The sequence below is a fragment of the Chelatococcus sp. KU-N122 genome, from assembly GCF_055391085.1.
This window is the reverse complement of the sequence record NZ_AP043981.1, coordinates 7944783-8000797: the sequence shown is the minus strand read 5'-3', so window position 1 is coordinate 8000797 and position 56015 is coordinate 7944783. Positions and strand designations below refer to the sequence as shown.

The following is a 56015-nucleotide window of genomic DNA, read 5'->3' as shown; positions in this document are numbered from 1 at the left end:
TCGGATCGCCGATGGGCCGGCCCTGGTCCGGCGACTCAGGTGCAGGCGGGCCGGGCCGGGCGCGGCGCGCGCCTGCGTCGTCGCGGTGCGGCCGTCGGGCTGCTCGCCGCCGCCATCGCGGCCCTCGGCGAACCGGCCGCGGCGCAGGGCGTCGTGCGCAAGACCTTCGGCGAGTGGCAGCAGCGCTGCGAGACCCCGGCAGGCGCCAACAAGGAGCAATGCGCGCTGGTGCAGAACGTCGCCGCCGAGGATCGGCCGAACGTGACGCTGCTGGTGATCGTGCTGAAAACCGCCGACGCCAAGAGCCGGCTGCTGCGCGTGCTGGCGCCGCTTGGCGTGTTGCTGCCCGCGGGGCTCGGCCTCAAGATCGACCAGAACGATGTCGGCCGGGCCGGGTTCGTGCGCTGCCTGCCCACCGGGTGCGTCGCCGAGGTGGTCATGGACGAGAATTTGATCGGCAAGCTGAAGAGCGGCAAAATCGCCACGTTCGTGGTGTTCCAGACTCCCGAGGAGGGAATCGGCATTCCGGTCTCGTTGACCGGTTTCGACAAGGCCCTCGAATCCTTGCAATGAGAGGACAGATGGGAGCGAAGCGAATGGCCCGGCGGAGCTTTAGCGCAGGCCTCGGCGGCATGGCTCTGGCCATCGTCGCGGCCTCGACGGCGGTCCCCGCCAAGGCCGACATGATCAAGGACCTGCTGGGCCTCAATCCATTTTCCCGGGACGGGACGAAGTCCGAGGCACTGCCCGAGGCGAACGACGACGAGGAGCTGTCCTGTCCGCGCATCGACGTGCTCGAGGGCGGTTCGACGATCCGCCGGGGTGGCAGCGGCGATGATTCGAACACCCTGGCTTATCAGCTGGCCATCGGCGAAACGGCGCGCGAGTGCCGCAAGGGCCCGGGGGACAGCACCATCATCAAGGTCGGCGTCGAGGTGCGAGCCCTGCTCGGGCCCGCCGGCAAGCCCGGCACCTTCAGCACGCCGCTGACGGTCCAGGTCCGCCGCGGCGACAGCAACATCGTGCGCCGCACCCGGCAGGTGTCCATCTCCATTCCTGCGGGCGCGGCGAACGGTACGGCCACGGTGGTGGAAGAGGGCCTTGCGGCCCCGGAGGGCAAGGGCGACCTCTTGATCGAGATCGGCCTCGGTGGCGCCGCCGCACCGTCCGCCAAGACCAAATCGAGCAGCAGGCACTAGGGCGCTTCCCGATCGGGTGGAACCGCCCGATCGGAGAGAAGCGCTCCAGATGAAAAGACCTGGAGCACGCCCACCCGATCGGATGAGTCCATCCGATCGGGAAACGCTCCGGTGGGCCGTCGCGCGGAGACGATCCGGCGAGCGGCCGGACATGGTCCTGCTCGTCGAGCCCCGAGCCCTCGTCTGCGGCCGGGCGCGTCCGGGCAGGGGGCGCTCTCGCGTGCGACGTGACGCGCCGGTCGTTGACTCCACCCCGCACTGCGGTATCACTGCCCTCAGCCGATGATCCTCGCGGGAGAGTTCGTCGCGGGCCCGCCCCGCGCGACGCCGAAGGCGCAACCACCCCGGAAACGCTCAGGTCCAATGGACCGCGATGGAGCTGGCACTCTGGAAAGCGGACGACCTGACAGGCCGTCCCACCGACGGGGGTAACTCCGGCCTTGCCAGGCCGGGGGAAATCTCTCAGGTCCCGGGACAGAGGGGGTGCGTGCGGCGGGATGGTCCCGGCGGCGCCCTCGTGTCCGTAGGGGACCTGCCATGGCGACCGAATCGACCGGTCAGACGCTAGCGCTCAAGACGACCCCGCTGCATGCCCGCCATGTCGGGCTCGGTGCCCGAATGGTGCCGTTTGCCGGCTATGAGATGCCGGTGCAGTATCCGACCGGCATTCTCGCCGAGCATGCGCACACGCGGCAGGCCGCCGGCCTGTTCGACGTCTCCCACATGGGCCAGGCGTGGTTGATCGGCGCGGGCGGCCACGCGGTGACGGCGGCGGCGCTCGAAGCCCTGGTGCCAGGCGACATCATCGGTCTGACGCCCGGCCAGCAGCGCTATTCGATGCTGCTCAACGAGCAGGGCGGCATACTCGATGACCTCATGGTGTCGCGCTCGCCCGATCCGGCCGCCGACGGACGCTTGCTGCTGATCGTCAACGCGGCCTGCAAGAGCCAGGATTTCCAGCACATCACCGCCAATCTCCCCGAAGGGGTTCAACTGGCGCCGGCGCCGGAGCGGGCGCTGCTTGCGCTGCAAGGGCCGGCGGCGGTCAGCGCGCTGGCGCGCCATGCGCCGGAGGCGGCCGACATGCGCTTCATGAGCGTCCGGCCGCTCGCCATCGGTGCCATCGACGCGCTCGTCTCTCGGTCCGGCTACACCGGCGAGGACGGCTACGAGATCTCGGTTGCGGCGGAACAGGCCGTGGCCCTTTGGGACCTGCTCGTGGGCGAGCCCGAGGTGAAGCCGATCGGGCTGGGCGCGCGCGATTCGCTGCGGCTGGAAGCCGGCCTCTGCCTCTACGGCCACGACATCAACCAGGAGACGTCGCCGGTCGAGGCGGGGCTCGGCTGGGCTATCGGCCGACGGCGGCGCGAGCACGGCGGTTTTCCTGGGGCGATTCGCATTACCGGCGAGCTGCGCGACAAGCCGCTGCGCCGCCGTGTCGGCCTGACGCTCAGCGGCCGCGTGCCGGCGCGGGAGGGCGCCCCCATCCTCGACCAGGCCGGCGAGCTGGTGGGCGAGGTGACCTCCGGCGGCTTCGGACCGACCTTCGGCGGCCCGGTCGCCATGGGCTACGTGGTGCGGGATTTCGCATCGTCCGGAACCGGGCTGCTGGTCGTGGTGCGCGACAAGCGCATCCCGGCCGAAGTCGTCGACCTGCCGTTCGTGCCGCACCGCTACGAGCGCTGAGAAGCCACCATCACAAGGGGACAGTCATGGCCGAGACCCGCTACACCAAGGATCACGAGTACATCCGCGTCGACGGCGACGTCGGCATCGTCGGCATCAGCGACTACGCCCAGCAGCAGCTCGGCGACATCGTGTTCGTCGAGCTGCCCGAGGTTGGCCGGGCCATCACCCAGGGCGCCGAGGCGGCCGTCGTCGAGAGCGTCAAGGCGGCGAGCGAGATCTACGCGCCGGTCGCCGGCGAGGTCGTCGAGATCAACACCGCGCTCGAGGGCGAGCCCGGGGCCGTCAACGAGGATCCGCTCGGCAAGGGCTGGTTCCTGAAGCTCAAGATCGGCGACCCGGCCCAGCTCGCGAGCCTGATGAGCGAGGCCGAGTACGAGGACTTCCTCAAGACGATCGCATGAGGCTCCTGGTGAAGACGCACGCCTACACAGCCACGGTACGCTGGAGCCGCGACGGCGCCGTCTTCACCGACGGCCGCTTCAGCCGCGCCCATTCCTGGCGTTTCGACGGCGGCATCGAGCTCGCCGCCTCCGCCTCGCCGCACGTCGTGCGCCTGCCGTTCGCACGGGAGGACGCGGTCGATCCGGAGGAGGCGCTCGTCGCTTCGCTGTCGAGCTGCCATATGCTGACCTTCCTCTACCTGGCGGCCAAGGCCGGCTTCCTCGTCGACAGCTACGAGGACGATGCCGTCGGCGTCATGGAGCCGAATGAGCGCGGCAAGCTGTGGGTCTCGCGCGTGACCTTGCGGCCGCGCATCGCCATGGCCGGCGAGCGGCGGCCGACGCCGGCCGAGCTGGACGAGCTTCATCACCATGCCCACGACGACTGCTTCATCGCCAATTCGGTGAGGACCGAGGTCGTGATCATGCCCGCGGGCAACGAAGGACCGGCCTGAATGCGATACCTTCCCCTATCCGAAGCCGACCGCGGCGAGATGCTGGCGCGCGTCGGCGTGCACACGATGGACGAGCTGTTCGCCGATATCCCGGCGGCGATACGCGCCGACGGCCTGCCCGGGCTGCCGCGGCACCAGGGCGAGATGGAGGTGGAGCGCCGGCTGTCGCGGCTCGCGGCCCGGAACACGCCGGCCGGGGCAGGGCCCTTCTTCGTCGGTGCCGGCGCCTACAAGCACTACGTGCCGGCCACCGTCGACCATTTGATCCAGCGCTCGGAGTTCCTGACCGGGTACACGCCCTACCAGCCCGAGATCGCCCAGGGCTTCCTGCAGTACATGTTCGAGTTTCAGACCCAGGTCTGTCTGCTCACCGGCATGGATGTGGCGAACGCCTCCGTCTACGACGGCTCGACGGCGTGCGGCGAGGCCGTGCTGATGGCTCACCGGGTGACGCGGCGGCGCAAGGCGGTGCTCTCGGGCGGCCTGCATCCCCACTATGCCGAGGTGGTCCGTACCCTGTCGCGGCTCGGCGGCGACGAGGTCGAGACGCTGGCTCCGGACGTGAGCGCGGCGGAGGACCTGCTGGCGGCGATCGACGACACGGTCTCCTGCGTCGTGGTGCAGACGCCCGACGTGTTCGGCAACCTGCGTGACCTCAGAGCCGTCGCCGACAAGGCCCACGCGCACGGCGCCCTGCTCATCGCCGTCTTCACCGAGGCCATGTCGCTCGGCCTGGTGACGGCGCCGGGCGCCATGGGCGCCGACATCGTGGTGGGGGAGGGGCAGTCGATCGGCAACGCCCTCAACTTCGGCGGCCCCTACGTCGGCCTGTTCGCGACCCGTGCCAAGTTCGTGCGGCAGATGCCGGGCCGGCTCTGCGGCGAGACGGTCGACGCGGAAGGCCACCGTGGCTTCGTCCTCACCCTGTCGACGCGCGAGCAGCATATTCGCCGCGAGAAGGCGACCTCTAACATGTGCACGAGCTCGGGGCTGTGTGCGCTGGCCTTCTCGATCCACCTGTCGCTGCTCGGAGAAGTCGGCCTCAAGCGCGTGGCGCGCATCAACCACGCCGGCGCGGTCAAGCTGGCGGAGGCGCTGGCCGCCGTTCCCGGGGTGCAGGTGCTCAACACGACGTTCTTCAACGAGTTCACGGTGAAGCTGTCCAAGCCGGCCGCCGTCGTCGTGGAGGCGCTCGCCGCCAAGGGCATTCTCGGCGGCGTGCCGGTGTCCCGCCTGCTGCCCGATGCGGGGCTCGCCGACCACCTGCTCGTGGCCTCGACCGAGGTCAACACGGATGAGGATCGGGCTGCCCTGGCGGCGGCGCTTCAGGAGGTGCTGTGATGTTGAACCGTCAGGGGCGTCCGACCACGCCGGGCGCAGGCGGCGCCCAGACGCACACGACCTTCACCGGCAACCGCGCCATCCTGCAGGAGGAAGCGCTGCTGTTCGAGGTCGGCCGCCGCGACGTGACCGGTGTCGACTTCGACGAGCCGGAGCCCTTTACGCCGCGCCTCGGAGCCCTGGAACGGACCGACGAGATCGGGCTGCCGGGCCTGTCCGAGCCGGAGGCGGTGCGCCACTACGTGCGCCTGTCGCAGCGTAACTTCAGCATCGATACCGGGCCGGTGCCGCTCGGCTCCTGCACGATGAAGCACAACCCGCGCCTGAACGAGCGTATGGCGCGGCTGCCGGGCTTTGCCGACGTACACCCGTTGCAGCCGCTGTCGACGGTTCCCGGTGCGCTGGCGCTGATGCAGGAGCTCGCCTTCTGGCTGATGGAGATCACCGGCATGCCGGCGGTCAGCCTGTCGCCGCGTGCCGGTGCCCACGGCGAGCTGTGCGGCATGGCGGCGATCAAATCGGCCATCGCTGCCAAGGGCGAAGCGGCGACGCGAAAGATCGTGCTGGTGCCCGATTCGGCCCACGGCACCAATCCGGCCACCGCCGCCATGCTCGGCCTGCCGGTCAAGGCCGTGCCGGTGCGCGCCGACGGCACCGTGGACCCGGCCGAGGTCGCCAAGCTGGTCGGACCAGACATCGCCGCCCTGATGATCACCAACCCGAACACCTGCGGGCTGTTCGAGCGCGACATCGTCGAGATCGCGCGGATCGTGCACGAGGCCGGCGCCTACATCTATTGCGACGGCGCCAACCTCAACGCCATCATGGGCCGCGCGCGGCCCGGCGATCTCGGCATCGACGCCATGCAGATCAACCTGCACAAGACCTTCTCCACCCCCCACGGCGGCGGCGGCCCGGGCTCCGGGCCGGTGGTGCTGTCGGAGCGAGTCTCGGCCTTCGCGCCGCTGCCGCTGCTGCAAACCGGGGCCGACGGCGTCGAACTGATCGAGACGGTGGACGCCGGGGAAGCCCGTCCGTTCGGCCGCCTGTCGGCCTTCCATGGCCAGATGGGCATGTTCGTGCGGGCGCTGACCTACATGCTGTCGCACGGCGGCGACGGCCTGAAGCAGGCCTCCGACGACGCGGTGCTCGCCGCCAACTACGTCCGCGTCGGCCTGGCCGACCTGATGTCGCTGCCTTTCGGCAATCGCCCCTGCATGCAGGAGGTGCTGTTCGACGACGCCTGGCTGAAGGATACCGGCGTGACCACGCTCGACTTCGCCAAGGCGATGGTCGACGAGGGCTATCACCCGATGACCATGTACTTCCCGCTCGTGGTGCACGGCGCCATGCTGATCGAGCCGACGGAATCTGAATCCAAGGCATCGCTCGACCTGTTCGTCGCGACGCTGCGCGATCTTGCCCTGGCGGCCAAGCGAGGCGACGTCGAGCGGTTCACCGGGGCGCCCTACCACGCGCCGCGCCGGCGCCTCGACGAGACCCGCGCGGCGCGTCAGCCCGTCCTGCGCTGGACGCCACCCGCGCCGATTGCGGAAGCCGCGGAATAGGTGCATTCGGGCGGCGCTTGACCTCGCGCCACCCAGGATGCCGCCGATGCCGATCGAGAGCCCCACGCCCCCGAGCCCCTCGGTGGAGGACCTGCTGGCCCAGGAGTTCGGGCTGATCCCTGATCTCATCGGCAGCCATGCGCGCGCTCGCCCGGGCGCCACGGCCCTCGTGCATCGCGACGAGCAACTGAGCTACGGCGAGCTCGACGTGCTGATGGACCGGGTGGCGGCGAGCCTGCAGCGGGACGGGCTCAAGCGCGGCGACACCATCGCTGCCTGCGCCCTGTCGTCGCTGCCCTATGCGGTGACGTTCCTCGGAGCGCTCCGGGCCGGCGTCGTGGTCACGCCTTTGGCGCCCTCGTCCTCGCCCGAAAGCCTGGCGGCGATGCTGCTCGATTCGGGCGCGCGCCTGTTCTTCGTCGACCGGGGCGTGGCGCAGTCGCTGGGGCCATTCGACGGATTTTCCGGCGAGATCGTGTCGCTCGACGGCTCGGATGCCGGGCGGCCCTTCACCGACTGGCTCGCTGCGCCAGGCGCCAAGCCCGAGCCGGTGACCATCGAGCGCACGTCGCCGTTCAACATCATCTACTCCTCGGGCACCACGGGCATGCCGAAGGGCATCATCCAGTCCCACCGCATGCGCTGGGCGCACGTGCAGCGGGGCGGCATCTTCGGCTACGGGCCGGATGCCGTGGCCATCGTCTCGACGCCGCTCTATTCCAACACCACGCTGGTCAGCTTCTTCCCCACCCTGGCGCTCGGCGGCGCCGTGGTGCTGATGGAGAAATTCGACGCAGAGGGCTTCCTGAAGCTGGCCGAGCGCCACCGCGCCACCCACGCCATGCTGGTGCCGGTGCAGTACAAGCGCATCATGGACCTGCCGAGCTTCGGCGGCTTCGACCTGTCCAGCTTCCGCATGAAATTCTGCACCAGCGCACCCTTCGCCGCGGGCCTCAAGGCCGACGTGCTGGCGCGCTGGCCGGGCGGCCTGGTGGAGTACTACGGCATGACCGAGGGCGGCGGCAGCTGCGTGCTGGTCGCCCACCAGTTCCCCGACAAGCTGCACACCGTCGGCCGCCCGTCGGAAGGCCATGACGTCCGGCTGATCGACGAGAACGGGCAGACGGTGCCCCAGGGCGAGGTCGGCGAGGTGGTCGGCCATTCCCCGGCGATCATGAACGGCTATCACAACCAGCCGCAGAAGACGCACGAGGCCGAATGGTACGCCCCGGACGGGCGCCGGTTCATTCGCACCGGCGACGTCGGCCGCTTCGACGCGGACGGCTTCCTGACGCTGATGGACCGCAAGAAGGACATGATCATCTCGGGCGGATTCAACATCTACCCGAGCGATATCGAGGCGGTGCTGCAGACCAGCGAGGCGATCCACGACGTGGCGGTGGTGGGCCTGCCGTCCGAGCGCTGGGGCGAGACGCCGGTGGCGTTCGTCGTGCTCAGGCCCGGCCGCAGCGAGACGGCGGACGAGATCAGGGAATGGGCCAACGGCCGGCTCGGCAAGATCCAGCGTCTGGCCGCCGTGCAGATCCTCGATCAACTGCCCCGCAGCGCGATCGGCAAGGTGCTGAAGCGCGAGCTTCGGGACGACTTCGCGCGCGTGGCCGAGGTGGCCTGAAGCCGCCTTGGTCCGCGACGGAACGGCGGCTGCCGTCCCCTCACGACCGGGCGACCGTCCTGCACAGTGGCCCGGGAGATCATGCGAATGCTGGCGGAGTGAGCTCAGAGGGGGCGCTTGGCGAATTCCTCGGCCGCGATACGGACCGCCTGCTGCGTTGCGGGATAGCCGCTGTAGGGAGCGAGGTTGAGCAGTGTCTCCACGATCTCCTTGCGGCTCGCGCCAACGTTCAGAGCGGCGTTGACGTGCACCCGCAGCGGGGTTTCTGTGGTCGCAGAACCGACGGCGGCCAACGCTGCGCAGGCGCTGAGCTCCCGTGTCTTCGTGTCGATGCCATCGCGCGAGAACACCTCGCCGTAGGAATGCTCGACGATCATGCGCCCAAGGTCGGGCGCGACGTCGTCAAAGCTGCGGACCACCGCCTCGCCGGATGAGCCCGACGTTCTTGCAAGCGTGCCGCGGCCTCGTTCCAGTCGGTCCGCGCGGCTCTCGGCGCCGGAAGGCGGCGGCCTGTCGAGCCGAATCGGCTGCGGCGCGGCAGCGAAGACGCTGCGAGCGACGGCGAAGGCGTTGAGCGCCGACGGAAAGCCGCGATAGACGCTGAGCTGGATCAGGACTTCGATGATGTCCTCGCGCGTCACCCCGTTCGTGAGCGCACCAGCGAGATGAAGACGCAGCGCGTCGGCGCAGTTACCCCTCGCGGCGAGCATGGCGATGATCGCCAGCAGCTTCGCCTTCTGGTCGAGGCCGTCGCGCGACAGCGCTTCTCCAAACGCGAACTCGGTCGAGAGCCGCGCGAGATCGGGCGACGCGACGGCAAAGCGGTCGAAGTACGCCTGCGTGTCGCCCGCCGCGAGCCGGCCGAGTGCCTCCCTTCCCGTCTGTCCGCGTGCCGATCCATCGGTCGCTGCGGGCTCGATGGGCCCAAACGCGAGCTTGCGCTCCGCGAACACGGCACGAACGATGCCGACCGCATTGATGGTCGCCGGAAAGCCGAGAAGCGCCACCGACACGAACAGCAGTTCCACGAGCGTCCTCGGCTCGCCGCCGGCGTTCAGAAATCCGCCCATGTGAAACTTCAGTTGCGGCTGGGCGCTTCCATCCGCGAGCAGCATCGAGATGGTGCACAACTGCCGGAGTGGCAGTTCAAGGCCGGGGCGCGAGAGGACGTCGCCGTAGGGGTATTCGACGGTGAAGCGCGCAAGGTCGGCGGAGGTCTCGGCCAGACTGTTGATGGGCCCGTCGAAATTCTCCCCGCCGATCCGCCGCAATACGTCGAGGCCGCGCGAAAACCGACTCTCACAGGATTCTGACGCCACGGCGGCGGCACTCAGGCCGACGGTGAAGGAGCCAGCCGTGGCGACGAAGGCCGTCTCGATGAAGCGCCGGCGCGAGCCCAGCCGCTCCGTTGCTGCGGTATCCGGATCTGACATCGGCAATCTCCACTTGGTCCAGGCGTCGGCGCCCGGCTCCGTTCCCGCTCGGCAACATGCGGTGGCGATTGTGATAAATACAATTCATAATTAGCATATCAGCGATGAAAATGATTAATTTAGCGGCAGTCGATCTCAACCTGCTCGTGGTGTTCGATGCCCTTGTCAGCGAGAGACATGCGACCCGGGCCGCCGAGCGGATCGGCCTCACCCAGCCGGCCGTGAGCCACGCCCTCAACCGCCTGCGCAGTCTCTTCGGAGATCCGCTTTTCGTCCGCTCGCCACACGGCATGATGCCGACGCCCGCGGCCCTCGAAGCCGCTCCCGCGGTCCGCTCCATCCTCGAGCAAGTCCAGCACGTCCTGTCAGGGAGCCGGGGCTTCGAGCCGATGGAGAGCAAGCGGCGGTTCGTGATCGGGTTGTCCGACTATGCGGCATTCGTGTTGCTGCCGGGCCTGACGAGGCGTCTCGACAGCGAAGCTCCCGGCGTATCCCTGGTCGTGCGCAATACCAGCCGCGGCGTTGGCCTATCGATGCTCGACGACGACACGGTGGAGCTGATTGCCGGCAATTTTCCCGAACCGCCGCAGCACATGCGGGAGGAGTTGCTCTACGACGAGGACTTTGCTTGTGCCCTTCGCGAGGGCCACCCGGAGCTCGACAACCAGCTGGATCTCGACCGCTATTTGTCTCTTCGTCATCTTCAGGTGTCGATGAAGGGCGAGCCCCACGGCTACGTCGATGCGGTCCTTCGCGCGCGCGGCCTGAAGCGGAACGTCGCCGTTACGGTCGGTCACTTCCTGATGGCGCCGCTCCTCGTCGATACGTCCGACCTTGTGGCGACGGAGCCGCGGCGGCTCTTCGGCTCGTTGGCTGGTCGGCTGCCGCTGCAACTGCTGCGACCGCCGATCGACATACCCTCATTCCGCGTCGTTCAGACGTGGCATGCCCGCCACGATGCCGATCCGGGTCACCAATGGCTGCGACGTGTCATGCGAGAGGTTGGCGCGAATGCATAGTGCGGATTGGAGGCAGCGCGGTGCCGCGGACGCACCTTTCGCCGGAGCCGTTCGTGGCCGCGTCGGATCATCTGATCGCCGAGACGAGCTCCAGACCCAAAAAGTGAAGCGTTTCGATCCGATCAGATGAGCCCGTCTCTAGCGGGAGAGCGGCGCCGTCCCGGTGCCGCTGCCGGCGCGCAGGCGCACGAAGGCCCGCAGCGGCCCGGCCTCGGTCTGCGTGCGCACGTCCGCCTCGACCTGGCCCATGGCGCCCATGCCCATGGCGCCCATGCTCTTGGCGCGGCGGCCGGCGGCGGGGCCGCCCCGCGCCGTGCCGGCATCCACGGCCATGGCGGCGCGGCCGCCGATGCGGATGCAGGAATTATTGGAGCCGGGAAGCGCCTTGAAGCCGGGGCCATGGACGGCGCAGGCCGATTGCCAATCAGGAATGACGTAGGGGCTCGTCTCGGCCGCCGGCGCGGCGGTGCCGAGGACGGACAGGACCAGAGCGGCCGGCAGCACAGCGCGCAGCATCACGACACCCCGGAATGGCAGCCCCGCAATCGGTAGCAGAACGGGCGCAAAGCCGGAAGGGCCGGCCGCCAAAGAAAAAGGGCCGTGCCCGAAGGCACGGCCCAAGTCTAGGGAGGAAACGCCCAAGGAGGGCTGCAGCATCGCTGCTGCACTGCACGAAGTAAGGGTTGAGAGCCGGTTTCGCAATGGGTTTATGACAGCATTGCTGCCTTATTTTGTCGCAGCCCCATGCGCAGGCTGCATGCACTGCCTCTTGAACGGGACGTGTGGCCGCGTTCGGCACAGGGTCGTTGCAGTCGGGACCAATGGAAATGCGACGCGAGCCCAGACCTGGGCGCATCGGCCCGGGCGCTTTTCGGGGCCGCTCGCTCAGCCCCTGCTCGGCAGCGCGATCACCACCGACCCGGCGATCGACCGCGAGGTTCCTGCGGACTAGAGCATTTCGTCATCGGATGGGATCATCCAATGATGGAGAAATGCTCATAACCTTTTGAATCTGGAGCGCTTCTTTTGCGATTGAGTGGAGCCACCCAATCGCAAATCGCTCTCGTGCGCGTCGGCGGCTGAAGCGCCAACGGCCGGCAGCGAAGGTCGGGCCGGCGCATAAAAAAAGCCGCCCCGGAGGGCGGCTCTTATGCTGGCTGCTCCAGCGTCTCAGACGAAGGAGCGCTTGAGATCGGCGACACCGCGTTCGAGGATCTTGGCGGCGACCTCGCCCTTCACCTTGTCGCGCAGGATCAGCTCGGAGGCGCGGATCGCGGCGTCGGCTGCGGCCGCGCGCACCTCGGCGGTCGCCTGGGTCTCGGCCTGGGCGATCTTGGCCTCGGCAGACGCCGTGCGGCGGGCGACGAACTCGTTGAGGCGCGCGTGGGCTTCGTTGGTCGCCCGTTCGGCCTCTTCGCGGGCACTGGCGACGATCGCCTGTGCCTCCTTCTCGGCCTCCTCGCGCTTGCGCACGTACTCGTCGCGCAGCGACCGGGCTTCCTGGCTGAGCCGCTGCGCCTCGGCGAGCTCGCGCTCGATGCGCTGGCCGCGATTGTCCAGGCCGCTCGCCATCGCTTTGAAGCCGCCGGCCTTCCAGGCCAGGGCGATGAAGATGACGAAGGCGACGGCGACCCAGAATTCCGGTTCGGCGAACATCGGGTTGTCCTTATGCGGCGACGCGGTCGAGGGCGGAAATCACCTCGGACGGCGCCGGCGTCTCGCCGGCCAGCCGCTCGACGATGGCGGTCGCGGCATCAGCGGCAATGCCGCGAACGCTCGTCATGGCCGCGGTCGTGCTGGTGCGGATGGTCTCCTCCGCCGAGGCGATCTTGGCGTTCAGCTCGGCCTCGAGCGCCTTGCGGCGCGTTTCGAATTCGGCTGCGGATTCGTCGCGGGTCTTCTGGCCGATGGCCTGTGCGTTGGTGCGGGCGTCGTGCAGCGCCTTCTCGTAGGCCTGCATCGCCTCCTCCGATTCGGTGCGGAGCCGCTGCGCTTCCGCCAGATCGCCGGCGATCTTCTCGTGGCGGTTCTTCAGCACGTGCTCGATCCGCGGCAGCGCGACGCGGGACATGAGCAGGTAGAGCACGCCGAAGGTCAGCGCGATCCAGATGAGCTGGGACGCAAAGGTGGTCCCATCGAAGGGCGGGAAGGCGGCGCTATGGGCCTCGCGCGAGGCCTGCTCGGTGCCGGTCTGAGTGGGTTGGGCCATGCGACCTTATCCTCGGGGCGGGGTTGCGCCCCGCCGTCCCCCGGTTGCTTCGACGTGCGCCGTCCGGATGGAAGTCATCCGGACGGGCTACGTCAAGTCAGACGAAGCGCAGCCGCGAGGACGGACCCCGCCGGCGCACAGTGCGTCAGACGGCGAACAGCAGCAGCAGCGCGATCAGCAGCGAGAAGATGCCGAGCGCTTCCGTCAGCGCGAAGCCCAGGAGCAGGGTGCCCTGCTGGCCGGCCGCGGCAGACGGGTTGCGCAGCGCGCCGGAGAGGAACTGGCCGAACAGGGTGCCGAGGCCGATGCCCGCACCGGCCATGCCGAGGCAGGCGAGACCGGCACCGATGTACTTTGCAGCTACGGGATCCATGGAAGTGCTCCTTGATTCGCTTTCAATGGTGAAGAGGAGGTCTCGGGCCGGCCGTCAATGATGGCCGGGGTGCAGGGCGTCGTTGAGGTAGATCGTGGTCAGCGTGGCGAACACGTAGGCTTGCAGCACGGCGACCAGCACCTCCAACGCGGTGAGCGCGACGGCGAGCGCCAGCGGCAGCGGCGACAGCACGCTCCAGGCCCCGGCGGCGAGCAGGGTGGCGACGAAGCCCGCAAAGATCTTCAGCGCGATGTGGCCGGCCAGCATGTTGGCGAAGAGACGAACCGACAGGCTGAGCGGTCGCGACACGAACGAGATCACCTCGATCATCACCAGCAGCGGCAGCAGCCAGCCCGGCACGCCGGACGGCACGAACAGCTTGAGGAAGCCCAAGCCGTGCTTGAAGAAGCCGTAGAGGATGACGAGGCCGATCACCAGGGCGGCGAGCGCGAAGGTGATGATGATGTGGCTGGTCACCGTGAAGGCGTAGGGGATCATGCCGAACAGGTTGAGGATCAGCACGAACATGAAGATGGAGAAGACGAAGGGCAGGAACTTCATGCCCTCGGTGCCGGCGGAGTTTCGTACCGTACTGGCGACGAACTCGTAGGTCAGCTCCACCATGGACTGCAGCCGGCCCGGCACCAGCGCGCCGCGGCTCATCCCGCCGATGAGCAGCGCGGTGATCACCACCACGGCGCCGATCATGTAGAGGGCCGAATTGGTGACGGCGATCTCGTGGCCGCCGATATGGCCCAGCGGCACGATGTTCTGGATCTGGAACTGATGGATCGGATCGGCCATGGCCGGTTCGGTCCTTTCCCTGTCGCCTCGTGACGCCACCTCCCGGACCCCATGCCCGAAAGATGCGATCACACCAAAACGCAGCGGGGAACCGGACCCGAAGGCCGGCGATTCTCCACCGAGCGAAGCCCGCTGCCGCCGCCGCCGCTCCAGATCAGGCCGAAGGGCCCGGCCCTGAGCGCAGATGGCCTGCCGCGCGCAAAACATTGTAGATGCCGGCGCAGAAGCCGAGCATCAGGAGGACGATCATCCCCCAGGGGGACGATCCCAGCACCCGGTCCAGCAGCCATCCGAGGATGGCGCCTGCACCCACACCGGCAACGAACTCCGCCGAGAGGCGGAAGCCCCGCGCGAGCGGAGATGGGCCCGCCTCGGTGTCGGCAGCCGCCGCCTTGTCACGGGCGTCCGCCGCCCGCCGCTGACCGAGTTCCTGGTCCAGACGACTCAATCTCCGGGAGAGATCGGCGTCCGTGCTGGCAGCCTTGGCGGCGTCGGTGTTGGCGCCCTTGCCGTCCCGCGTCGTGTCACCGGTCATGGCGAACCCCGCGGAGCAAGGCAAGATGCTCGGTCCGAACCCCCCCTTGGCCGCGGGCACCATAATTTTTGCACCTTCGAGTGTCAAGACTCGCTGAATTCGCATAAGTCATTGATGTTGCTCCATTTCTGGCTGCGCTGGCGATGCCGTCCGTGGACCCGTCGGACGCGATTCCGCCGCAATTGCGACAGCGGGCCGCATGTCGGTGCCGGAGACGGCCGTCGGCTGATGCGCGCGGGCGCCGCTCAGACGGCTTCCTGGAGCGCCTCGGCTTCCCTCAGGTCCACCGACACCACCTGGGAGACGCCGCGCTCGGCCATGGTAACGCCGAACAGCCGGTCCATGCGCGCCATGGTGATCGGATTATGCGTGATGACGACGAAGCGAGTCTCGCTCCGGCGCACCATCTCCTGCAGCAGGTCGCAGTAGCGCTCGACGTTGGCGTCGTCGAGCGGCGCATCGACCTCGTCGAGCACGCAGATCGGCGAGGGGTTGGTGAGGAAGACGGCGAAGATCAGCGCTGTCGCCGTGAGCGCCTGCTCGCCGCCCGACATCAGGGTCATCACCTGGGGCTTCTTGCCGGGCGGCCGGGCGATGATCTCGAGCCCCGCTTCGAGCGGGTCGTCGGCCTCGATCAGGATGAGCTCCGCCGTGCCGCCGCCGAACAGGGTGGTGAACAGCGACTGGAAGTGGCCGTTGACCACCTCGAACGCCGCCAGCAGGCGCTCGCGGCCCTCGCGGTTGAGGTTGCCGATGGCTTGCCGCAGCCGCCTGATCGCTTCCGTCAGATCGTCGCGCTCGGCGACCAGCGCGTCGCGCTTGCCCTCGACCTCGACCAATTCCTCCTCGGCGCGCAGGTTGACGCCACCGAGCCGCTCGCGATCCGCCTTCAGGGCGGCGAGGCGCTCCTCGGTGGCGGCCGAATCGGGCGGGTCGTCGCCGGGCTTGAGCCCGGCCTGCTCATGGAGCGCGTCCGGGGCGGCCCCGGTCGAATCGGCGATGGCTTGCGTCAGTTCGCGCAGCTTGGTCCGGGCCGCTTCCAGCCGTGCCTCGGCGGCGGCCCGCGCTTCACGTGCCTCCGAGAGGCCCGCGAGGCTCTCCCGCGCCGCCCGGTCGGCATCCGCCAGCATGGCTTCGGCCGCCGCCAGGGCATCGGCCGCCTCGCGGCGCTTGGCCTCCGCCGTCTCGATCTCCGCCTGCAGGGCCCGACGACGCAGCGCGAAGGTGTCCGGCGTCTCCGCCAGCGCTTCCTGTTCCTCCCGCGCGGCCTCCAGGCGCCGCTCCAGGTCGGCGCGCCCCGCCTCGGCCCGGCCGGCGCGTTCGCGCCAGGCGGCGATGTCGCGGATCAGGCCGTTGCGGCGCTCGACCCGCATCTCCGCCTCGCGCAGTAGGTTCTGCAGCGCGGCGCGCGCCTCGGTGGCGGCGGTTCGCCGCTCGGCCACCTTGATTCGCTCGTGGCCGAGCTTGCTCTCGAGCTTGGGCGGCGCGGGCAGGGCGCCCAGCGCCTCACGTGTCTGCTCGCTGTTGGCGGCCGCTTCGCTCGCCGCGGTCCCGGTGCGGCTCAGCGCCTCCACGAGGCCCGCGCGCCGCGAGGCGGCTTCGCCGGCCCGGCGCTCGGCCTGGGCCAGGGTGTCGCGCGCCTGGTCGAAAGCTCGCCGCGTCGACCGCGACAGCTCGATCGTCGCAGCCTCCTCCTGCATGGCCTGGCGAACGGCCGCCTGGGCCGTGTCCAGCTCGGCGCGCGCCCGCTCGGCGGCGTGGCGCGCCGTTTCGGCGCTGGCGTCGAGCTCGGCCAGGCGGTTGCGCTCGGCCAGGCGGCGTGCCGCCGCCGACGGCGCGTCGGCGGCGGCGGTGAAGCCGTCCCAGCGCCAAAGGTCACCTTCGACCGATACCAGCCGCTGGCCCGGCGCCAGCCCGGGGCGGAGGGCCGGACCCGCCGCCCGGTCGACCACGCCGATCTGAGCGAGCCGGCGCGCCAGCGCCGCCGGCGCCCGGACGAGGTCGATCAGGGCGACGGCGCCGCCGGGGAGGGGGGGATCGCCGCTCGCCACGGTGGTCGACCAATGGACGGCGGCGGCCGTGTCGGTCGACGCCTCCAGGTCCTCCCCGAGCGCCGCGCCGAGCGCTGCCTCGTAGCCCTTCTCGACCCGGATCTCGTCGACCACGGCGGCGAAGCGCTGGCCCGGCGCCGGCGCGAACAGCTTGGCCAGCGTTCTCGCTTCCGTCTCCAGTTTCTGTGCCGTCCTCTCGGCCTCGGTCGCCCGTGCCCGCGCCTGGCCTTCGCCGTCGCGCGCCGCCGCCACGGCGCCGCGCGCCACGGCGGCCCGTTCCTCCGCCGCGAGCGAGCTGTCCTCAGCCAGCGCCGCCGCCTCGCGCAGTTCGTCGAGGCCGGCGAGGGCGTCGTCACTCTCATCCAGGGCGGCGAGCTGCCGCTCCAGCCCGGCGCGCTCCGTCTCGAGGCGCTGCGCGCGTTCGCTCGCCTCGGCCAGCGCCCGTTCGAGCGAGGCGCGGGACGCATTGAGGTTGGCGAGCTGCGCCTGGGTGTCGGTCAGTGCGGCTTCCGCCTGCGTCAGCTCGCCGTCGGCGTCGGCAACGCTAGCCTTGGCCGCGAACGTGAGGTCGGCCGTGTCCTCGTCGTCCCCCAGCGCTTCGACTTCGCCCGTCAAGCGCTCGAGCGTGGCGGCTGCATCCCGGGCTTGGGCGTTCTCGCGCGCGATATCCTTCTCGATCTCGGCGATGCGGCGCACCAGTTCGGCCGCGCGCTCCTGGGTGCGGCGTTCCTCGGCGTCGAGCTCGTTGCGCGCGAGGGTGAGCCGCTGCAGCGCTGCGGCGGCGGCCACCTCGTCCTGGCGCAGGCCCGGCAGGCTCGCCGCCGCGATGGCCTGCTCCTTGGCCGCCTGGGCCTGCACGGCGGTGCGATCGGCAACGGCGCGCACGTGCTCCTCGAGCGTGCGCTCCGCCGTGGCGAGCTGGCCGCGGGCCGCGCGGTAGCCGATCAGCATCAGCAGCGCATCCAGCCGCCGGATCTCGCCGGACAGGTTGCGGTAGCGGGCAGCCTGCCGGCTCTGCCGGCGCAGGCTGTCGACCTGGGCCTCGATCTCGCGCAGCACGTCTTCCAGGCGCTGGAGGTTGTCCTCCGTCGCCTTGAGCCGCAGCTCGGCTTCGTGGCGCCGGGTGTTCAGCCCGGCGATGCCGGCGGCGTCCTCCAGGATGCGGCGGCGCGCCTGCGGTTTGGCGGCGATGATCTCGCCGATCTGGCCCTGGCGCACCATGGCGGGCGAGCGCGCGCCGGTGGCGGCGTCGGCAAACAGCAGCTGCACGTCGCGCGCCCGCACCTCGCGGCCGTTGACCTTGTAGGTGGAGCCTTCCTCGCGCTCGATGCGGCGGGAGACCTCGAGCACGTCGGCGTCGTTGAAGGCGGCCGGCGCGGTCCGGCCGGCATTGTCGACGACGAGCGTGACCTCGGCCGTATTGCGGGCCGGGCGCCCCGACGCGCCGGCGAAGATCACGTCGTCCATGCCCGAGGCGCGCAGGGATTTGTGCGAGCTCTCGCCCATCACCCAGCGCAGCGCCTCGACCAGGTTGGACTTGCCGCAGCCGTTGGGGCCGACGACGCCGGTGAGGCCCGGCTCGATCAGGACGTCCGTGGGATCGACGAACGACTTGAAACCCGCGATCTTCAGTCGGGTCAGCTTCATCGCAGCCTCCGCCGCGCGCCAATCCGAGCGGCGCCAGCCGGCCTCAACCGGCCACTATCAGCCGGCGAGCAGAGGCGCCAGCGTCTTCTCCATCTCGTCCGGCTCCAGCGCTCCCCGGTAGACCTTGCCGTTGATGAACAGCGTCGGCGTGGAGTTGACGCCCAGCTTGGCACCGCGCTCGCGCTCGGCCACCACCGCGTCATAGATCTTCTGATTCTTCAAGCAGGCCTCGAAGCTCTCCTGTGTGTAACCGGCCTGCTTGACCAGCTGGGAGAGGCCGTCGAGCGGCTTGTCGGTGAAAGCCCATTGTTGCTGCTTGGAGAACAGCAGGTCGGTGATCGGATAATATTTGTCGTTGCCCTGGCAGCGCGCCAGCATGAAGCCGGCCGTGGCCAGCGGATCGAGGGGAAATTCGCGCAGGGTGAAGCGCACCTTGCCGGTGTCGATGTACTTCGACTTCAGCATCGGGAACGTCTTCTCGTGGAACTCGGCGCAGTGCGAGCAGGTCATCGACGCATACTCGATGATGTTCACTTTGGCGTCCTGGCTGCCGAGCGTCACGTCGCCGAGCGGACCGGGCTGGTTCAGCTCCTCGGGCTTGGCATCCTGGGCCAGGGCGGCCGGGGCGATCGGCATCCATCGGCCTGCCGCCGCCAGAAGCGCGCCCACGGCCATGGTCTCGAGCACGCGACGGCGTGTGATCATGTCAGTCTCCTGAGTTGCCCGTGGCGCTGGGAATCCAAGGCGTCATCGGCGTCTGGTCCGAGTTTCGGACATTGCGCAAGCAATTGTGGCAACATCAGCAGCCGTCAAGTGCGGCCGCTGATGCCGGTGCGGGGCGCCGACAGCACGGCTTCGCCGAGCCGCTGCAGCGCCGCGCGCAGGGGCTCCTGCTCGATGCCGGCCGTCAGGTCGTGGGCGGCGGCGATCGCCGCCGCATCCGGCGCGGCCCGCGCCGGCCGGGCGGCCGGGCGCGCGACCGGGCCCTGGCGGATGACGATGCGGCCGACGCAGCGCCAGCCGAAATGGGTGTTGACCCGCTCGATGACCACCGGAGCCATGTGCTGCAGCTCGAGCGCAAAGGCGCTGGTGGTGCGCACCACCAGCGCCGCCGGCCGGGCCGGTCCGTCGCCGTCGCGGGCCCGGCGCGGCCATTCGAGGCGCAGGGGCTGGGTATGGGCGGCGAGGCGTGGCCCGACGATGTCGGCCCAGGCGACGATCACGTCGCTGGCGGCAAAGCCCTGCGCCGCCAGCGCCGGCCCGAGGCAGACGTCGACCATGTCGGCGAGCGGCATGGCGCCGCGGGGGCGAAAGGGGGGCTTGCTCATGCGTCGGTCCGCCCGCCGGACCGGGAGCCGCAACCGCTTTGCGGCCCCGCCGGTCCGGGCTAGGTAGGGCTGATGGTAACCTCCGCCGCCGCCGCTTCAAAGGCCCGCCGGTCCGCCGGCGCCGCATCGGCTTCGAGCGGGCCGGAAGCCGCCGCGCTGCTCGCCTGGTACGACCGCCACCGCCGGGCGCTGCCGTGGCGAGCGCGGCCGGGCGAGCGGCCCGACCCCTACCGGGTCTGGCTCTCCGAGATCATGCTGCAGCAGACCACCGTCACTGCCGTCAGGCCCTATTTCGAGCGCTTTCTGGCCCGCTTCCCCACGGTCGAGCAACTGGCGGCGGCACCGGCGGAGGCGGTGATGCAGGCCTGGGCGGGGCTCGGCTACTACTCCCGGGCGCGCAACCTGCACGCCTGCGCCAAGGCCGTCGCCGCCCGTCCTGGCGGCCGCTTTCCGGACGAGGAGGCCGAGCTCCTGGCTCTGCCCGGCATCGGGCCGTACACGGCCGCCGCGATCGCCGCCATCGCCTTCGATCGCCCGGCCGCTCCCGTCGACGGCAACATCGAGCGCGTCATCACCCGGCTCTACGCCATGGAAGAGCCGCTGCCGGCGGCCAAGCCCGCCATCCGCGCGCGCACCGCCGCGCTGGTGCCGCACGCGCGGCCGGGCGATTTCGCCCAGGCCATGATGGACCTGGGCGCAACCATCTGCACGCCCAAGCGGCCAGCCTGCGCGCTCTGTCCGCTCACCGAGCCCTGCGCCGCGCGGCGCAGCGGCCAGCAGGACGTGTTTCCGAAGAAGACGCCCAAGCGTGAGGGTGTGCTGCGGCGCGGTGCGGCGTTCGTGTGCGTGCGGGCGGACGGCGCGGTGCTGCTCAGGACGCGGCCCCCGCGCGGGCTGCTCGGCGGCATGGCCGAGGTGCCGGGCAGCGATTGGACGCCCGAACCATCCCCGGTGGCCCCTGCCGCTCCTCCGCTCGCCGCGCGATGGCGGCGGCTGCCGGGCGTCGTGCGCCACGTGTTCACGCATTTTCCGCTGGAGCTCACCGTGGCGCGCGCCGACGTGGCGCACGACGCGCCGGCGCCACAGGGCTGTCGCTGGGCCCCGGCGGCATCGCTGGGCGGCGAGGCGCTGCCCAACCTGATGCGCAAGGTGCTCGCTCACGCGGGCGTCGAGGTCGGCCCGGCCGGCTGAACCGGTGCTTACGCGGCGGCCTTGAAGGTGGTGCGGAACGCGCTGCGCAACTCGTCGATGAGGACGCCGGCACCGGCGCGCTCGACGTGCCAGAAGGTCCAGCCGTTACAGGCGGGGAGCCCCTGGGCCAGGGCGCCGATCTTGTGGATCGATCCGACCGCCGGTCCCAGCATGAGGGTGCCGTCGGCCCGCACCAGCGCCTGGTGCCGGCCGCGCTGGTCCCTCAACATCTCGCCGGGCTGGATCAGGCCCGCCTCGACCAGAGACAGGAAGGGGATGCGCGGTTCGCTGCGCTTGGCGGGCGCGGTGGCGACGGCGGCCGGAGCCACCGGCGATGCTGCCGCGATACGCCGCTCGGCCGCGGCTGCATACACCGGGTCCCGCTCCAGGCCGATGAAGCGGCGGCCCAGCTTCTTGGCCACTGCGGCCGTGGTGCCGGTGCCCAGGAACGGATCGAGGATCACATCACCCGGGTTCGACGACGCCAGCAGCACGCGGGCGAGCAGCGCCTCGGGCTTCTGCGTCGGGTGAACCTTGCGGCCCTCGGCATCCTTCAGCCGCTCGTCCCCGGTGCACAGGGGAATGAACCAGTCCGAGCGCATTTGCAGGTCGTCGTTGCCACCCTTCAGCGCCTCGTAGTGGAAGGTGTAGCGCTTGGAGGTGCTGCGCGTCGCCCAGATCAGCGTCTCGTGCGCGTTGGTGAAGCGCCGGCCGCGGAAGTTCGGCATCGGGTTGGCCTTGCGCCAGACGACGTCGTTCAGGATCCAGAAGCCCAGGTCCTGCAGGATGGCGCCCACCCGGAAGATATTGTGGTAGGAGCCGATGACCCACAGCGACGCATCGGGCTTCATCACGCGGCGGCAGGCGGTGAGCCAGCGCCGGGTGAAGGCATCGTATTCGCCGAAGCTCGCGAACTTGTCCCAATCGTCGTCGACGGCGTCGACGAGGCTCTGATCGGGGCGCGTCAGCGCGCTCTCGAGCTGGAGGTTGTAGGGCGGATCAGCAAAGACCAGGTCGACGCTGGAGTCCGGCAGGCTATCGAGGCTGGCGATGCAATCGCCGACGATGATGCGGTCGAGAGGGGGCGGTGAGCCCAACCGGGAATCCGGCGCGGTCGTCCCGGTACGCGAGACCTGAATCCGGGAGACGGCGCCGGCGATTCCGGTATGCATGATACCCATGTCGCCTATACCGGTTACGCAACTTACGGATCCGGATCATGGGGGAATGGGGTAAAAACGAAGTTGCACGGCCCGCAGCGTCGGCGTCTCGTTTTGGCACTTCCGCTCCAGCAGCGGCGTGGGTGATGCTTTAAGGAACCAGCTCCGCCGCCACCGGCGTGGCGGCAGCTTCGACCAGGCGGAAGGGCGCGAAGCTCAAGCGGTGATAGGGGCAGGGGCCGTGGAGCTCGATGGCGCGGCGATGCTCGGCCGTGGCATAGCCGACGTGGCGGGAGAAGCCGTAGACCGGATAATGTCGGCACAGCCGCCGCATCAGCCGATCGCGCACGACCTTGGCGACGATGGAGGCCGCGGCGATGGAGGCGACCAGGGCGTCGCCGCGGACGATCGCCTCGACCTCGCACGGCACCGCCGGGCGGTCGCGGCCGTCGACGAGCGCGAAGCTGACGGGAACCGGCAGGCTCGCCAGGGCGCGGCTCATGGCGGCGAGCGAGGCCTTGCGGATGTCGGTGTCGTCGATCTCGCGCGCCGAGACGCAGGCGACGCCGACGAGCGCCTTGGCCATGATGACGGGATAGAGCGCCTCGCGCGTCTCCCCGTCGAGCGCCTTGCTGTCGTTGAGCCCGTCGGGAATATCGCGGGGATCGAGCACCACGGCCGCCGCCACCACCGGGCCGGCGAGCGGGCCGCGTCCGACCTCGTCGATGCCGGCGACCGGCCAGACGCCGCGCCGGCGCAGGCGCCGCTCCCGGTCGAAGGTCGGGCCTTCCGGCAGGAGCATGGGCAGCGAATCGGTCGTCGGGCGGCGGGCCATGGGCGCCAGCATGCCGTGTGCGCCTGCAAGCTCAAGCCCCCGACCATCGAAATGCAGTTGGCAAAGGGACCGCGGCTCGCGCCGAGAGCGCTTTCTGATCGGTGGACCCACCCAATCAGAGAGAAGCGCTCCAGATTCAAAAGGTTATGAGCATTTCCGCACCATCGGATGATCTCGTCCGATGGTGCAATGCGCTAAGCCGGCAGGACGATCCGGCCCCGCGCATCGAGGGGAAAGAACGGGTTGTGGGCCACTTCCCAGGCGTGGCCGTCCGGATCGGCGAAGTAGCCGGAGTAGCCGCCCCAGAACACGGGTTGCCCCGGCTTCAGCAGGCTGGCGCCGGCCTCGACGGCCGCTGCCAGCACCTCGTCGACCTTTGCCGGGCTCTCGACGTTGATGGCCAGGCTGACATCGCCTCGTCCCGGCCGCGCCTCGAGGAGCCCCATGTCCTCGGCCAGGCTCGCCCGTCCAAACAGCGACAGCACCACGTTGTCGAGGGCGAAGAACGCCACCGACGGGCTGCCGGCGGTGGCGGAGCGCCGCCAGCCGAGCCGCTCATAAAAGGCGCCGCTGCGGTCGAGGTCGTCGACGCCCAGGGTAATCAGGTTGACGCGCGGCGCGATGGTCATCGCTTTGCTCCGGGAACTGCGGATCGAAACGGTCAGAACAGGCTGAGCTGGCCCTTGTCGGACTTGGGCCTGGCGAACAGGTCGGTCTTCAGCCGTGCCCGCCGCTTGTTGAGGCCGATGCGCTCGCACGCCACCTCGAAGCGGCGCCCGATCATCCAGGCGTATGGGCCGGAACCGACCATGCGCTCACCCCAGGTGGAATCGTAGTCCTTGCCGCCGCGCGTCGACTTGACCAGCGAGAGCACATGGCGGGCCTTATCCGGGTAGTTCGCCATGAGCCAGTCGCGCACCAGGTCGCGGACCTCGAGCGGCAGGCGCAGCAGGACATAGCCGGCCTCGCGCGCGCCGGCCTCATGCGCCCGCTCCAGGATGCGCTCGATCTCCGCATCGTTCACCGCCGGCACCACGGGCGCGACCATGACGGTGGTCGGGATGCCGGCCGCCGCCAGCGCCCGGATCGTCTCGATCCGCCGTTCCGGGGTCGCCGCCCGGGGCTCCATCGTGCGCGCCAGCTTGGCATCGAGCGTCGTCACCGACACCGCGACCTTGGCGAGCCCGCGCGCCGCCATGCGCGACAGGATGTCGATGTCGCGCGCCACCAGCGCCGATTTGGTCACGATGCCGACCGGGTGGCTGAAGTGCTCGAGCACCTCGAGCACCTGCCGCATGATGCGGTAGCGTTTCTCGATCGGCTGGTAGGGATCGGTGTTGGTGCCGATGGCGATCGTCCTCGGCGTGTAGCCCGCCGCCGACAGCTCCTTCTCCAGGAGCGCGGCGGCATCGGGCTTGGCGAACAGCTTCGATTCGAAATCCAGCCCGGGCGACAGGCCCATATAAGCATGCGTCGGGCGCGCGAAGCAGTAGACGCAGCCATGCTCGCAGCCGCGGTAGGGATTGATCGAGCGATCGAAGCTGATGTCGGGCGAATCGTTCCTGGTGATGATGGTGCGCGGCTTCTCGATCGACACCTCGGTCGTGAACGGGGCAAGCGCCTCGAGCCCGCCCCAGCCGTCGTCCTCATCCTCGCGGTGGGTCGGTTCGTACCGCGGCGCCGGGTTGGTGACCGCGCCGCGGCCACGCCGCCGGTCCGGGTCGACCTGGTGGCCGACATGGGCCATCGGGTCGACCGGCGCCACCCGTACGCTGATCACTTCGTCGCTGACGTCCGTGCGCCGCCTGAGGGCGCTGCGCCTCGCCGCCGCCATGCCGAATCTCCACTCCCGATCATTTCTGATTATCAGAACAAACAGGGAACAAATGCAAGGGGCAAAGCGACAGGCGGTCTGACCTGTCAGGAAAGCTGCACATTTTCCGTGGATTAAGGGCAGGACGAGGCGACGCCGCGCCGAACCCGCCGCGGCGCCAGATTTGAGGCGCGAACACGGCTCTTTTAGGTTAAAACGTAGGCAGACGGTGATGGAGGGGTCCCATGGAACTCGATGCAGCGCTCCTGGCACGCATACAGTTCGGCTTCACCGTCACGTGGCACATTATCTTTCCCGCCTTCACCATCGGCACGTCCGCCTTCGTCGCGACGCTGCTGGCCCGCCATCTGTGGACCGGGGACGAGCGCTACAAGCACCTGGCTCGGTACTGGACCAAGATCTTTGCGGTCTCCTTCGCCATGGGCGTCGTGTCGGGCATCGTGCTGTCCTACCAGTTCGGCACCAACTGGAGCCGCTTCTCGGTCGTGGTGGGCAACGTCATCGGCCCGCTCATCGGCTATGAGGTGCTGACCGCCTTCTTCCTGGAGGCGACGTTCCTCGGGGTCATGCTGTTCGGCTGGAACCGGGTGCCGGACTGGCTGCACTTCGTGTCGTCGCTGATGGTGGCGCTGGGCACGCTGATGAGCGCCTTCTGGATCCTCTCGGCCAACAGCTGGATGCAATATCCCACCGGGCACGAGATGCGGGACGGCATCGCCTTTCCGGTGGACTGGCTGCAGATCGTCTTCAACCCGACCTTTCCGTTGCGCCTTGCCCACATGGTGATCGCCGCCTACCTCACGACCGCCGTCGTCGTGCTGGCGGTCGGCGCCCGCCATCTGCTCGCCGGCCAGTTCGAGCTGCAGGCAAAGACCATGGTGCGCATGGGCCTCGGTCTCGCCCTGATCCTGACGCCGACGCAGATCATCATCGGCGACTTCCATGGCCAAGCGACGGCCAAGTACCAGCCGGCCAAGCTGGCGGCGATCGAGGGCCACTGGCCGGCGCAGGAGGTGGCGCCGCTGGTGCTGTTCGCGTGGCCCAACGAGACGACCGAGAGCAACGATTTCCAGATCGCCATCCCGCACCTCGGCAGCTTTATCATCCTGCACGACTGGAACGGCATCTACCCTGGCCTCAAGGCCTTCGCGCCGCAGGATCGGCCGCCCGTGGCGCCACCGTTCTTCGGCTTCCGCATCATGGTCGGCATGGGCGTGCTGATGCTGGGGCTCGCCATCTGGGGCGGCGTGCTGTGGCTGCGCGGCCGGCTGTTCGAGAGCAGGCTGTGGCTGACGGCGGCGTCTTGGGCGTGGCCGCTGGGCTTCATCGCCATCGTTGCGGGCTGGTACACCACCGAGATCGGCCGCCAGCCGTGGATCGCCAACGGCATTCTGCGCACCGTCGACGCCCGGTCGCCGGTCGCCTTCGAGGCCGTGCTGGTGTCGCTGATCCTGTTCGTCGTGGTGTACTGCCTGGTCTTCGGCGTCGGCATCCTGTTCATCAACCGGCTGGTCAACAGGGGTCCCGACGAGGGCACGACGGCGTTGCCGGAGGGCATGCCGCACCGGCCCCTCTCGGCCGCCGAAGGCGCCGTGCGCCATGCCACCCAAGGCGCCGCCTGAGCGCTGCCCCCTCGCCGGCAACTCGATAGGGCTCGGAACCGATGGAACAGTATCTGCCGATCATCTGGGCGGCGCTCATCGGCACCGCCGTCGTGCTCTACGTCATCCTCGACGGCTTCGACCTGGGCATGGGGATCCTGTTCCCGACCACGCGCGACGAGCGCGAGCGCGACCAGATGATGAACTCGGTCGCGCCGTTCTGGGACGGCAACGAGACGTGGCTGATCCTGGGCGGCGGCGGGCTCTGGGTCGCCTTCCCCAAGGCCTACGCGGTGATCATGCCCGGCCTCTATCTGCCGGTCATCGTCATGCTGCTGGCGCTGATCTTCCGCGGCGTGTCGTTCGAGTTCCGCTGGGTCGCCAAGCCCAACCACCGCCGCTGGGACATCGCCTTCGCCGGCGGCTCCATCGTCGCGGCCTTCGCCCAGGGGGTGATCCTCGGTGGGCTGCTGGAAGGCATCAAGGTGGTCGACGGCAGCTTCGCCGGCGGGCCGTTCGATTGGCTGACGCCGTTCACGGTGCTGTGCGGGCTGGGCCTCATCGTCGGCTATGGTCTGCTGGGTTCCACCTGGCTGATGTTGCGCACCGAAGGCGCAACCGCCGCGCACGGCCGCCGGCTGGCGCGGCCGCTGCTCATCGCGGTGGCCTGCTTTGCCGCGGCGGTGAGCCTGTACACGCCCTATGTGCTGCCGCGCATCGCCGAGCGCTGGTTCGCCACGCCCAACATCTTCTTCCTGTGGCCTCTGCCCGTGGCGACGGCGCTGCTCGGACTGGGAGTCTGGCGCGGCGTCGCCCGCGCCGAGGCGGGCGGCGGCGTGCTCATGCCGTTCGTTTGCACCATCGGCATCTTCCTGCTCTGCTTCGCCGGTCTGATCGTGTCCAATTTCCCCTATCTGGTGCCGACGTCGCTGACGGTGTGGGAGGCGGCCGCGGCGCCCGCCTCGCAGATCTTCATGCTCCTCGGCACAATTTTCCTGCTGCCGCTCATCCTGGCCTATTCGGTGTTCGTCTACTGGACGTTCCGTGGCCGCCTGAAGGAGGGGGAGGGGTATCACTAGCTGGCGGCCGATTGTGAGGGAGCGCTTCGATTCGGCCGATACATCGGGGCGCAGTTCGGCTATGATCGCGCATGACCGACGCTGAGGCCCAGGCCCGCTTTTCGGTGCTGCGGCAGTCCGCCACGGCGGACGCGGCCGCAGCGATCGAGGCGCTCGTGCGCGACGGCTCCGATCGGGAGCTCAATCGCGTCAATGTGCTGGACTTCGCGGGCCGCTATGGCATCAACGAGGAGGGCGCCATCTCCGCCTTCCTGCACGCGGCGCGGCTCGGCCTCTTCGACATGTCGTGGAACGTGCTCTGCCCGGGCTGCGGCGGCGTGCTCGACTCCAACGCCACGCTGAAGACGCTCAACCGCGCCGAATACCATTGTTCGCTCTGTGCTGCCGGCTACGAGCCCAACCTCGACGATGTCGTCGAGGTGAGCTTCACGGTGAGCCCGCGCGTCCGGCGCATCGCCGCGCACGATCCGCATAGCCTGCCGATCTGGGAATACCAGCGGCAGGTGTTCTGGTGCTCGGGCATCGACCTGCCCGACGACGAGGCCTTCAATCGGCTGATCGACAAGGTCGTGCTCGACTCCGTCGAGCTGCCGGCGGGCGAGAAGGCGATCCTCTCCCTGCGCATGCCGCCCGAGTTCCTGATCATTTTCGATCCGGTCACGCACGCTTCCCTGTTCATCGACGTGAAGGGCGAGCCGACCAGCGAGCGGCGCGAGCTGTCGCTGGTCTTCAACCGGATGCAGGCGCCCAACAGCACGGTGACGCTGGCCCCCGGGCCGCTGCGACTCACGCTCGAAAACCGCACCGACACCCGGGTGCTGCCCGGCGTCTATATCGCCGGGCACGACCTGCACGAGATGGTGGGCAAGCGAAAGCGCTTCCTCACCGCCAAGCGGTTGCTGACCAACCAGACCTTCCGCGACATCTACAAGACCGACGCGCTCACGGTCGACCAACGTCTCAAGATCACCAGCCTGAGCTTCTTGTTCACCGACCTGAAGGGATCGACGGAGCTCTATGACCGGGTCGGCGACCTCGTCGCCTATGACCTCGTGCGCGCCCATTTCCAGGTGATGAACGACATCGTGGCGGCGGAGACCGGCGCGGTGGTGAAGACCATCGGCGATGCCGTCATGGCGACGTTCCCGTCGCCCGACCATGCGCTCGCCGCCGCCCTCAAGGTGCGCGATGCCATGGGCCGGATCAACGCCGAGCGTCGCAGCGAGGACCTGCTGCTCAAGATGGGGCTGCACGAGGGCCCGTGCCTCGCCGTGACCCTCAACGACCGGCTCGATTATTTCGGCCAGACGGTGAACATCGCCTCGCGCGTGCAGGGCTTTGCCGTGTCACGCTCGATCTTCGCCACCGAGCCGGTGGTGATGCATCCGCAGGCAGCGCAACTGCTGGCCCAGGCTGGACTCGTGCCCGTCGCCCAGCGCCGGGCGTTGCGTGGCGTCGGCGGCGAGATGACGGTCTACGAGATCCCCTGAAGGCGCAGGCATCCGCCTTCCCGTCCGGCCTATTCAAACTATTCAAAAGCGGCGGCGCGGCTGCTATCTGTGGGCCGAACGGCACGCTCCATCACACAGGACGGACCCATGCGCTGGGATGAATTCCGCACCTCGAGCAACGTCGAAGACCGACGGAGCGACGACGGCTATGGGGGCGGCGGCGGGATGATCCCCGGCGGCCGTGGCGGCCTCGGCATCGGCACCATCATCATCCTGGGCCTGGTCGGCTGGGCGCTCGGCATCAACCCGGCTCTGCTCATCGGCGGCGCCGAGATCCTCACCGGCGGCGGCAGCGGCCCCTCGTCCCAGCAGCAGCAGGCGCCGTCACAGACCTCTGGCGCGCCGCCCCAGGACCAGACCGGCAAGTTCGCCGCGGCGATCCTCGGCAATACCGAGGACGTGTGGAAGGCGGTGCTGCCGGCACAGGCCAATGTGCAATACCGGGAACCGCGCATGGTGCTGTTCAGCGGCGCCACCCGCTCGGGCTGCGGCGCCGCTCAGGCAGCCATGGGCCCGTTCTATTGCCCGCTCGACCAGACGGTCTACGTCGATCTCTCGTTCTTCGAGGAGATGCGGCAGCGCTTCCGCGCCGGCGGCGATTTCGCCTACGCCTACGTCCTGGCACACGAGGTCGGCCACCACGTGCAGAACCTGCTCGGCATTCTCGACAAGGTGGAGGATGCCAAGCAATCGTCGTCGAAGACGGGGCGCAACGCGCTTTCGGTGCGCGTCGAGCTGATGGCCGACTGCCTGGCCGGCGTCTGGGCCAACAACAGCAACCAGAAATACAAGTTCCTGGAGCAGGGTGACGTCGAGAACGCGATGAACGCCGCTTCGGCGATCGGCGACGACCGGCTGCAGAAGCAGTCGCAGGGCTTCGCCATTCCCGACAGCTTCACGCACGGCTCCTCGGCCCAGCGCACGCGCTGGTTCATGACCGGCCTGAAGAGCGGCCAGATCAACTCCTGCGATACCTTCAGGGCCGGCGATCAGCTGTAATCTCGACCAACACTTTGACATGATGCAGAATTTTCCAAGCCCGCCCTGCGCGCGGAGGTCGGAAATTCTGCATAGGCCGCGCATCGCGGCCCTGCGCATTCGAAGGGAGAACGATCCTGGCACGCCTCGACCTGACGCGACCGTTCCTGCCCGTGTCGATCGCCGTCCTGACGGTGTCGGACACGCGCGCGCTCGAGGACGACCGCTCCGGCGACACACTGGTCGAGCGGCTGTCGGCTGCCGGCCACCGCCTGGCCGACCGCGCGCTGGTCGCCGACGACGCGGCGCTGATCGGCGCCAAGGTGAAAGCCTGGATCGCCGATCCGGCGGTCGACGTGGTCATCACCACCGGCGGCACCGGCTTTACCGGACGCGACGTGACCCCGGAGGCGATCGAGCCGCTGTTCGACAAGCGCATGGACGGCTTCTCGATCGCCTTCCACATGCTGTCGCATGAGAAGATCGGCACCTCGACCATCCAGTCGCGGGCGACCGCCGGCCTGAGCGGCACCACGTTCATCTTCGTGCTGCCCGGTTCGCCCGGCGCCTGCCGGGATGCGTGGGACGGCATTCTCGCCAGCCAGCTCGACTATCGCCACCGCCCCTGCAATTTCGTCGAGATCATGCCGAGGCTGGACGAGCACCTGCGCCGCGGGTAGGGCCGCTGCGTCGCGCGGCCGGTGGCCAGGTCGAGCCCGGCCGCTCCCTCGTCTCAAGCCGTTTCCGATTCGGCCAGGGCCTTGCGGATGGCGCGGAAATCGCGCCAGGCGAGGCGCTTCTGCAGCGGCGAGCGCAGCAGATAGGCAGGATGCAGGGTGGCGATGCCGCGAATGATGCGGCGGCCCGTATCGTAATCCTGCCAACGCCCGCGTGCCCTCAGGATGCCCTCGCGGATACCGAGCAACGCCTGCGCCGACGGCCCGCCGAGACAGACCAGGATGTCGGGATCGGCGAGCTCGATCTGGCGGTCGATGAACGGCCGGCAGATCGCCGCCTCCTGCTGTGTCGGCGTGCGGTTTCCCGGCGGCCGCCACGGCACCACGTTGGCGATGTAGACCGTGGTCCGATCCAGCCCGATGGCGGCGAGCATGCGGTCGAGCAACTGGCCGGAACGGCCGACGAACGGCCGGCCGATGCGATCCTCGTCGGCGCCGGGCGCTTCGCCGACGAACATCACGCGCGCCGTCGGCGTGCCGTCGGCGAACACGAGCTGGCGGGCCGTCCGCTTCAGCGTGCAGCCGTCGAAGCCGGCGAGCGCCGCCTCGAGCTGCTCGATGGTGCTCGCCGCCTTGGCGAGGGCGCCGGCGAGGCGGGCCATGTCGTCGGCCGGCGCGGCGAGCGATTCGGGGCCGGCCGCCTGCGGTGGGAGCCGCGCTGCCATGTCGGGGGGCGCGTCGGAGCCACGGTGGCGGCGGCCGTGGCGGCGGGCGGCGCCGCGCGCGGCGCGGTGTCGGGCTCGGCGAAGCGGTCATGGGGCGCCTCGTCGAGGGCGCAGTCGACCCCTGCATCCGCGTAGAAGGCGAGAAGCGCCTCCAGCGCCGCCCGGTCGATCTCACCGCTCATCGTGGTCCGCTAAGTTTGCCGCCGTCGGCCGCGGACCATAGGCGAGAGCGCCCGCCGGCGCGAGGCCGATCCGGATCGCCGCAGGGCGTCACGACAACGGAGCCGCGGGATGATCGCAGGCATCAGCCATCTCACCTTCATGGTCCGCGACCTGGACCGGATGGAGCAACTGCTCACCGGCGTGCTGGACGCGCGCAAGGTCTACGACAGCGGTGCAGCGGCGTTCTCGCTGGCATCGGAGCGCTTTTTTCTGATCGGCGGCGATTCTGCACGGGAGGAGACGGCCGCGGTCTGGGTCGCCGTCATGGAAGGCGAGGGGCCTGCCGGCCGCACCTACGACCACGTCGCCTTCAGGATTGCCGACGCCGACTACGACGAGCGACTTGCGCGTGTCCGGAGCCTGGGCCTGGAGCTGCGCGCGAGCCGACCGCGCGTCGAAGGCGAAGGCCGGTCGATCTATTTCTACGACCACGACAACCATCTGTTCGAGCTCCACACCGGCACACTGCCGGAGCGCCTGGCGCGCTACCGGCGGGATGACCAACCGCCGGACCGTCAGGCCGTGGCCTGTCGCCGCGTCATACGGCTTCGGACCGTGGGCATCCGGACGGTTTGGGGCCCCGAGCGTCACGTCGGCGTCGCGGGCGTGGCGGCCGATGATGGCGGGTGCTGCGTCGTGCTGTCCACCCCGCCCATCCGGTTTGCGCGGGCGCTTGTTTGCTGCTGTCGAATGGTTCAAAAGTGAACCGTCCGGACCGGGCATCTTCCGCACGCCGAGATCATGTTGAGGGGCGCGGCCGGTGCCGACAGCAATGCTTACCGAGCTCTTTCGATTCGATTGGATCGGGGCGCGCGCTACATGACCGATCCAGGGGAGAAGGGGATGGAACTGCCTGAACGCGAGGGGATGGACTACGACGTCGTCATCGTCGGCGGCGGCCCGGCGGGCCTTGCGGCTGCGATCAGGCTCAAGCAGCTCGCGGCTGAAGCCGGCACCGAGATCTCGGTCGTCCTCGTGGAAAAAGGCTCGGAAGTCGGCGCGCACATCCTGTCCGGCGCCGTCATCGATCCGATCGGCCTCGACCGGTTGCTGCCGGACTGGCGTCAGGATCCCGATCGGCCGCTGAAGACCGAGGTCACCGACGACCGCTTCTATTATCTGGGCCCGGCGGGCGGCATCCGGCTGCCCAACTTCGCCATGCCCAAGCTGATGTACAACCACGGCAACTTCATCGGCTCCCTGGGCAACGTGGCGCGTTATCTGGCCGCCCAGGCCGAGGCGCTCGGCGTCGAGATCTATCCGGGCTTTGCCGCCTCCGAGGTGCTCTACGACGACAAGGGTGCCGTGCGCGGCATCGCCACCGGCGACATGGGCATTGCGCGCGACGGCGAGCTCAAGGGCGAGTTCACCCGTGGCATGGAGCTGCGCGGCAAGTACACGCTGTTTGCGGAAGGCGCCCGCGGCAGCCTCACCAAGCAGCTGACCGCCCGCTTCAAGCTGCGCGAGCACGCCGACTACGAGAAATACGGCATCGGCCTCAAGGAGCTGTGGCAGGTCACGCCGGAGAAGTTCAAGCCCGGCCTGGTGCAGCACTCGTTCGGCTGGCCGCTTCAGGACCGCACCGGCGGCGGCTCGTTCCTCTACCACTTCGACGATCACCTCGTCGCCGTCGGCTTCGTGGTCCACCTCAACTACGAGAACCCGACGCTGTCGCCGTTCGACGAGTTCCAGCGCTTCAAGACGCATCCGTTCATCCGCGACACCTTCGAGGGCGGCAAGCGCCTGAGCTATGGCGCGCGCGCCATCACCGAAGGCGGCTGGCAGTCCGTGCCGAAGCTCGTCTTCCCGGGGGGCGCCCTGATCGGCTGCGCCGCCGGCTTCGTCAACGTCCCGCGCATCAAGGGGTCGCACAACGCGGTGCTGTCGGGCATGCTGGCGGCCGAGCACGTGGTCGCGGCGCTGGCCGAAGGCCGCGAGGGCGACGAGCTCACCGCCTATGAGAGGGCGTGGCGAAGCTCCGACATCGGCCACGACCTGCGCCGGGTGCGCAACGTCAAGCCGTTGTGGTCGCGCTTCGGCACGCGCATCGGCGTGCCGCTCGGCGGCATCGACATGTGGATGAACCAGCTGTTCGGCTTCTCGCCGTTCGGCACGCTCGGCCACGGCAAGCCCGACTACGCCTCACTGAAGCCGATCGACAAGGTGAAGCCGCTCACCTACGGCAAGCCGGACGGCGTGCTGACCTTCGACAAGCTGTCGTCGGTGTTCATCTCCAACACCAACCACGAGGAAGACCAGCCGGTCCACCTCACGTTGAAGGACCCGTCGATTCCGATCAGCACCAACCTGCCGATCTACGGCGAGCCGGCACGCCTCTACTGCCCGGCCGGCGTCTACGAGGTGGTCTACGGCGACGAGGTGAAGCGGACCGATCCGCGCTTCGTCATCAACGCGCAGAACTGCGTGCACTGCAAGACCTGCGACATCAAGGACCCCGCCCAGAACATCAATTGGGTGCCGCCGGAAGGCGGCGGCGGGCCGAACTACCCCAATATGTGAGGCTCGCGCGGAGCATGCTCCCTGGTCGGATGCGCCCGTCCGATCGGGCGAGCTGCGCCGCGCTGCAGGTCCGGTGCGCGTCGCTGCGATCGGGCAGGCTCTCCGCTGGAGAAAGCGCTGTGGGGGAGGCGGGCGAATCAGCGGCGACACTGTGGATCCGGCCCGGAGGGCCGGCGCGGCGCGCCGCGCATCTGATGCGGCACGCGCTGGCAGCCGGCAGGGCTTCAGCTTGCTCCAGCATCGCAAATTAGCCATGGTGGGCGATCAGACCGAGCTGCGGAGGCGCTCATGCGACCGTGGCGCCTTGGTATCAGCGAGAAGCTCGTGACGCGTCTCTTTAGGCATCGACACCCGGCTGTGCGCCTTTTCAGCGCCACGGCTCTTGCTCTCAGTCTCACCTTCAGCCATTCGGCCGCGGCCTCCCGCGCCGAGGTGGACGCGGGCAAGCCGCCGGAGCCGGCGGACAGCGTCGAAGGCAATTATCTGGCGGCGGTGGTGGCCGGCTCGGCACGCGACGCCGAAGCAGCGGCGCGCTATTTCGGTGAAGCGCTCCGAGGTGATCCGCGCAACCGCGAGCTCCTGGAGCGTGCCTTCATCGCGTTCCTGGCGAGCGGCTCCTTCACCGAGGCCTTTCCTGCCGCCGAGCGGCTGATCGCGCGGGACCCGAGCAACGGCCTGGCTCAGCTGGCCCTCGGCGTTCGCGATCTGAAGGCCAAGCAGTACGCCAAGGCGCGCGCTCACTTTCAGAAGGGTGGGCGCGGCCGGGCCGCGGATATCACCGCAACGCTGTTGACCGCCTGGTCGTGGGCCGGCAGCGGCGACTACGCCAAGGCGATCGAGACCGTCGACCGGCTGAAGGGCGAGAGCGCCTTCAACCTGTTCCGCGACTATCACGCCGGCCTGATCGCCAACCTGGCCGGCGAGCGCGAGAAGGCCGAGGCCGACCGGCGCATGAAGGCGACCTACGCCCAGGAGCGCACGACGCTGCGCGTCATCGATGCCTACGGCCGCTACCTGTCGGCCGCTGGCGACAAGGCCGGCGCGCTCGAGGCCTACGAGGGCTTCGACAAGCTGGCGCCCCGCCACCCGTTGATCCGCCAGGCGATCGACGAGCTCAAGGCGGGCAAGACGCTGGCGCCGCTCGTTGCCGACGTGCAGGACGGCGGTGCCGAAGTGCTGTACGGGCTCGGTGCGGCCGGCAGCCAACAGGGCGACGAGCTCGCCGCCATGATCTACCTGCAGCTGTCGCTCTATCTCCAGCCGCATAATTCGATGGCGCTGGTCACCCTGGCGGACATCCTGGAGCGGCTGAAGCAGCCCGAACAGGCCATGGCCGTGTTCAAGCAGATCCCGGCCGACTCGCCCATGCGGCCTGCCGCCGACGTGCAGATCGCCATCGATCTGGAGACGCTCGGCCGCGGCGATGATGCCGTCGCGCACCTGGAAGGGATCGTCAAGGAACGGCCGGACGACACCGACGCGCTGACGGCGCTCGGCACCATCTACCGGTCGCGCAAGGAATGGTCGAAGTCGGCCGACGTCTACACCAAGGCGATCGAGCGCATCGGCACACCCGAGCCGCGGCATTGGACGCTGTTCTACTTCCGCGGCATCGCCGAGGAGCGCGCCAAGCAGTGGCCGAAGGCCGAAGCCGACCTGAAGAAGGCGCTCGATCTGGCGCCGGACAGCCAGGCGCGCGAGCGGGCGGTGGTGCTGAACTATCTCGGCTATTCCTGGGTGGATCAGGGCGTCAACCTGGACGAAGCCTTCCAGATGCTGCGCAAGGCGGTCGAGCTCAGGCCGCGTGACGGTTACATCGTCGACAGCCTGGGCTGGGCCTATTATCGCCTCGGCCGCTACGACGACGCGGTGCGCGAGCTGGAGCGCGCCATCGACCTGAAGCCGTCCGATCCGACCATCAACGACCACCTGGGCGACGCTTATTGGCGTGTCGGACGACGGCTCGAAGCCCGCTTCCAATGGAACCACGCGCGCGATCTGTCGCCCGAGCCCGAGGAACTGCCCAAGATCCTGGCGAAGATCGAGAACGGCATGCCCGACACGGCCCCGCCGACGGCGGCCGAAGTCGAGAAGCCCGAGCCTGGCCGCAACGGCGGCTGACGCGGGGGCGGCCCGGCTTGCTGTGGCCGCCTAGTGCGGTGGATCTGAGTTCCTGCTCCCCGCATGGCATCCATGTTCAGGAACTTCAGATCCATTAAACCACACTAGAGTCATAGAGTTGCTAGTGTGGCTTGAGAATCCGAAGTTCGCTCCCAGCGCTGCCCCAAGGTGGTGCGAATTTCGGATTCGCCACACTATCGGGATCTGCGGGCCGGTCCAGCCGTGCTGAGCGCTCGTGCTCCTGCCAAGGTCAATCTGACCCTCCACGTGCGCGGCCGCCGCGCCGACGGCTACCATGAGCTGGAAAGCCTGGTGGCGTTCGCCGGCGTGGGCGACTGCCTGACGCTGACGCCGGGGCCGGAGCTGTCGCTCCAGGTCGACGGGCCTGGTGCTGCCGCGTCCGGGCCGCCGAGCGACAACCTGGTTTGCAGAGCTGCGATGGCCTTGCAGCGTCGGCGGCCGAGCCTTGTCCTCGGCGCCTTCGGGCTCAGCAAACGGTTGCCGGTGGCGGCTGGGCTGGGCGGCGGCTCGGCCGACGCAGCCGCGGCGCTGCGCCTGCTCGCCGCCGCCAATGAGCTGCCTGTCGACCACCCCGACGTCTACGAGGCGGCGCGGGGAACCGGAGCCGATATCCCGGTCTGCCTCGCCGCCAAGGCCAGGATGATGCGCGGCATCGGCGAGGAGCTCGGCCCGCCCGTCGCCCTGCCGGCGCTGTTCGCGGTGCTCGTCAACCCGGGCGTGGCACTGGCCACCCGCGACGTCTTTCGCGAGCTTGCAGCCCCGTCGCTCGACAGCGCGGACCAAACGGCCGCGGAGGAGCCGCCGCGGGGAGGGCCTGCGCTGCTGGCCTGGCTTGCTGCGGCGCGCAACGACCTGGAGCCTGCGGCGCTGAGGCTCTGTCCGCAGGTCGGCCAGGTGCTGGCGGCGTTGCGGGCGCGGCCCGGCTGCCGGCTCGCCCGCATGTCGGGCTCTGGGGCGACGGTGTTCGGCCTGTTCGACGATTGCCGCGCCGCCGCCGCCGCCGCCCGGGTCGTCAAGACCGAGCAGCCGGCGTGGTGGGTGAAGCCGACAGTCTTGCGTTGAGGCTGATCAGTAGGCGCGGGCGATGCAGAACTCGACCGTCTCGGCGAGCGCCCGCTTCATCGGCCCATCCGGAAACGCGTCGAGCGCATCGATGGCCAGGCCGCCGTACTCGCGCGCCCGCTCGCTGGTGTCCGCCAGCGCGCCGTTGGCATGCATGAGCCCGATGGCCCGCTCGAGCTGCTCGGTGCCGGTTTCGCCCGCCTCCAGCGCGCGCTGCCAGAAGGCCCGCTCCTCGTCACCGGCGCGCTGCAGCGACAGCACCACGGGCAGCGTCAGCTTGCCCTCGCGAAAATCGTCGCCGACATTCTTGCCGAGATTGGCCGAGGTGCCGCCGTAGTCCAGCGCGTCGTCCACCAGCTGGAAGGCGATGCCCAGGTTCATGCCGTAGGCGCGGCTCGCGGCACGCTCGGCCGGGCTGCTGCCGGCAAGGATCGGGCCGACCTCGCAGGCCGCGGCGAACAGGGTCGCCGTCTTGGCGCCGATGACGGCCAGATAATCGGCCTCGGTGGTGGCGGTGTTCTTGGCGGCGGAGAGCTGCATGACCTCGCCCTCGGCGATCACCGCGGCGGCGGTGGACAGCACGTCCAGGGCACCGAGCGAGCCGACCTCCACCATCATGCGAAAGGCCTGGCCGAGCAGAAAGTCGCCGACCAGAACGCTCGCCTCGTTGCCCCACAGCATGCGTGCGGCGAGCTTGCCGCGGCGCATGTCGCTCTCGTCGACCACATCGTCGTGCAGCAGCGTGGCGTTGTGCATGAACTCGACGCTGGCGGCGAGCTTGACGTGGCCGTCGCTGCGGTAGCCGCAGAGCGCCGCGTGGGCGAGGGTCAGCATGGGCCGCAGGCGCTTGCCGCCCGATGAAATGAGATGGTTCGCCACCTCCGGAATCATCGCCACATCGGAGCCGGTCCGCGATAGAATCATCCGGTTGACGCGCTCCATGTCGGCGGCAACCAGGCTGACGAGCCGTTCGATGCTTGCCGGAGCGTCCTGGCGCTGTCCTACTGCAACGAAACCCAAACTGCTCTCCTCTGAGCCCCTTGCGCTGCGGCCGGGGCGGCCGCACGTTGCCTATTCCCTCTGAAGCCCGCAACGGGCTTCATACTGCACTCGCCCATGTTTCAGCGAATTGCAAATGATCGAGCTGCTGCGCACCAACGACCTGATCCTCATGGGGTTCGTACAGAGCCTGCTGGAAGGCGCGGACATCGTGCATTTCGTCGCCGACGCGCACGTGAGCGCGGTGGAGGGATCGATCGGCGTGTTCCCGCGGCGGCTCATGGTCGCGCAGGAGGACGAGGCGGAGGCGCGAAGCATCCTCGCCGACGCCGGCCTGTCGGCGGAGTTGCGGGCCGCGAAGCGGTGAGCCCGGCGCCGGGCGGCGAGCCGCGGGGCTTCGTGTCCCAAGATGCGGCGGCCCAAGATGCGGCGGCCCAAGATACCGCGGCCCAAGATACCGCGGCCCAAGACCCCGTGTCTAAAGACGCCCTGTCCCGAGACGCCTTTCTCGCCGGCCGCCTCCATCTCTCGCAGTTCCGCAAGGGCCATCACCGCGGCGGCACGGACGGTGTGCTCGCCGCCATGCAGGCGGTGAGCCTGGCGCCGGCGCGGCTGATCGATCTCGGTGCGGGGGCAGGCCTCGTCGGCCTTGCCGCCGCCCGTCTGCTGCCCCGGGCCGCGGTGACCTTGGTCGAGCTGAGCCCGGAGCTGGCGGCGTTGTGCCGCAGCAATGCCGCCGCCAATGGCTTGGCCGACCGTGTCCGGGTGGTCGAGGCCGATGTGCTGGCCTCGGGCGCCAGCCGTGCCGCGGCCGGGCTCGGGCGTGGCACTGCCGATTGCATCGTCACCAATCCGCCGTGGTTCGAGGCGGGGCGGGTGCGTCGCTCACCGGGCGAGGGCCGCAGTGCGGCCCACGTGTTCGGCGAAGCGGTCGGAGCCGCGCCGCTGGCCCGCTGGCTGAGGACGGCGAACGACCTTGCGGCGCCTGGCGCTCATCTGGTGATGATCCATCGGGCCGCGGCGCTGGGCGAGATCCTGGCGGCAGCGGCCGGCCGCTTCGGTGACCTGCGCATCAGGCCGGTCCATCCGCGCCGCGATGCGCCGGCCATCCGCGTGCTGGTGGCGGGTCGTAAAGGCAGCCGCGCCGGCATAACCATCATGCCGGCGCTGGTGCTCCACGAAGCGGACGGGAGCTTTACCGAAGAGGCCGCCGCGCTGCACGCCGGCCTTCTCCCGGAGCCCTGCGGCTGAGGCGCGGTGAAAAAAGGCGCTTCAGCCTATGGCGTCACCAGCGGCGGTGCCAATGACGGCCGCCCCAGCCGCGATGATAGTAGCGGCGATGATAGAACCCACGGTGATAGTAGACCGGACGCCGCCAGTATACGCGCCGATAGTAGACGGGCCGGCGGTAGTAGACAGGTCGGCGATAGTAGACGGGCCGCCGATAATAGACAGCGGGCCGGTAGTAGACCGGGCGCCGGTAATAATACACCGGCCGATGCCAGTAGACGCGGCGATAGTAGCGCCGTCTCACCACCCAATAGGCCGAGTCGATCTGTGGAGCGGCGGCCGTTGCCGCAGCATTTGGCGCGTTGGCTCCGGTCGCCGCTGGAAGAGCCGCGGCCGGCGTCACTCCGAGCGACGCGATGGCAACGGGCGAGATGGTGACGAAGAGGGCGGCCATCAGGCGGCGGACCGGCCGCGCTGTGAGAGCACGGCGAACTCGAGTGACAATCATCGCTTCCTCCTGCGCGGATGGGCGAACGACCCGTCAAGTTTGGGCACCCTGTATCAGAAATACATCATAGCACGCACTCGGTTCAGCCTGAACTCAGCACTCTGACGATACGTTCCGATCGGGCCACCGAAGACCTTTCAGACGGAGTGCCGGCTTGTCCATTCAATCCTGCGTGCCTATGTCGTCGCGATGCCCGAAGCTGCCCCGTCCCGGTTCAAGCCCCTCGCCAATCTGCTGCCGTCGCGATGGTTCGGTCGCGGCAGGCCGCTGGTCTCGGTGGTCCGCCTGCATGGCCCCATCGGCATGGCCTCGCCGTTCCGCAGTTCGCTGACCCTGGCCTCGCTGGCACCGCTGCTGGAGACCGCCTTCGCGCCCAAGCGATTGAGCGCCGTCGCCCTCCTGATCAATTCGCCGGGGGGCTCGGCCGCCCAATCGCATGCGATCTTCCAGCGCATCCGCAGCCTTGCGACGGAGAAGGGTGTGCCCGTCGTCGCCTTCACCGAGGATGTGGCGGCCTCGGGGGGCTATATGCTGGCAATCGCGGCCGACGAGATCTACGCCGATCCCTCCTCCATCGTCGGCTCGATCGGCGTCGTGTCGGCCGGCTTCGGCTTTGACCGGGTGCTGGAGAAGCTCGGCGTCGAGCGCCGCGTCTATTCGGCGGGCGACGACAAGGGCATGCTCGACCCCTTCCGCCCGGAGCGGTCCGAGGACGTGGCGCGGCTGAAGGCGATCCAGGCGGAGGTGCATGCGCATTTCATCGGCCTGGTCGAGGGCCGGCGAGGCGCGCGGTTGCGACGGGATTCGCCTGGCCTGTTCGGCGGCGCCTTCTTTTCGGCCGGCGAAGCGGCGCAATCCGGCCTGATCGACGGGATCGGCGACCTGCGCGGCAAGATGCGCGAGCGCTTCGGCGAGGAGGTGCGCTTCAGGCTGGTCCAGCCGCGCCGGGGCTTCGGACTGGGGCGGCTGCTGAGCCCCTCCGGCGCCGGAACGGTCGAGGCCGCGACCGCGGCCGTCGATCCACGCGCCTGGCTGGCGGCGCTGGCCGAGCGTGCGCTCTGGTCCCGCTACGGGCTGTAGCGCACGCACTTACCCGATCAGATGAGCTCATCTGATCGGGACCTGCGCTAGCTGTCCGACGAGCAGGCTTCGCCGTAGCCCGGGTAGACCATCCTCACGCCGACCGGCTTGCACGCCGGATCCGGGCTGGCGACGACCGCCGGGGCGACCGATCTTGGCGCCGTCTCCAGCGCCGGCTGCACCGGCCGGCTGGACGTGCGATGGGGGACAAGCTGCACCACCGCCAGGGCGGCAAGCGCCGAGACGATGGTCACCAGAATCATGGTGTTGCGGGTGTTCATCGAGGGGCGCGCCACCGACGCACGGGGGTGATTGAAACGAGACATTGGCGTCTACCTTCGCAAAACGCCGCGAGGTCAGACCTCGCCGATGAACTAAGCATGGCCGCTCCCGCGTCCCATGGATGTGTGGCCGGGCACACTCATGGTTAACGGGGAGGCGAATTTCGTTAATAAACGCGGGCGGGACCGTTTTGGATGCATGCCGCCGGCGGGATTCTTGACTTCGGCGGGGCGCGCCATCAGGGTGCGCCGCCGCGCCGGGGGTGGCCCTGGCGCAGCCAGCGCTCCCGATGCGATTACGAACGCAGCGGATCGCTGATCCGGCGCCTCCCAAGCCGAAATTTGCGGACCGGAACACGGTTCCGGTCCGCAAATTTCGGCTAAGATTTTTCAAATGCTGCGGTATTTCTCGGCCCGGCCGTCGGGCGGGCTCGGAAATTCTGCTTAGCCAGCCGAAGACATGAGATGACCGCTCACGATCCGCTCGCCCCACAACACTCGTTCCAGGGCCTTATCCTCACGCTGCAGCGCTTCTGGGCGGAGCGCGGCTGCGTCATCCTGCAGCCCTACGACATGGAGGTGGGGGCAGGCACCTTCCATCCGGCGACGACCCTGCGGGCGCTCGGGCCCAAGCCGTGGAAGGCTGCCTACGTGCAGCCGTCGCGGCGGCCGAAGGACGGCCGCTACGGCGAGAACCCCAACCGTCTGCAGCACTATTACCAGTTCCAGGTGATCCTGAAGCCGAACCCGCCCGACCTGCAGGAGCTCTACCTGCAATCGCTGGCCGCGATCGGGGTCGATCCGACCCTCCACGACATCCGCTTCGTCGAGGACGATTGGGAGAGCCCGACGCTGGGCGCCTGGGGCCTGGGCTGGGAGTGCTGGTGCGACGGCATGGAGGTGTCGCAGTTCACCTACTTCCAGCAGGTCGCGGGCATCGAATGCGCCCCCGTTGCGGGCGAGCTGACCTATGGGCTGGAGCGCCTGGCGATGTACGTGCAGGGCGTCGAACGGGTCTACGACCTCAACTTCAACGGCGGCGAGGGCGCCGGCAAGGTCACCTACGGCGACGTCTTCCTCCAGGCCGAACAGGAATACTCGCGCCACAATTTCGAGTACGCCGATACCGCCCTGCTGTTCCGCCATTTCAAGGACGCGGAGGACGAATGCCAACGCCTCCTGGCCGCGGGGGAGGGCGCGGACGGCCGCCATGCCATGGTGCTGCCGGCCTACGACCAGTGCATCAAGGCGAGCCATGTGTTCAATCTGCTCGACGCCCGTGGCGTCATCTCGGTGACCGAGCGGCAGAGCTACATCCTCAGGGTGCGCGAACTGGCCAAGGCCTGTGGCGCCGCCTGGCTGCGGACCGAGGCGGGCGGAGCCGGCGGTCGGTAACGGAGCGGTCGCCGCGCCCTTGGTCCGACGCGGCCACGGCGCCTGCAATCGGAGGATGACCTCCGGCATCCGTTGCCGGCGGTCCTGCGGCGGCCATCAACCCGCCTCCCCGGACGAATTGCACCAATCTTTGCCACCCCCTTGCGGGCGCAGGGCCGGCATTGGCTCTCGTAACGGCAGCCGATCCGCGTATAGATCACGTGCACCAGTCGATACCCAGTTCTTGGGTGCCTGGCGCGTGGGGGCGGGGGCCATGTACAGTTCAAACATAAGACGGCGGCGGCTTTCATATTGCGCGCCGCAGTTGCTCATCGCCGGCCTGGGCGTCTGGACTGTCACACAGGCGCAAGCGCAGACTGCATATACCACCCTGAATTACGGAACGACGAGCACATTTCTCACCGGCATTCGCGGCGACAATATCGTCGGCAATTATGTACTTCCAGGTACCAGCGACACCGGCGGCTTGTTCTATGATCTTGCGACCAGCAGTTGGACCGCGTTTCCGGTCGCGACGTCGAACGGCTCCAATTTTCCGGGCGCCGCGAGCTCGTCGCCGTACGGACCGAGCGTCGGCTCGCCGTCGGGCATCCTGCGCGCGGTCGGCAGCTACAAGAACCCAGGCTCGGCTCTCGACCACAGCTATATCTACGACGGTGCCGCCGCACCCGGCCAGCAGATCACGCGGCTCGACTATCCGAGCGCACCGGGCGCCCAGACGCTGAACACGATCGCGCACAGCACCTTCGGCAACCAGGTGGTCGGCAATTACGACACGCAGATCAAGACGGGCAACGCCCTCATCTACAATATCAGCACCGGAGCCTACGCCACCAACAACATGCCGGGAGCAATCAGCACCACGGCCTACGGCGTGTGGGGCGACAAGATCGCCGGGGGCTACGCCATGGCCGGGCGTGGCGGCGGCGTGGGCTTCGAGCACGGCTACATCTACGATCAGACCACGGCCACCTGGGCGACCTACGACCATCCCGGCGCCATCGTCACCCATCTGGAAGGCATCACCGGCGCGGGGCGCTCCGGCGAGTATAATATGGTGGCCGATTGGGTGACGCCGGACGGCGCGGTGCATGCCGGCGTACTGCATGTGGACGCGCTGGGCATTCCCACCTGGTATGAGATCAATATTCCGGGCGCCTCGGTGGTGTCCTCGAACTCCGCTTATGGCGACAAGGTGGTCGGCGTCTACACGATGCCCGGCTCTGCCGGGTCCATTGGCTACGTCGCCACCATTCCGGGCATCTACAACCCGATCCGCAACACCGGCACATTGATATCCAGCGCGACCAATGCGGCCGCCCTCTCCGGCCGCAAGGGCGATGACATCGTCAACAGCGGCACCGTCCGGGTCAGTGGCAACGGCGGCATCGGCATGCGCGGCGAGACCTATGGCGTGCTGACCAATACCGGCACCGTGGTGGCCACCGGCGTCGTCGGCGCGGCCGTGGAGATGCATGGCCTCTACGGCACCTTGCTGAATTCCGGCACCTTGCAGGCTGCCGTCGTCGCCGATGCCTTGCGCACCGGCCCCGACAGCTTCGGCAGCATGATCGTGAACACCGGCATCATCGATGGCCGCATCGCTGCGACGGCGGGTCCCGACAAGCGGTTCGAGAACAGCGGCTGGATCGGTGTCACCGGCACCGGCATCCCGGTGACCCATCTCATCAGCGGCACCTTCGTGCAGACCGCGGCCGGCACTCTCGCCTTGCGGGTCGGCCCCAGCGGCAATGACGCGCTGGGGGTGACGGGCGTGGCGCGACTGGCCGGCACCGAGCTTTCGGTCTTCCAGCCGAGCAATGGGTTGAGCAACACCTATACGCTTGTGGCGGTGACCGGCGGCTACACCGGCAGGTTCGATACGCTCACCACGGTCGGGCTGCCGAGCTTTGTCACCGCATCGCTCGGCTACGGGCCGAACACCGTGACGCTCAACCTCGTGTCCGGCATCGCCCAAGTGGGCGGCCTGGGGCGGAACCAGGCGGCGGTCGGCGGTGCGATCGACACGATGTTCAACAACGGCGGCGGCCTCACCAACGGGCTGGGCGCGCTCTATGGCCTGCCCGCGAGCCAACTGCCGGTCGCGCTGGGCGCGCTGTCCGGCGAGATCTACGCGGCCCTGCCGTCGACGCTCTCTACCGAGAGCGGGCTGGTGCGCGAGGCGATCCTCGGGCGCCTGCGCGGCAGCATCGCCTCGATGCCGCCGGTCGGCGACCCGAACGCGCCGAAGACGCTCGATCCGACCGTCTTCGGGCTGTGGGGCCAGGGTTTCGGCGCCTGGGGCCGCTCCGGCTCGGACGGCAATGCGTCCACGGTCGAGCGCCGCACCGGTGGCTTCATCATCGGTGCCGACGCACTGACCCCGGTCGGCCCGCTGCCCTCCGGCATTCGCTTCGGCGCCGCAGGCGGCTATCTCACCACCGACGTCGACATCGACCGGCTGCAGTCCCACGGCTCCACCAGCAGCGTGTTCGGCGCGCTCTATGCCGGCACCGAGATCGGCCAGCTCAGGCTATCGGCGGGCGCGCTGTATCTGGGCTCGCGGTTCAACACCAATCGCGCCATCCAGGCGGGCGTGTTCTCCGACTACGGCAGCGCCAAGCAGGATGCCTCCTCGCTGCAAGCGTTCGGCGAAGCCGGCTACACCCTGCTCGCAGGCCGCGGCATGCTTGGAAGCCTCGGCTACACCGCCGCCGTCGAGCCCTTCGTCAATGCGGCGGCGATCCGCATCCGCACCGACGGCTTCTCGGAGAGCGGCGGCAGCGCGGCCCTCGCGGGCTTTGCTGGGACCTATGACATCGGCACCGCGACGGTCGGGGCACGGTTCGTCGCTCGCTTCGGCGCGCCGACCGCCCCGGGCATGGCCGAGCCGTTCGTGGTGCGCGCGTCGATCGGCTGGCGTGCGGCCTTCGGCGACGTGGATCCGGCGACGCTGCTGGCCTTTCGCTCGGCGCTGCTGACGCCCGGCGCCCTGTCGCCCTTCGCGGTTTCGAGCGTGCCGATCGACCGCGGCGCCATCGCCGCCGACATCGGCCTCGACTGGCAGGTCAGCAACGCCATCACGCTCGGCGTCAGCTATGCGGCACAGGCCGGCAGCAATGCCACCGACCAGGCGTTGAAGGGCAAGCTCGAGGTTAGATTCTAAGCCCTCCAGCTCGGAGCCGGCATTCTCGAAAAGATTGAGGGCGGGGCGAAGCCGGCGTATGTCGTCGCAGGCGCCACCAGACACGTCCCCCAACGCGAGCAAAACGGCGAATGCCTGACCTTCTCCTCGAGCTCTTTTCCGAAGAAATCCCGGCCCGCATGCAGCGCACCGCGGCGCGGGACCTCAAGGCGCTGGTGACCAATGCGCTGGTCGACCGTGGCTTTGTCTACGAAGGGGCCGCGGCTTATGTGACGCCGCGCCGTATCGCCCTCAACGTCGTCGGCCTGCCGGCCGAGGGGCAGGACGTGCGCGAGGAGCGCAAGGGGCCGCGCGTCGGTGCGCCCGACGCGGCGATCCAGGGCTTTCTCAAGAGCGCGGGCCTGACCTCGCTCGATCAGGCGAAGGTGGTTGCCGATCCCAAGAAGGGCGAGTTCTACGTCGCGGTGATCGAGAAGCCCGGCCGGCGGACGCTCGACGTGCTGGCCGAGGTGCTGCCCCAGATCGTGCGCAGCTTCCCCTGGCCCAAGTCCATGCGGTGGGGAGCTGCCTCCGCCGAGCCGGGCGCGCTGCGCTGGGTCAGGCCGCTGCATGCCATCGTCGCCACCTTCGGCCCGGAGACAGAAGAGCCGGAGACCGTGCCGTTCGCCGTCGATGGCATCGTCGCGGGCGACAGGACCCGGGGCCATCGCTTCATGGCCGCCGCGGCCGGGATGCCGGGCCCGATCCGGGTGAAGCGCTTCGACGACTACGTGGCGGCCCTGGAGCGCGCCAAGGTCGTCCTCGACCTCGACCGGCGCAAGGACATCATCCTGACCGAGGCGAAGAACCTGGCCTTTGCCCAGGGGCTCGACCTCGTCGAGGACGAGGGCCTGCTGGAGGAGGTGGGCGGGCTGGTCGAATGGCCGGTGGTGCTGATGGGCACCTTCGAGGAGGAGTTTCTCGCCATCCCGCCGGAGGTGATCCGCGCCACCATCCGCGCCAACCAGAAGTGCTTCGTGCTGCGCCAGGCCGACGGGGCGCTCGCCAACCGATTCTTGCTGGTGGCCAACATCGAGGCGACCGATCACGGCGTCGCCATCGCCGCCGGCAACGCCCGCGTGGTGCGCGCCCGTCTCGCCGACGCGCGCCACTTCTGGGAGACCGACCTCAAGGCCTTGCCGGATTATCGCGCGCGCACCGACCTCAAGCCGCTGGATCAGCGCCTGCAGAAGCTGGTCGATTCCAGGTCGATCTTCCACGAGAAGCTGGGCACCCAGGGCGAGCGCGTGGAGCGCATCGTCACGCTGGCGCAGCGGCTGGCTGCTGTCGTCGGCGCCGATCCCACGCTCGCGAGCCGCGCCGCGCACCTGGCCAAGGCCGACCTGACCACCGAGATGGTCGGCGAATTCCCCGAGTTGCAAGGCCTGATGGGTCGCTACTACGCCACCGCCCAGGGCGAGGACACACGCGTCGCGGCCGCGATCGAGGATCACTACAGGCCGCTGGGGCCGTCCGACCGGGTGCCGACCGACCCGGTCGCCGTAGCCGTGGCCCTGGCCGACAAGCTCGACACGCTCGCCGGCTTCTGGGCCATCGACGAGAAGCCGACCGGCTCCAAGGACCCCTATGCGCTCCGGCGCGCGGCGCTGGGCGTCATCCGTCTCGTGCTGGAGAACGGGCTGCGGCTGCCGCTCGTCGCCACCTGTCACGAGGCCGAGCCGGAGACCGCCAAACGCAGCACGCCGCGCCTGCCCGAAGCGTTCGACGGTCGCATCGTCTCCGCCGACGCCGTCTCGCTGCTCGCCTTCTTCCACGACCGCCTCAAGGTCCATCTGCGCGAGCAGGGCGCCCGGCACGACCTGATCGATGCCGTCCTGTCCCTCGACGGCCAGGACGACCTGCTGCTGATCGTGCGCCGCGTCGAGGCGCTTGGGACCTTCCTTGCGACCGAGGACGGCAAGAGCCTGCTTGCCGGGGTCAAGCGGGCCGCCAACATCCTGCGCATCGAGGAGAAGAAGGACGGCCTGAGCTACGACGCGGGGCCGGACGTCACGCTGATCCTGGAGCGCGGCGAGCCGGCCGAGAAGGCCCTGGTCGAGGCGCTGCATGCGGCGCGCGAGCAGGCCGCCGAGGCGGTCGGGCGGGAGGACTACGCCGGCGCCATGCAGGCGCTGGCCCGCTTGCGCGGCCCAGTCGACACGTTCTTCGAGCAGGTCACGGTCAACGCCGAAGACCCGGCGCTGCGGCGCAATCGCCTGGAGCTGCTGGGCGAGATCCGCACCGCGACCCGAGACGTGGCGGATTTCTCGCGGATCGAGGGGTAGGCCTCGTCACGGGCGGCTCAGGATCTGGTACTGGGACAGCGCCAGCCGTCCCTGAGCATCCAGGTAGGCGCGCCCATAGCGCCCGGCGCGCAGGCCGTCGATCGGTTGGTAGAGCATCGGGCCGATCAGCGCCCGGGCGCCCGGCCGGGTGCACGGAACCTGGATGACGATGCGCTGGCCGCTGCGATAGGTCGTCCCCCGCTCCACGCGATGCACCGTGCCGGCGACCGCGCACTGGCCGAAGCCCTTCGGCTCAGGAGGAGCGCCGACGCGTGCCACCCGGATCACCACCACGTCCGCGGCGTTCTGCCGGGCCTGCTCGTAGAACTGTGGCGGCAGTATCGCAGCGGCCGGCACGACCGATCCTACCAGCGCGAGGAGCACCATCGGAGCCGCACGGCCGAGCCGAGGCAGGCCGCAGCGCGCCGGATACGACGGGCCGCCGCGCTTCCCAGCACAGGATTTCGGGCCCGGCGCCATGGCGGTGCGGGCAATCAAGGCGACAGCCCTGCGAGCTTCATCAGGAGGCGGAACAGGCCGGCGACGACGGCGAGCGCCGCCACGCTGGCGGCCCAGATCGCCACGAGCCAGCCGACGCGGCGGAGCCAATGGCGTCGCTCGGAAACGCTCTGGGACATCAGTGATAGCCCTCGCCAGCCCTCACCTTGCCGCGGAACACGTAATACGACCAGGCGGTGTAGGCCAGGATCACCGGGATGATGAAGAGCGCGCCCACCAGGGTGAAACCTAGCGCCTGCGGCGGCCCGGCCGCCTGCCAGATCGATATGGACGGCGGGATGATGTGCGGCCAGAGGCTGATGCCGAGCCCGCTGTAGCCCAGGAACAGGAGGACCAGCGCCAGCGCGAACGGCACCGCATGCGGTTCGTCGCGCAGGGCGCGCAGCATGAGCCAGGCCGCGATCAGCACCAGGAGGGGCACGGGTGCAAAGAAGATCAGGTTGGGCAGCGAGAACCAGCGCTCGGCCACGGCGGGATGGGCGAGGGGGGTCCACAGGCTGACGACGGCGATGGCGGCGAGCAGCGCCAGCGTGATCGGCCGCGCCAGCTCGATCATGTGCCGCTGCAAGATGCCTTCCGTCTTCATGATCAGCCACGTGCTGCCCAGCAGCGCGTAGGCGACCAGGAGCCCGAGCCCGGTGAACAGGCTGAAGGGCGTGAGCCAGTCGAGCACACCGCCGGCGTAGGCGCCGTCGGCGACCGCGAAGCCGTCGATGAAGGCGCCGAGCGCCACGCCCTGGAAGAAGGTGGCGATGCACGAGCCCCAGGCGAAGGCCTTGTCCCAGAACGGCTTGTGGGCGTCGTCCGCCTTGAAGCGGAACTCGAAAGCGACGCCGCGCCAGATCAGCCCGGCGAGCATGAGGACGAGCGGCAGGTAGAGCGCGCTCAGGATGACGGCGTAGGCGAGGGGAAAGGCCGCGAACAGCGCGGCGCCGCCGAGCACCAGCCAGGTTTCGTTGCCGTCCCAGACCGGCGCCACCGTGTTGACCATGGTGTCCCGTTCGCTCCGCTCGCGGATGAAGGGGAACAGGATGCCGATGCCGAGATCGAAGCCGTCCATGACGACGTACATCATCAGGCCGAAGGCGATGATGACGGCCCAGACCAGGGGAAGATCGATGCCCATGCTCAGCCCTCCGCAGGGGTGGTCGAACGCGGCGCGGGATCGACGTCGTCGGGCGCCGCGGACAAGGGACGCGCCGGGCGCTGGTCCAGCCGCTCCGGCGCGGCGTGCGCGGGCTCCGGCTGCGGGCCGCGGGCCACGAGCTTCAACATGTAGCTGATACCGGTGCCGAACACGGCGACGTAGACGACGATGAAGAGGGTGAGGGTGGCCGAGAGGGCCAGCGCCGAATGGCTCGATACGGCGTCCTTCGTGCGCATGACGCCGTAGACCACCCAGGGCTGGCGGCCGATTTCCGTGGTGAACCAACCCGCCAGGATGGCGATCAATCCGGCCGGCCCCATGGTGACGGCGAAGCGCAGGAACAGCTTCGACCGATAGAGCGTCGCGCGCCAACGGCACCACACGGCCCACAAGCCCAGCAGCAGCATCAGGAGCCCCAGCCCGACCATGACCCGAAAGCTCCAGAATACGATCGTAGCGTTGGGCCGATCCTCGGGGGCAAACTCCTTGAGCCCGGGGACGCGGCCGTCCCAGCTGTGGGTCAGGATCAGGCTGCCGAGGTGAGGCAGCTCGATCGCGTAGCGCGTGGTCTCCGCCGCCATGTCGGGCAGGCCGAACAGGATCAGCGGAACGCTCTCGCCGGGCTTGTTCTCCCAGTGTCCCTCCATGGCGGCGATCTTGGCGGGCTGGTGCTCCAGCGTGTTCAGCCCGTGCGCGTCGCCGATGGCGATCTGCAGCGGAGCCACGACGAGGATCATCCACATGGCCATGGAGAGCATCGTGCGCACGGCCGGCGTGTCGCGCCCCTTGAGCAGGTGCCAGGCGCCGGACGCGCCCACGAACAGGGCGGTGGCGAGGTAGGCGGCGACCGTCATATGCGCCAGCCGGTAGGGGAACGACGGATTGAAGATCACCTTCAGCCAGTCGACCGGCACGACGCGCCCGTCGATGATCTCGAACCCCTGTGGCGTCTGCATCCAGCTGTTGGACGCCAGGATCCATGTGGCCGAGACGAGCGTGCCGACGGCCACCATGATGGTGGCGAAGTAGTGCAGCCCCGGCCCCACCCTGTTCCAGCCGAACAGCATCACGCCGAGGAAGCCGGCCTCGAGGAAGAAGGCCGTCAGCACCTCGTAGGTCAGCAGCGGCCCGGTGACGGCGCCGGCGAAGGCGGAAAAGTAGCTCCAGTTGGTGCCGAACTGGTAGGCCATGACCAGGCCGGAGACGACGCCCATGGCGAAATTGACGGCAAAGATCGTCGACCAGAAGCGATAGAGGTCGCGGTAGACCGCCTCTCTGGTCCACAGCCACAGCCCTTCGAGCACCGCAAGGTAGCTGGCGAGCCCGATGGTGATCGCCGGGAAGATGATGTGGAACGACACCGTGAAGCCGAACTGGATCCGCGCCAGTTCCAGGGCCGTCAGTCCGAACATGCCAGCGCTCCTTTCGCCGTTCGCCGGGGCGGGTGGTGCGGCGCGAGCGCGTCGGACGGCAGGAAGGTGCTACGCCGACGCGTGAGACGCTCATCCATACATATCACGTCAATCGTCGCGCAATGACAGGATACGCTGGTCCGGGCGGCGGGAGGCAGCCGGCATCGGCCGTCGCCGGTGTCCGGCCGGCGCGCCCGCCGCCGCGACGGAGCCCTGAAGCTGGCTGGTTTCACTGCGAGCTCCTTCCTCTCCGGCTTGTCGTGCGGGCCTGACATCGTCCCAAAAGCCGGCGATCACGTCGGGGGATCATGCCCTGGAGAACTTGCTTGGCGATTGGGCGGAATGACCATGCGCCAAGGCGTGTCCCGATCCCAGGAGCCGAGCACGATCCAAGTTTTGAATTTGAAGCGTTATTCGCTCGGGCGCCAGCTCTCGTGTGTGTCTCGTTCTCTCTTATTGTATGCACTACAGAAGCATACAATTAAAAAATTGTATGGATGTAGTCGATCTGGTTCGTGCGCCGATGGGACGCAGGGTGGGGCGGCTGGCCGGTGCCCGCTCGCCCTGTGCGGCCGCTAGCGAAGCGGCTGCGATGGGTATATGTTACAGACGTTCATATTAACGTACAGAGACGCTATAATGATGTATTATACATCAAGTATGCGATGTCCCGCATACATGTCTCACGAGGACGGATGATCACCGCTGCCCAAATGCGCGCCGCCCGCGCCCTGCTCGGTATCGACCAGCGCCAGCTGGCCGAGATGTCCGGCGTCTCCCTGCCGACCATCCAGCGGATGGAAGCGAGCGAGGGCAACGTCCGTGGCGTCGTCGACACGCTGACCAAGGTGGTCGAGGCGTTCGATCGCGCCGGCATCGAGCTGATCGGTGAGCACGCCGTCAGCCGGGAGGGGGGACGGGGCGTCCGCCTGAAGCAAGCCAAGCCGCCGCAGAGCAGCGCCTGATGCCATCGCGCCTGCGCCGACGGCGGCGCGTGCGGGACTGATCCCGCCGCGTCTGCGCGAAAGAGTGGAGACCATGATTGCTCGGAGCCGTGAGCCCACATTCATAGAGCTTTACACACCCAAGCTCGTCACCCGGCTGCGTGAGCCGTACGGCCTCGGTGACCTGAAGGCCGACGCGATCGCCGGGCTGACGGTCGCGATCGTGGCGCTGCCGCTGTCCATGGCGATCGCCATCGCCTCCGGGGTGACGCCGGACCGCGGCCTCTACACCGCGATCGTCGGCGGCTTCGTCGTCTCGGCGCTCGGCGGCAGCCGCTTCCAGATCGGCGGGCCGGCGGGCGCCTTCATCGTGCTGGTCGCAGCGACGGTGCAGCAGCACGGTCTCGACGGCCTGATCCTCGCGACCTTCCTCTCCGGGCTGATGCTGCTGGCGGTCGGCGTGCTGCGGCTCGGCACCTTCATCAAGTACATCCCCTATCCGGTGACGGTGGGGTTCACCTCCGGCATCGCCGTCATCATCTTCGCCAGCCAGCTGAAGGATCTGCTCGGGCTCACCCTTGCCGGCCCGGAGCCCGGCCCGTTCATTCCCAAGCTGGAGGCGCTGGGCCAGGCGCTGCCGACGATCAACGCAGCCGCCGCCGGCGTCGCTGCGCTGGCGATCGGAACCATCGTCATCGTCCGCCGGCTGCGGCCGCACTGGCCGGCCTTCCTCATCGCCGTGGCCTTGGCATCCGTTCTGGCCTTTGCCTTCGGCCTGCCGGTCGAGACCATCGGCACCCGCTTCGGCGGCATTCCGCAGGTGTTGCCGGCGCCGCATCTGCCGGCGCTATCGCTCGCCAAGGTGGTGGCGGTGCTGCCGGCGGCGCTGTCGTTCACGCTGCTCGGCGGCATCGAGAGCCTGCTCTCAGCCGTGGTGGCCGACAGCATGAGCGGTAGCCGGCACCGGTCCAATGCGGAACTGGTGGCGCAGGGCGCGGCCAACATCGCCTCGTCGCTATTCGGCGGCATCTGCGTCACCGGCACCATCGCGCGCACCGCCACCAACGTGCGGGCCGGCGCGCGCGGGCCGCTGGCCGGCGTCTTCCATTCGTTGTTCCTGCTGCTGTTCATGCTCGTGGCAGCGCCGCTGGCGAGCTACATCCCGCTTTCGGCGCTCGCCGCCGTGCTCGTGGTCGTGGCCTGGAACATGGCGGAGAAGACCGAGGTCGCCACGCTGCTGCGGGCCTCGCGCGGCGATGCGGTGGTGCTGCTCGCCACCTTCCTGCTCGTCGTGCTGCGTGACCTGACCGAAGGCATTCTGGTCGGCTTCGGGCTCGGGGCGCTGTTGTTCCTGCACCACATGGCGCGGGCGGTGACGATCGAGCGTCCGCTGCCCCTGGTCGAGGACGATGTCGCCGACACCGCCAACGGTGACCGGCCACCGCGCTACGACCCGGCGCTCGCCTCGGATCCGGACATCGTCGTCTACCGGATCTCCGGCGCGTTCTTTTTCGGTGCTGCGGCGAGCGTCGCCGCGGCGCTCGACCGGATCGGCGAGCATCCCAAGGCCTATGTGGTGGACTTCTCGACCGTGCCGGTGATCGATTCGACCGCCGCCGCCACCATCGAGGGCTTTGCCCGCAAGGCGCACCGGCATCGGGCGTCCGTCTACATCGCCGGCGCGCCGCCGGCGGTGCGCCGCGTCCTGCTCGCCCACGGCGTTCGGCCGCCGGCCGTGCATTTCGAAGGCACGCTGGCGGATGCGCTGGCGGCCGCCCGCAAGGAGACCGCCGCGAAGGCCGTGACGTAGTCGGGGCTGTGCGGCTGCGGCGCGTTTCGCGCCGGCGGCAGGGCCGTCAGGTCGCGGAGCTGTGCTGCCTGACCTTGCCGAAGTGGAGCGACAGGTAGATGCCGATGGCCAGAGCGCCGAGCATCAGCGCACCGAAGCCGGGATCGAGGCCCGCCGCCACCGGATAGTCGGCCAGCAGCCACGCGCCGAGAACGAAGTTCAGGGCGCCCCAGAGGACATTGACCAGCGGAGACGACGGGCCCTTGCCGCGTGGCCTGGCGAACGGCGTCGGAAATACCTCGCCGCGCAGGCCGCACGCCAGGTGTGGAATGCAATTGCAGAGCAGGGCGCCGGCGAGAAAGCGAGCGACGTAGTCCATGATGGAGGCTCCGGTGTCGGCGCGATGCGACGTGCTGCGCGCGCTCTATCAGGTGTCGGACGGGGCGTTGCCGGTGCCGCTGCGGCTGGCGACGAACTGCGCCATGGCCGGCCCGGCGATGAGCACGACGATGGAGCGGACCATCTGCATCGTCATCACGAAGGGCACGTCGACGTTGCCGGCCGCGGCGATGATCGCCACGGAATCGGCGCCGCCGGGACTGGTCGCGAGATAGGCGGTCAGCGGCGTGATGCCGGCGCCGGCGACGAGCAGGGCGGCCAGGCCGCCGCAGATGGCGATCAGCGCCAGCGTGCAGGCCACGATGCGTGGCAGCGCCTTGGCCGCGTGGAGCAGCAGCGGCCGGGTGAAGCGCAGGCCGATCCGCCAGCCGATGCACGCATAGGCCATCGCCACCAGCCAGCGTGGCAGCGCCATCGTCATCCAGCCGAGGCGGACGAGGCAGATGCCGGCGATCAGCGGAAACAACAGGGTGAGCGCCGGCATGCGCAGGCGGCTGGCGAGCCACGGCCCGAAGGCGGCAAGCGCCAGCGTCTCGGCCAACGGCACCCAGGCGACGGCGGGAAACCAGGTAATGGCGGCGGACGCAGGCGTTGCGCCTGCACCCCACGCCTTGGCGACGACCGAGGCGATCGCCGTCACCATGATGACGCGCGTGTACTGCATGAGCGCGACCAGCTGCACGTCGGCGCCGGTGTTCTCCGCAAGCAGCGTCATCGCCGTCGCCGCCCCGGGACTCAGCCCCCAGACGGCCGTGGTGCCGGGCAGGGCACGCAGCCGCGTCATCAGCCAGCCGAGGCCACCGCTCGCCGCGATGACGGACAGCACGCCCACCGCGAACAGCGGCCAATCGTGGATGACATCGCCCGAGATCGATCCCGGCAGCATGCCCGCGATCATGCAGCCGACGAGGCCCTGGGCCAGGGCGAAGGCGTGGCCGGGAAGCTGAATATTGCCGCCAGCGGTGGTGAACGCGATGCCGGCCAGCAGCGGGCCGAGCAGCAGGGCGGCCGGCAAGCCGATCCAGGTCAGGAGAAGGGACAGCGCGGCGGACAGGCCGATCAGCGCGGCCCATTGCGGGGCCGGTTGCAGGCGCCCCAGGCGCGGCATGGGCAAGGACCGCCGGCGGACATCGATCATCGCATCCCCCTTACAGACTCGGACCGCATCATGCTAGAAATGAGAGGGTATCCTCTCATAACGAGAAACTAGAGGGCGGTCTCTCATATGTCAACGGCGCTCCCGACCAGGGGACAGGAGCCAAAGCGGCGGCGGGGGCACCTGCGCGTCGCCGCGATCATGCAAGCCGGCGTCGAGGTGTTCACGGAGAAGGGCTATGACGCGGCCACCATGGCCGAGATCGCCACGCGCTCCAGCACGGCGACCGCTTCGCTCTATCGCTTCTTCCCGTCCAAGGAGGCCCTCGCCGACGCGCTGCTGCAGCAGTACGTGAGCCATGCCCTGGAGGGGCTCGCCGCGTTGCGCGCGCGAGCCGGAACCCTGAAGCCGGAGGAGCTTGCCCAGGCGCTGGTGGACTTCCGGCTGTCACAGCAGACGCGACGCAGCCTGGCGATCGATCTCATC

Annotated in this window: 50 protein-coding genes, 2 pseudogenes and 1 riboswitch (1 of these 53 only partly in view); of the genes and pseudogenes, 28 read left to right on the top strand and 24 right to left on the bottom strand. The window is 69.1% G+C overall.

Annotation, left to right across the window (positions count from 1 at the left end; all coding sequences use genetic code 11):
• Positions 1-39: 39 nt before the first annotated feature.
• The 8 genes from ACZ5PO_RS36115 (at position 40) to ACZ5PO_RS36080 (ending at position 8325) form a co-directional block, all read left to right on the top strand.
• Positions 40-573 carry an invasion associated locus B family protein gene (locus tag ACZ5PO_RS36115; RefSeq protein WP_464187605.1) on the top strand — a complete coding sequence of 178 codons (534 nt, stop codon included), beginning with the start codon at positions 40-42 and terminating at the stop codon, positions 571-573.
• Between the two features lie 110 nt (positions 574-683).
• Positions 684-1199, top strand: coding sequence for a hypothetical protein (locus tag ACZ5PO_RS36110; protein WP_464187603.1), 516 nt, complete (start codon positions 684-686; stop codon positions 1197-1199).
• 282 nt (positions 1200-1481) lie between these two features.
• A riboswitch (glycine riboswitch) is annotated at positions 1482-1580 on the top strand.
• Positions 1581-1736: 156 nt separating this feature from the next.
• Positions 1737-2885 (top strand): glycine cleavage system aminomethyltransferase GcvT, encoded by a 1149-nt coding sequence (gene gcvT / locus ACZ5PO_RS36105; RefSeq protein WP_464187601.1) that lies wholly within the window; start codon positions 1737-1739, stop codon positions 2883-2885.
• 26 nt (positions 2886-2911) lie between these two features.
• Entirely contained in the window at positions 2912-3289 is a 378-nt protein-coding gene (gcvH, locus tag ACZ5PO_RS36100; protein WP_464187599.1) for a glycine cleavage system protein GcvH, read from the top strand.
• Entirely contained in the window at positions 3286-3783 is a 498-nt protein-coding gene (locus ACZ5PO_RS36095) for an OsmC family protein (RefSeq protein ID WP_464187597.1), read from the top strand. Before gcvH ends, ACZ5PO_RS36095 begins: the two co-directional genes overlap by 4 nt.
• A complete protein-coding gene (gene gcvPA, locus ACZ5PO_RS36090; protein ID WP_464187595.1) occupies positions 3784-5124 on the top strand; it encodes an aminomethyl-transferring glycine dehydrogenase subunit GcvPA in 1341 nt (446 codons plus the stop codon).
• Complete coding sequence (gene gcvPB, locus ACZ5PO_RS36085; protein ID WP_464187593.1) at positions 5124-6692, top strand: aminomethyl-transferring glycine dehydrogenase subunit GcvPB; 1569 nt, start codon at positions 5124-5126, stop codon at positions 6690-6692. Before gcvPA ends, gcvPB begins: the two co-directional genes overlap by 1 nt.
• A gap of 46 nt (positions 6693-6738) precedes the next feature.
• Positions 6739-8325, top strand: coding sequence for a class I adenylate-forming enzyme family protein (locus ACZ5PO_RS36080; protein ID WP_464187590.1), 1587 nt, complete (start codon positions 6739-6741; stop codon positions 8323-8325).
• A 104-nt stretch (positions 8326-8429) separates the two neighbouring features.
• On the opposite strand, the gene ACZ5PO_RS36075 is transcribed toward ACZ5PO_RS36080, so the two are convergent.
• Positions 8430-9596 (bottom strand): carboxymuconolactone decarboxylase family protein, encoded by a 1167-nt coding sequence (locus ACZ5PO_RS36075; RefSeq protein WP_464187588.1) that lies wholly within the window; start codon positions 9594-9596, stop codon positions 8430-8432.
• 266 nt (positions 9597-9862) lie between these two features.
• Between ACZ5PO_RS36075 and ACZ5PO_RS36070 the strand changes: the two genes are divergently transcribed.
• A complete protein-coding gene (locus tag ACZ5PO_RS36070) occupies positions 9863-10777 on the top strand; it encodes a LysR family transcriptional regulator (protein ID WP_464187586.1) in 915 nt (304 codons plus the stop codon).
• 138 nt (positions 10778-10915) lie between these two features.
• Here the strand turns inward: ACZ5PO_RS36070 and ACZ5PO_RS36065 are convergent, their stop codons facing one another.
• From ACZ5PO_RS36065 to ACZ5PO_RS36025, 9 genes are all read right to left on the bottom strand, one after another.
• Positions 10916-11293, bottom strand: a complete 378-nt coding sequence (locus ACZ5PO_RS36065) for a porin (protein WP_464187584.1) — start codon at positions 11291-11293, stop codon at positions 10916-10918.
• A 654-nt stretch (positions 11294-11947) separates the two neighbouring features.
• Positions 11948-12433 (bottom strand): F0F1 ATP synthase subunit B family protein, encoded by a 486-nt coding sequence (locus ACZ5PO_RS36060; RefSeq protein WP_464187582.1) that lies wholly within the window; start codon positions 12431-12433, stop codon positions 11948-11950.
• 10 nt (positions 12434-12443) lie between these two features.
• Positions 12444-12986, bottom strand: coding sequence for a F0F1 ATP synthase subunit B family protein (locus ACZ5PO_RS36055; RefSeq protein ID WP_464187580.1), 543 nt, complete (start codon positions 12984-12986; stop codon positions 12444-12446).
• 145 nt (positions 12987-13131) lie between these two features.
• The gene (locus tag ACZ5PO_RS36050; protein WP_188609150.1) at positions 13132-13359 is read right to left on the bottom strand and encodes a F0F1 ATP synthase subunit C; all 228 of its coding nucleotides are present in this window, start codon (positions 13357-13359) and stop codon (positions 13132-13134) included.
• A gap of 54 nt (positions 13360-13413) precedes the next feature.
• Positions 13414-14163: a F0F1 ATP synthase subunit A gene (locus ACZ5PO_RS36045; protein ID WP_464187576.1), complete on the bottom strand. Its 750-nt coding sequence runs from the start codon at positions 14161-14163 to the stop codon at positions 13414-13416.
• A gap of 154 nt (positions 14164-14317) precedes the next feature.
• Entirely contained in the window at positions 14318-14698 is a 381-nt protein-coding gene (locus tag ACZ5PO_RS36040) for an AtpZ/AtpI family protein (protein WP_464187574.1), read from the bottom strand.
• Between the two features lie 245 nt (positions 14699-14943).
• A complete protein-coding gene (smc, locus tag ACZ5PO_RS36035) occupies positions 14944-18396 on the bottom strand; it encodes a chromosome segregation protein SMC (RefSeq protein WP_464187572.1) in 3453 nt (1150 codons plus the stop codon).
• A 57-nt stretch (positions 18397-18453) separates the two neighbouring features.
• Positions 18454-19101, bottom strand: coding sequence for a DsbA family protein (locus ACZ5PO_RS36030; RefSeq protein WP_464187570.1), 648 nt, complete (start codon positions 19099-19101; stop codon positions 18454-18456).
• Positions 19102-19205: 104 nt separating this feature from the next.
• On the bottom strand, positions 19206-19724 hold the full coding sequence (locus ACZ5PO_RS36025) for a DUF721 domain-containing protein (protein ID WP_464187568.1): 519 nt from the start codon (positions 19722-19724) through the stop codon (positions 19206-19208).
• A gap of 72 nt (positions 19725-19796) precedes the next feature.
• Here ACZ5PO_RS36025 and mutY point away from each other — a divergent pair, with 72 nt between their 5' ends.
• Positions 19797-20915 carry an A/G-specific adenine glycosylase gene (gene mutY, locus ACZ5PO_RS36020; protein ID WP_464187566.1) on the top strand — a complete coding sequence of 373 codons (1119 nt, stop codon included), beginning with the start codon at positions 19797-19799 and terminating at the stop codon, positions 20913-20915.
• 8 nt (positions 20916-20923) lie between these two features.
• Here mutY and ACZ5PO_RS36015 read toward each other — a convergent pair whose 3' ends face one another.
• From ACZ5PO_RS36015 to ACZ5PO_RS36000, 4 genes are all read right to left on the bottom strand, one after another.
• The gene (locus ACZ5PO_RS36015; RefSeq protein ID WP_464187564.1) at positions 20924-22096 is read right to left on the bottom strand and encodes a DNA methyltransferase; all 1173 of its coding nucleotides are present in this window, start codon (positions 22094-22096) and stop codon (positions 20924-20926) included.
• Positions 22097-22226: 130 nt separating this feature from the next.
• Positions 22227-22910, bottom strand: a complete 684-nt coding sequence (locus ACZ5PO_RS36010; protein ID WP_464197172.1) for a ribonuclease HII — start codon at positions 22908-22910, stop codon at positions 22227-22229.
• A 194-nt stretch (positions 22911-23104) separates the two neighbouring features.
• Positions 23105-23539 carry a VOC family protein gene (locus ACZ5PO_RS36005; protein WP_464187562.1) on the bottom strand — a complete coding sequence of 145 codons (435 nt, stop codon included), beginning with the start codon at positions 23537-23539 and terminating at the stop codon, positions 23105-23107.
• Positions 23540-23571: 32 nt separating this feature from the next.
• On the bottom strand, positions 23572-24657 hold the full coding sequence (locus ACZ5PO_RS36000) for a PA0069 family radical SAM protein (RefSeq protein ID WP_464197170.1): 1086 nt from the start codon (positions 24655-24657) through the stop codon (positions 23572-23574).
• A gap of 311 nt (positions 24658-24968) precedes the next feature.
• On the opposite strand from ACZ5PO_RS36000, the gene ACZ5PO_RS35995 reads away from it, so the two are divergent.
• The 5 genes from ACZ5PO_RS35995 to moaB all read left to right on the top strand — a co-directional run bounded on the left by ACZ5PO_RS35995 (position 24969) and on the right by moaB (position 30593).
• Positions 24969-26366, top strand: coding sequence for a cytochrome ubiquinol oxidase subunit I (locus ACZ5PO_RS35995; protein ID WP_464187560.1), 1398 nt, complete (start codon positions 24969-24971; stop codon positions 26364-26366).
• Positions 26367-26407: 41 nt separating this feature from the next.
• A complete protein-coding gene (cydB, locus tag ACZ5PO_RS35990) occupies positions 26408-27424 on the top strand; it encodes a cytochrome d ubiquinol oxidase subunit II (RefSeq protein WP_464187558.1) in 1017 nt (338 codons plus the stop codon).
• Positions 27425-27495: 71 nt separating this feature from the next.
• Complete coding sequence (locus ACZ5PO_RS35985; RefSeq protein ID WP_464187556.1) at positions 27496-28914, top strand: DUF5939 domain-containing protein; 1419 nt, start codon at positions 27496-27498, stop codon at positions 28912-28914.
• A 108-nt stretch (positions 28915-29022) separates the two neighbouring features.
• Positions 29023-29934 carry a KPN_02809 family neutral zinc metallopeptidase gene (gene ypfJ / locus ACZ5PO_RS35980; RefSeq protein ID WP_464187554.1) on the top strand — a complete coding sequence of 304 codons (912 nt, stop codon included), beginning with the start codon at positions 29023-29025 and terminating at the stop codon, positions 29932-29934.
• A 116-nt stretch (positions 29935-30050) separates the two neighbouring features.
• Positions 30051-30593 (top strand): molybdenum cofactor biosynthesis protein B, encoded by a 543-nt coding sequence (moaB, locus tag ACZ5PO_RS35975; protein ID WP_464197168.1) that lies wholly within the window; start codon positions 30051-30053, stop codon positions 30591-30593.
• A gap of 53 nt (positions 30594-30646) precedes the next feature.
• Here the strand turns inward: moaB and ACZ5PO_RS35970 are convergent.
• Positions 30647-31497: pseudogene (locus tag ACZ5PO_RS35970) on the bottom strand (uracil-DNA glycosylase).
• A 109-nt stretch (positions 31498-31606) separates the two neighbouring features.
• Here ACZ5PO_RS35970 and fosX point away from each other — a divergent pair.
• From fosX to ACZ5PO_RS35950, 4 genes and pseudogenes are all read left to right on the top strand, one after another.
• A pseudogene (fosX, locus tag ACZ5PO_RS35965) lies at positions 31607-32032 on the top strand (FosX/FosE/FosI family fosfomycin resistance hydrolase); the annotation flags it as partial.
• Between the two features lie 348 nt (positions 32033-32380).
• The gene (locus tag ACZ5PO_RS35960) at positions 32381-34057 is read left to right on the top strand and encodes an electron transfer flavoprotein-ubiquinone oxidoreductase (protein ID WP_464187551.1); all 1677 of its coding nucleotides are present in this window, start codon (positions 32381-32383) and stop codon (positions 34055-34057) included.
• A gap of 357 nt (positions 34058-34414) precedes the next feature.
• The gene (locus ACZ5PO_RS35955; RefSeq protein ID WP_464187549.1) at positions 34415-36178 is read left to right on the top strand and encodes a tetratricopeptide repeat protein; all 1764 of its coding nucleotides are present in this window, start codon (positions 34415-34417) and stop codon (positions 36176-36178) included.
• Positions 36179-36400: 222 nt separating this feature from the next.
• Positions 36401-37261: a 4-(cytidine 5'-diphospho)-2-C-methyl-D-erythritol kinase gene (locus ACZ5PO_RS35950; RefSeq protein WP_464187546.1), complete on the top strand. Its 861-nt coding sequence runs from the start codon at positions 36401-36403 to the stop codon at positions 37259-37261.
• Between the two features lie 6 nt (positions 37262-37267).
• Here ACZ5PO_RS35950 and ACZ5PO_RS35945 read toward each other — a convergent pair whose 3' ends face one another.
• Positions 37268-38281, bottom strand: coding sequence for a polyprenyl synthetase family protein (locus ACZ5PO_RS35945; RefSeq protein WP_464187544.1), 1014 nt, complete (start codon positions 38279-38281; stop codon positions 37268-37270).
• Positions 38282-38396: 115 nt separating this feature from the next.
• On the opposite strand from ACZ5PO_RS35945, the gene ACZ5PO_RS35940 reads away from it, so the two are divergent.
• Together ACZ5PO_RS35940 and ACZ5PO_RS35935 are read left to right on the top strand one after the other, a co-directional pair.
• Entirely contained in the window at positions 38397-38627 is a 231-nt protein-coding gene (locus ACZ5PO_RS35940; protein WP_464187542.1) for a putative signal transducing protein, read from the top strand.
• Positions 38628-38734: 107 nt separating this feature from the next.
• On the top strand, positions 38735-39511 hold the full coding sequence (locus tag ACZ5PO_RS35935; RefSeq protein WP_464187539.1) for a tRNA1(Val) (adenine(37)-N6)-methyltransferase: 777 nt from the start codon (positions 38735-38737) through the stop codon (positions 39509-39511).
• A gap of 34 nt (positions 39512-39545) precedes the next feature.
• Here the strand turns inward: ACZ5PO_RS35935 and ACZ5PO_RS35930 are convergent, their stop codons facing one another.
• On the bottom strand, positions 39546-39998 hold the full coding sequence (locus ACZ5PO_RS35930) for a hypothetical protein (RefSeq protein ID WP_464187537.1): 453 nt from the start codon (positions 39996-39998) through the stop codon (positions 39546-39548).
• 189 nt (positions 39999-40187) lie between these two features.
• On the opposite strand from ACZ5PO_RS35930, the gene ACZ5PO_RS35925 reads away from it, so the two are divergent.
• A complete protein-coding gene (locus ACZ5PO_RS35925; RefSeq protein WP_464187534.1) occupies positions 40188-41078 on the top strand; it encodes a S49 family peptidase in 891 nt (296 codons plus the stop codon).
• Between the two features lie 47 nt (positions 41079-41125).
• On the opposite strand, the gene ACZ5PO_RS35920 is transcribed toward ACZ5PO_RS35925, so the two are convergent.
• The gene (locus ACZ5PO_RS35920) at positions 41126-41359 is read right to left on the bottom strand and encodes a hypothetical protein (protein WP_464187532.1); all 234 of its coding nucleotides are present in this window, start codon (positions 41357-41359) and stop codon (positions 41126-41128) included.
• 465 nt (positions 41360-41824) lie between these two features.
• Between ACZ5PO_RS35920 and ACZ5PO_RS35915 the strand changes: the two genes are divergently transcribed.
• The 3 genes from ACZ5PO_RS35915 to glyS all read left to right on the top strand — a co-directional run bounded on the left by ACZ5PO_RS35915 (position 41825) and on the right by glyS (position 48223).
• Positions 41825-42754, top strand: a complete 930-nt coding sequence (locus ACZ5PO_RS35915) for a glycine--tRNA ligase subunit alpha (protein WP_464187529.1) — start codon at positions 41825-41827, stop codon at positions 42752-42754.
• Between the two features lie 304 nt (positions 42755-43058).
• Positions 43059-45920: an autotransporter outer membrane beta-barrel domain-containing protein gene (locus ACZ5PO_RS35910; RefSeq protein ID WP_464187527.1), complete on the top strand. Its 2862-nt coding sequence runs from the start codon at positions 43059-43061 to the stop codon at positions 45918-45920.
• 110 nt (positions 45921-46030) lie between these two features.
• On the top strand, positions 46031-48223 hold the full coding sequence (gene glyS, locus ACZ5PO_RS35905; protein ID WP_464187525.1) for a glycine--tRNA ligase subunit beta: 2193 nt from the start codon (positions 46031-46033) through the stop codon (positions 48221-48223).
• A 6-nt stretch (positions 48224-48229) separates the two neighbouring features.
• Here glyS and ACZ5PO_RS35900 read toward each other — a convergent pair whose 3' ends face one another.
• From ACZ5PO_RS35900 to ACZ5PO_RS35885, 4 genes are all read right to left on the bottom strand, one after another.
• Positions 48230-48580, bottom strand: a complete 351-nt coding sequence (locus ACZ5PO_RS35900; protein ID WP_464187523.1) for a hypothetical protein — start codon at positions 48578-48580, stop codon at positions 48230-48232.
• A 137-nt stretch (positions 48581-48717) separates the two neighbouring features.
• Positions 48718-48861 carry a DUF2474 family protein gene (locus ACZ5PO_RS35895; protein WP_464187522.1) on the bottom strand — a complete coding sequence of 48 codons (144 nt, stop codon included), beginning with the start codon at positions 48859-48861 and terminating at the stop codon, positions 48718-48720.
• The gene (cydB, locus tag ACZ5PO_RS35890) at positions 48861-49868 is read right to left on the bottom strand and encodes a cytochrome d ubiquinol oxidase subunit II (RefSeq protein WP_464187521.1); all 1008 of its coding nucleotides are present in this window, start codon (positions 49866-49868) and stop codon (positions 48861-48863) included. The genes ACZ5PO_RS35895 and cydB (ACZ5PO_RS35890) overlap by 1 nt, the downstream gene beginning before the upstream one ends.
• 2 nt (positions 49869-49870) lie before the next feature.
• Positions 49871-51301: a cytochrome ubiquinol oxidase subunit I gene (locus ACZ5PO_RS35885; protein ID WP_464187520.1), complete on the bottom strand. Its 1431-nt coding sequence runs from the start codon at positions 51299-51301 to the stop codon at positions 49871-49873.
• Positions 51302-51996: 695 nt separating this feature from the next.
• On the opposite strand from ACZ5PO_RS35885, the gene ACZ5PO_RS35880 reads away from it, so the two are divergent.
• Both ACZ5PO_RS35880 and ACZ5PO_RS35875 read left to right on the top strand, forming a co-directional pair.
• Positions 51997-52266: a helix-turn-helix domain-containing protein gene (locus tag ACZ5PO_RS35880; protein ID WP_464187519.1), complete on the top strand. Its 270-nt coding sequence runs from the start codon at positions 51997-51999 to the stop codon at positions 52264-52266.
• A gap of 73 nt (positions 52267-52339) precedes the next feature.
• Positions 52340-54055 (top strand): SulP family inorganic anion transporter, encoded by a 1716-nt coding sequence (locus tag ACZ5PO_RS35875; RefSeq protein WP_464187518.1) that lies wholly within the window; start codon positions 52340-52342, stop codon positions 54053-54055.
• A 46-nt stretch (positions 54056-54101) separates the two neighbouring features.
• Here ACZ5PO_RS35875 and ACZ5PO_RS35870 read toward each other — a convergent pair whose 3' ends face one another.
• A complete protein-coding gene (locus ACZ5PO_RS35870) occupies positions 54102-54413 on the bottom strand; it encodes a hypothetical protein (RefSeq protein WP_464187517.1) in 312 nt (103 codons plus the stop codon).
• A gap of 48 nt (positions 54414-54461) precedes the next feature.
• Positions 54462-55571 (bottom strand): AbrB family transcriptional regulator, encoded by a 1110-nt coding sequence (locus ACZ5PO_RS35865; RefSeq protein ID WP_464187516.1) that lies wholly within the window; start codon positions 55569-55571, stop codon positions 54462-54464.
• Positions 55572-55658: 87 nt separating this feature from the next.
• Here ACZ5PO_RS35865 and ACZ5PO_RS35860 point away from each other — a divergent pair, with 87 nt between their 5' ends.
• Positions 55659-56015, top strand: partial view of a TetR/AcrR family transcriptional regulator gene (locus tag ACZ5PO_RS35860; protein ID WP_464187515.1) — the 5' portion only. It continues 273 nt past the right edge of the window; only the first 357 of its 630 coding nucleotides appear in the window; it begins with the start codon at positions 55659-55661; its stop codon lies off the right edge, out of view.

What these genes read in the sequence shown, in the direction of transcription:
- ACZ5PO_RS36110 (WP_464187603.1), top strand. Translation starts at nt 684, where the DNA reads ATGATCAAGGACCTGCTGGGCCTCAATCCATTTTCCCGGGACGGGACG.
- gcvT (WP_464187601.1), top strand. Translation starts at nt 1,737, where the DNA reads ATGGCGACCGAATCGACCGGTCAGACGCTAGCGCTCAAGACGACCCCG.
- gcvH (WP_464187599.1), top strand. Translation starts at nt 2,912, where the DNA reads ATGGCCGAGACCCGCTACACCAAGGATCACGAGTACATCCGCGTCGAC.
- ACZ5PO_RS36095 (WP_464187597.1), top strand. Translation starts at nt 3,286, where the DNA reads ATGAGGCTCCTGGTGAAGACGCACGCCTACACAGCCACGGTACGCTGG.
- gcvPA (WP_464187595.1), top strand. Translation starts at nt 3,784, where the DNA reads ATGCGATACCTTCCCCTATCCGAAGCCGACCGCGGCGAGATGCTGGCG.
- gcvPB (WP_464187593.1), top strand. Translation starts at nt 5,124, where the DNA reads ATGTTGAACCGTCAGGGGCGTCCGACCACGCCGGGCGCAGGCGGCGCC.
- ACZ5PO_RS36080 (WP_464187590.1), top strand. Translation starts at nt 6,739, where the DNA reads ATGCCGATCGAGAGCCCCACGCCCCCGAGCCCCTCGGTGGAGGACCTG.
- ACZ5PO_RS36070 (WP_464187586.1), top strand. Translation starts at nt 9,863, where the DNA reads ATGAAAATGATTAATTTAGCGGCAGTCGATCTCAACCTGCTCGTGGTG.
- ACZ5PO_RS36065 (WP_464187584.1), bottom strand. Translation starts at nt 11,293, where the DNA reads ATGCTGCGCGCTGTGCTGCCGGCCGCTCTGGTCCTGTCCGTCCTCGGC.
- ACZ5PO_RS36060 (WP_464187582.1), bottom strand. Translation starts at nt 12,433, where the DNA reads ATGTTCGCCGAACCGGAATTCTGGGTCGCCGTCGCCTTCGTCATCTTC.
- ACZ5PO_RS36055 (WP_464187580.1), bottom strand. Translation starts at nt 12,986, where the DNA reads ATGGCCCAACCCACTCAGACCGGCACCGAGCAGGCCTCGCGCGAGGCC.
- ACZ5PO_RS36050 (WP_188609150.1), bottom strand. Translation starts at nt 13,359, where the DNA reads ATGGATCCCGTAGCTGCAAAGTACATCGGTGCCGGTCTCGCCTGCCTC.
- ACZ5PO_RS36045 (WP_464187576.1), bottom strand. Translation starts at nt 14,163, where the DNA reads ATGGCCGATCCGATCCATCAGTTCCAGATCCAGAACATCGTGCCGCTG.
- ACZ5PO_RS36040 (WP_464187574.1), bottom strand. Translation starts at nt 14,698, where the DNA reads ATGACCGGTGACACGACGCGGGACGGCAAGGGCGCCAACACCGACGCC.
- smc (WP_464187572.1), bottom strand. Translation starts at nt 18,396, where the DNA reads ATGAAGCTGACCCGACTGAAGATCGCGGGTTTCAAGTCGTTCGTCGAT.
- ACZ5PO_RS36030 (WP_464187570.1), bottom strand. Translation starts at nt 19,101, where the DNA reads ATGATCACACGCCGTCGCGTGCTCGAGACCATGGCCGTGGGCGCGCTT.
- ACZ5PO_RS36025 (WP_464187568.1), bottom strand. Translation starts at nt 19,724, where the DNA reads ATGAGCAAGCCCCCCTTTCGCCCCCGCGGCGCCATGCCGCTCGCCGAC.
- mutY (WP_464187566.1), top strand. Translation starts at nt 19,797, where the DNA reads ATGGTAACCTCCGCCGCCGCCGCTTCAAAGGCCCGCCGGTCCGCCGGC.
- ACZ5PO_RS36015 (WP_464187564.1), bottom strand. Translation starts at nt 22,096, where the DNA reads ATGGGTATCATGCATACCGGAATCGCCGGCGCCGTCTCCCGGATTCAG.
- ACZ5PO_RS36010 (WP_464197172.1), bottom strand. Translation starts at nt 22,910, where the DNA reads ATGGCCCGCCGCCCGACGACCGATTCGCTGCCCATGCTCCTGCCGGAA.
- ACZ5PO_RS36005 (WP_464187562.1), bottom strand. Translation starts at nt 23,539, where the DNA reads ATGACCATCGCGCCGCGCGTCAACCTGATTACCCTGGGCGTCGACGAC.
- ACZ5PO_RS36000 (WP_464197170.1), bottom strand. Translation starts at nt 24,657, where the DNA reads ATGGCCCATGTCGGCCACCAGGTCGACCCGGACCGGCGGCGTGGCCGC.
- ACZ5PO_RS35995 (WP_464187560.1), top strand. Translation starts at nt 24,969, where the DNA reads ATGGAACTCGATGCAGCGCTCCTGGCACGCATACAGTTCGGCTTCACC.
- cydB (WP_464187558.1), top strand. Translation starts at nt 26,408, where the DNA reads ATGGAACAGTATCTGCCGATCATCTGGGCGGCGCTCATCGGCACCGCC.
- ACZ5PO_RS35985 (WP_464187556.1), top strand. Translation starts at nt 27,496, where the DNA reads ATGACCGACGCTGAGGCCCAGGCCCGCTTTTCGGTGCTGCGGCAGTCC.
- ypfJ (WP_464187554.1), top strand. Translation starts at nt 29,023, where the DNA reads ATGCGCTGGGATGAATTCCGCACCTCGAGCAACGTCGAAGACCGACGG.
- ACZ5PO_RS35960 (WP_464187551.1), top strand. Translation starts at nt 32,381, where the DNA reads ATGGAACTGCCTGAACGCGAGGGGATGGACTACGACGTCGTCATCGTC.
- ACZ5PO_RS35940 (WP_464187542.1), top strand. Translation starts at nt 38,397, where the DNA reads ATGATCGAGCTGCTGCGCACCAACGACCTGATCCTCATGGGGTTCGTA.
- ACZ5PO_RS35930 (WP_464187537.1), bottom strand. Translation starts at nt 39,998, where the DNA reads ATGATTGTCACTCGAGTTCGCCGTGCTCTCACAGCGCGGCCGGTCCGC.
- ACZ5PO_RS35925 (WP_464187534.1), top strand. Translation starts at nt 40,188, where the DNA reads ATGCCCGAAGCTGCCCCGTCCCGGTTCAAGCCCCTCGCCAATCTGCTG.
- ACZ5PO_RS35920 (WP_464187532.1), bottom strand. Translation starts at nt 41,359, where the DNA reads ATGAACACCCGCAACACCATGATTCTGGTGACCATCGTCTCGGCGCTT.
- ACZ5PO_RS35915 (WP_464187529.1), top strand. Translation starts at nt 41,825, where the DNA reads ATGACCGCTCACGATCCGCTCGCCCCACAACACTCGTTCCAGGGCCTT.
- glyS (WP_464187525.1), top strand. Translation starts at nt 46,031, where the DNA reads ATGCCTGACCTTCTCCTCGAGCTCTTTTCCGAAGAAATCCCGGCCCGC.
- ACZ5PO_RS35895 (WP_464187522.1), bottom strand. Translation starts at nt 48,861, where the DNA reads ATGTCCCAGAGCGTTTCCGAGCGACGCCATTGGCTCCGCCGCGTCGGC.
- cydB (WP_464187521.1), bottom strand. Translation starts at nt 49,868, where the DNA reads ATGGGCATCGATCTTCCCCTGGTCTGGGCCGTCATCATCGCCTTCGGC.
- ACZ5PO_RS35885 (WP_464187520.1), bottom strand. Translation starts at nt 51,301, where the DNA reads ATGTTCGGACTGACGGCCCTGGAACTGGCGCGGATCCAGTTCGGCTTC.
- ACZ5PO_RS35880 (WP_464187519.1), top strand. Translation starts at nt 51,997, where the DNA reads ATGATCACCGCTGCCCAAATGCGCGCCGCCCGCGCCCTGCTCGGTATC.
- ACZ5PO_RS35875 (WP_464187518.1), top strand. Translation starts at nt 52,340, where the DNA reads ATGATTGCTCGGAGCCGTGAGCCCACATTCATAGAGCTTTACACACCC.
- ACZ5PO_RS35870 (WP_464187517.1), bottom strand. Translation starts at nt 54,413, where the DNA reads ATGGACTACGTCGCTCGCTTTCTCGCCGGCGCCCTGCTCTGCAATTGC.
- ACZ5PO_RS35865 (WP_464187516.1), bottom strand. Translation starts at nt 55,571, where the DNA reads ATGATCGATGTCCGCCGGCGGTCCTTGCCCATGCCGCGCCTGGGGCGC.